The sequence below is a fragment of the Ruegeria sp. CDSB029 genome (genome assembly GCF_059611125.1).
Map to the genome: position 1 here is coordinate 227,634 of NZ_JBXWOX010000002.1, position 54,117 is coordinate 281,750.

A 54,117-nucleotide genomic window follows, 5' to 3' on the forward strand; every position below is an offset into this window, starting at 1 on the left:
AGTCGTCGAATCCAAAGACATCTCGCAGCATCGGTGCGGCGTCGAACATGTGCGGGGTTGCCCTGTTTTAAGGTTTATCTGCTCTTAAGACAGGACAATCACATACTAAGATTCGGTGAACAAGAGGGATCAGACTCAGCTCAGGGCCAGAAAGAGTTCCGGCAGGACGTAGCTTCGCAGTGAAATGATGATGATCAACACGACCAGTGGCGTCAGATCGATGCCGCCAAGATCGGGCAGCACTTTGCGAATAGGGCGATAAATCGGCTCCAGAATCCGATTCAACCCGTACCAAATCTGGGCAACGAATTGCTGGTGAAGGTTCAGAACCTGAAAGTTGATCAGCCAGCTCATTATGACCTGAATCAAGACGAACCAATAGGCGATGCTCAATACCAAGTCGATCGGGCCGAAAATTGCCATCATATTCGTATTCTCCAAGTCACGTTTCGCGAGAGGTAGTAGCTAGCGCGGCAAAGAGCAAGTGTGCGCTAACAGAACCCTTGCGAAATAGGCCAAAGACCCGTCTTATGAAAACAACGATAAACAGGGGCAGTCATGGCAGAAATTTCCAAGCGCAAGCGCATTTGGGGTTGGTGGTTTTTCGACTGGGCCAGTCAACCGTATCATACATTGCTGGTTACCTTTGTCTTTGGTCCCTACTTCGCCGGAGTTGCGGCAGAGTATTATCTGACGTCAGGTCTGGATGCTGATGCGGCCGATGCGCGGGCGCAGACGGTGTGGGCGAATTGCATGACCATCATTGGGTTGATCATCGCCTTTGGCGCACCGTTGATGGGGGCCATGGCGGATGTTTCGGGTCGCCGAATGCCATGGATTTTCGCGTTTTCGGTGATGTATGCGGTGGGGTCCGCCGCGCTTTGGTACACGATGCCCGACGGGTCGAATATGTGGCTGATGTTGTCGGCCTTTGGTCTGGGCTTTGTTGGCGCGGAATACGCTCTGATCTTCATCAATTCGCAGCTGCCCGATTTGGGGGACGAAAATGAGGTTGGTGAGATTTCGGGGTCAGGATTTGCCTTTGGCTATTTTGGTGGGCTGATCTCACTTGCGATCATGCTGGCGCTGTTCGTCGAGCAGGCCAACGGCAAGACCCTGATCGGGATGGATCCGCTGTTTGGGCTGGATGCCTCAATGCAGCAGGGCACACGTTTCGTGGGGCCATTCACGGCGGTTTGGTTCGTTCTGTTCATGATCCCCTACTTCTTTTGGGTCCGGGATGATGCGCCGACCGACAAAAAAGGCAATGTGGGCGACGCCCTGCGCCTGTTGGTCAAGTCGATTTCCAATCTGCGCCACCGGGTCAGCCTGGCCACCTACCTTGGATCATCTATGTTCTATCGTGACGCGTTGAACGGGCTTTACACCTTTGGCGGTGTTTATGCGCGACTGGTGCTGGAATGGGACCTGATCAAGATCGGAGTCTTTGGTATCGTCAGCGTTCTGGCTGCGGCTGCGTTTTCGTGGGTCGGCGGTAAACTGGACAAGAAATACGGCCCTAAGCCAGTGATTTTGGTGGCTATCTGGGTGCTGATCTTTGTTTGCATCACCATCGTGTCGATGGACCGCACACAGATCTTTGGCATGTCTTTACCCGAAGGGTCCGGCCTGCCTGATCTGGTGTTCTTTGGCTGCGGGGTTCTGATCGGCGGTATGGGCGGTATTCTTCAATCCGCCAGCCGTTCGATGATGGTGCGTCACACCGACCCCAAAGCCCCGGTCGAAAGCTTTGGGCTTTATGGATTGTCGGGGCGTGCCACAGCCTTTGCCGCCCCCCTGCTGATCGGAATAGCCACAACTGTAACCGGCAGTGCAAGACTGGGGGTGTCACCCATCGTTCTGTTGTTTATTCTGGGGCTAATACTGATGCGCTGGGTGAAACCGGAAGGGGATCAGAGCAGATGATTTTATTACGTTTTTTGACAATACTGGCCGCGATTGTTCTGACGAACACTGCTACGGCGCAGCCTCTGGCAAAGCAGTTGTTCGGGGCGCAGAAAGCAAGTTCGCAGCAAAAATCGGCAGCCTTCGGCAGTTATTCGCGTGGATGCGCTGCAGGGTCGGTGCAATTGCCCGAAACGGGACCGACATGGCAGGCGATGCGGCTGTCACGCAATCGCAATTGGGGACATCCTGAGGCGATTGATTATGTGCAGGACCTCAGCAAGTTCGCGGCAAAGCAGCCCGGGTGGAACGGGCTATATGTCGGCGATATCAGCCAGCCGCGCGGTGGGCCGATGACATCCGGGCACCGCAGCCATCAACTGGGTCTGGACATCGATATCTGGATGCTGCCCGGCGACAACATGCGCTTAAGCCGCAAGGCGCGTGAGAATATCTCGTCGATTTCATTGCGCCGATCGAATGGCGCGTTCGTCAACGGTAACTGGACAAAACAACACCATGCTGTGCTGCGTGCGGCGGCCAAGGACAAACGTGTTGCGCGAATTTTCGTCTTTCCCGGCGCCAAGGTTGAGATGTGTAAAAACGAGAAGGGCAATCGTGCCTATTTGCGCAAGATCAGGCCCTGGTGGGGACATCATTATCATTTCCATGTCCGTCTGAAATGCCCACGCGGCTCTAAAGGTTGCGTTAATCAGGATCCTCCGCCAAAAGGGGATGGCTGTGCCGAGGCGCAGCAATGGGTGAAAAACATTCTTAATCCACCCCCACCCGACCCAAATGCCCCAGCGCCCAAGAAACGGCGTGAATATCGATTGGCCGATCTTCCTCAGCAATGCACACAAGTTCTGCAATCCAACTGATCGCCGCGGTATTGCTGGCCGGGGCGGCTTGGGCAGTTGATCTCAAGACACCCAACCACCTTGGCAGTTTCACTTGGCGTCACACGGCCGAGTGGTTTGGTGGGTTTTCTGCCGTCCACCTCTCTGATGATGGCCGCCATTTGATTGGAATGACCGATCGTTCGACACTGATTACCGCACGGGTCGAGCGTAACGATGACGAAATTTCCGACATTCAGATCACTGAAAATTGGCCTCTTATTTCCAGCAGAGGGCGCCATCTGACAGGTCGGGCCGGGGATTCCGAAGGCATAGCCATTGCCCCCGATGGCGCTCTGTTCGTCTCGTTCGAAGGCATCCACCGCGTGGTATATTACCCCGCGCCAGGGACCAAAGCGCAGGTTCTGCCGCGACCCAAGGCGTTTGACGGCTTTGAGGTCAACGGCTCGCTTGAGGCGTTGGCCATTGATCAACGCGGTCACCTTTTCACAATGCCCGAGGAAAATCGAACAGCGACGGGTGATATCCCTGTCTATCGGTGGGACGGTCAGGCGTGGTCGACGCCTTTCGTTCTGCCGCAACGGGGGGACTTTCTGCCAGTTGCAGCAGATTTCGGACCGGATGGCAGACTTTACGTTTTGGAACGGGATGTCGGTTGGATCGGGTTCCGTTCGCGCCTGCGGCGATGGGAGTTGGACGGTGACACCCCAAGCGCCGAAGAGGTTCTGTTCCAAACTGGGACCGGTGCGCATGACAACCTCGAGGGTTTGTCTGTCTGGCGCGACGACGAGGGCCGCTTGCGGGCCACTATGGTGTCGGATGACAATTTTCTGGCGCTGCAGCGTACTGAACTGGTCGAGTATGCCCTGCCTGATTGACTCGCCCAAAGCAAAGGTCTAGAAGCGCGGCTTGCCTTGGGACGGTCCCTTGGCCAAGTCGCCGCTACCTTGTCAAAACGGGCATCTGAAAATGCAACGCGCTTATATTCCCGGCATCATTGCCATGGCTACCATTGTTGTGGCCTCGAACATTCTGGTCCAGTTTCTTCTGCTGGACGGCCTCCTGACCTGGGGTGCCTTTACCTTCCCCGTGGCCTTTCTGGTCACGGACATCATGAACCGTGTCTACGGCGTGCAGGCTGCCCGCAAGGTGGTATTCGCCGGTTTCGTCACCGGTATCATCTGCTCGCTGATCGGCACCCAGATCATTTTGCAGGGTGACGGGTTCACCTATGCCGCCGTACCGTTGCGGGTCGCGGTTGCGTCGGGCACCGGTTTCCTGATCGCTCAGCTGACCGATGTTGCGGTGTTCAACAGACTGCGCGGCGGTCGCTGGTGGCGTGCGCCGCTGGCCTCGACGCTGGTTGGGTCAGCGCTGGATACGGCGCTGTTCTTCACCATCGCCTTCTCGGCCTCTGTCACAATCTTTGGTGCCGACGCCGACGCGGCAATCAGCTGGGCATGGGAACCCGTTCCCTTCATGCTGACCGGCCCGATGGCACCCCTATGGGTATCGCTGGCCTTTGCGGATTGGCTGGTAAAACTGTTGCTGGCCCTGATCGCGCTGATCCCGTTCAAAGTGATTGTGGCGCGACTGACGGCCCAGCCCGCGTAAAAAAGTGCTTTGCGTTTCGCGCAACTCGTGGCACGATTCCGGGTAACGGAAACAGATTGAAAGGAGGTGATCCAATGTCGAGAAAGGGATTGGAGAGAGGTGTTGGAACAACCGGGGGGATCGCCTGTTAAGGCAGCCCTTGGCGGAGCGCTCGCTTCGGCTGGTCGATTGATCTAACCGACCCAACCTCCTGAGCTTTCGAAGGGCCGTCCCATGCGGGGCGGCCCTTTTTGTTTTTGGATCAGGCTTGTAAGGTCAGCCTCATGTTGCGCATCACCGACGATATCACCCTGCAAGACTGGGAAATGACCGAGAGCTTTGTTCGCTCATCCGGTCCCGGCGGGCAGAACGTGAACAAGGTGTCCACCGCCGTCGAATTGCGGTTCGAGGCGGCGCGCTCACCTTCTTTGCCTGATCCCGTCAAATCGCGGCTCAAGCGACTGGCGGGGCGACGCTGGACCAAAGAGGGCGCGATCATCATTCAATGCGACGAAACCCGCAGCCAGGCGCGCAACCGGGAAATCGCGCGCAACCGGCTGGCCGAGCTGATCACCCGCGCTATGGTTAAACCCAAGCGCCGTATCGCCACCAAACCCACCTACGGCTCGGTCAAGCGACGTCTGGCTTCCAAAAAGGCACGCTCAGACGTCAAAGCCCTGCGCGGTAAGATACCCGAAGATTGATCTGGTATCTTTGCGGCGCATCGCTACTCTGATTTTGCGCAGCTGCAAAAGGACAAGATCATGAGGTTAGAGGGAAAAACCGCAATCGTGACCGGTAGCGCATCAGGCTTTGGTGCCGGGATCGCGCGCAAGTTCCTGTCCGAAGGTGCCCGCGTCATGATCGCGGATATCAACGGTGATGCGGCCGAAGTTCAGGCCAATCAATTGGGCCCGAACGCCTTTGCACATCAGGTCGATCTGGCCAACGGCGCATCGGTTGAGGCGATGGCAGACGCAGCCTTTGATCGACTGGGGCATCTCGATATCTTAGTCAACAACGCCGGCGTCACCCACCTTCCCACCCCGCTGGAGGATGTGAGCGAAGAGGATTTCGACCGCGTTTTCAACGTGAACATGAAATCTGTCTATCTGACGGCCCGTGCATTGGTTCCACATATGAAATCGCGTGGTACCGGTGCAATCCTGAACGTGGCCTCGACGGCTGGCCTGTCGCCGCGTCCGAATCTCAACTGGTACAACGCCTCCAAGGGTTGGATGATCACCGCAACCAAGACCATGGCGATCGAACTGGCCCCATCGGGTGTCCGGGTAAACGCCATCTGCCCGGTTGCAGGGGAAACGCCCTTGCTCAAGTCTTTCATGGGCGAGGATACGCCCGAGGTTCGCGCCAAGTTCCTATCGACCATCCCATTGGGTCGTTTCTCGACACCCGAGGATATGGCCAACGCCGCCTGTTTCTTATGTTCCGACGAGGCCAGCATGATCACCGGCACAGCTTTGGAGGTCGACGGTGGCCGCTGCATCTGATCCGCTCTTCATCTGGCAAGAAATATCCCCGCCGGAGGCAGCGCGCCTGCGCGCTCTTCTGCTCCAGCATCTAAAAATGCAATGACCTCCGGACCCAGAAACCTGATCACTGATGTTCCCGGCCTTTTGGTTGGAAACGCTCAGGATGACGCGCTCAAATCCGGCGCAACCGTTCTGACGGCACCCAATCCCTTTACGGCCTCCGTTCACGTGATGGGCGGTGCGCCGGGCACGCGGGAAACCGACCTGCTTGCGCCTGACAAAACCGTGTCGCGCGTAGATGCCATCGTTCTGTCCGGTGGTTCGGCCTTTGGTCTGGACGCCTGTTCCGGGGTAGCTGACGCGCTAAGGGCGCAACACCGCGGGTTTGAGGTTGGCAATGTCGTGGTCCCTATCGTTCCGGGGGCGATCCTGTTTGACCTGCTTAACGGTGGCGACAAAGCCTGGGCCGAGAACCCCTATCGCGCGCTGGGGCGTCACGCATTCGAGAGAGCGTCCGATCAGTTCGATCTGGGTACTGCTGGCGCAGGGACTGGTGCCTTGGCTGCCATGCAAAAGGGTGGGCTCGGATCCGCCTCGTTTGTGATGGAAAACGGGGTCACGGTTGGCGCATTGGTTGCTGCCAATCCGCTCGGCAGTGTCACCACGCCGGGTGACCGTCATTTCTGGGCCGCTCCGTTTGAAATCGGCGACGAATTCGGAGAATTAGGGCCTGATTCCAACACGGGTCTTGGTCGTGTCTTGACCAGTCGCAAGGCCAAAGCAATGCGACCCGCCCAGCCGGACAAGGCCAACACCACCATCGCAATTGTTGCCACTGACGCGGCGCTGTCCAAGCCGCAATGCCATAGGTTGGCGGTGGCTGCCCATGACGGGATCGCGCGGGCGATTGTTCCCGCGCACACACCAGGCGATGGCGATCTGGTGTTCGGCGTCAGCACAGGCAGTCACGACCTTCCAGAGGCTGAACTGGGGCTTCTTGGTCATGTGGCTTCGATCTGTCTGTCGCGGGCCATCGCGCGGGCCGTATTTCTTGCCTCGCCAGCGGCGGGGGATCTTTTACCCTGTTGGTCTGGCTTACATGACTTAAGTTAAGGACGGCCTATATGCCGCAGTGGCACAGTGCCCTCGCGCGGCAATCTGCGCGTTGACTCTTTTTTGCGCCGACGGTCCATTCGGTGCAGCCAATTCGTATCGGAGCAAAAGCTATGAATCGCATTCTCGCGACCGCAATCGTCGGCCTTCTGGCCCTTCCCGCATATGCCGAAGGTGACGCCGAAGCCGGAAAGAAGACTTTTAACAAGTGCAAATCCTGTCACCAGATTGCCGATCCTGAGGGTGAAGTCATCGTAAAGGGAGGTAAAACCGGTCCGAACCTGTATGGGATTGCAGGCCGGACCGCAGGCACCGTTGAAGAGTTCAAATATGGTGACAGCATCGTTGCCGCTGGTGAAAACGGTTTGGTCTGGGACGAAACGACATTCGTTGAATACGCAAAGGACCCTAAGGCGTTTCTGAAAGACTATCTGGGTGAAACTTCGGCCAAATCCAAGATGACCTTCAAGCTGAAGAAGGGTGCCGAGGATGTTTACGCCTATATCGTAAGTGTTTCTGGCGAATAAAACCGCAGACCAAACACCGTTTGAGGTTACAAAAGGCCGCAGCCCCTGCGGCCTTTCGTGCGCTTGATAACTGCGTTGAACAGCGCCAATTTGAAAGCGCGCGGTATTTCATGCATTGCACGCATAAATTCGCAGAGCCAAGCCGACCCGGTGGCAGCCAATTTCGAATTTCCGGCCCTTCGGGTGGATCGGCAGCAGGAGACGACAGATGGGAATCATGATCCCGGCCTGGGTTGATGGCGAGTTGACCCCAGTGGACAAGCTTGAGGCGCATGAAAAAGGCCTGCGGCACAAGGCGGTGTCTGTCTTTGTCGTGCGTGGGACCGAAATTTTGATGCAGCGTCGGGCTTTGGGCAAATATCATACCCCTGGCCTTTGGGCGAATACCTGCTGCACCCACCCCGACTGGGGTGAGACACCGTCTGTCTGCGCGGTGCGCCGGCTGCGCGAGGAATTGGGAATTACCGGGCTTTACCCGGAATACCGTCACCGGCTGGAGTATCACGCTGATGTCGGCAACAACATGATCGAGCACGAAGTGGTCGACATCTTTCTGGCCCATGTGCGCGGCCCGCTGAAGATTGAGCCCAACCCGGAAGAGGTCATGGAAATTCGCTGGATCGATTACCACGATCTTCTGGCCGAAGTGCAGCGCTATCCCGAGCGATTTACACCGTGGCTCAAGATCTATTTGCACAATCACGCCGACACGATTTTCGGACCTGATCTGATTATCTCGGCCACCTCCTGACGGCTACGCCTTGCAAGGGCCGCCCAAGCCGCATAGATCAACGCGTCATGGCTAAGCAAAAGACAGACCCGAATTACAAAGTCATCGCCGAAAACCGGCGCGCACGCTTCGATTACGCAATCGAGGACGATCTTGAGTGCGGCATCATGCTGGAAGGGTCCGAGGTCAAATCCCTGCGTGTAGGTGGGACGAACATCGCCGAAAGCTATGCCTCAGTCGATGATGGCGAGCTGTGGCTGGTCAACAGCTATATCGCCCCTTACGAGCAGGCTAAATCGTTCAAGCACGAGGAACGCCGCCGGCGCAAACTGCTGGTGTCACGTAAGGAATTGTCGAACCTGTGGAACGCGACCCAGCGCAAAGGCATGACACTGGTACCGCTGGTTCTGTATTTTAACCACAAGGGCAAGGCCAAGATCAAAATCGGTATCGCCAAGGGTAAGAAAAACCACGACAAGCGCGAAACCCAGGCCAAGCGTGACTGGTCACGTCAAAAGCAACGGTTGATGAAGGATCACAGCTGATCCTTCATACCTCTCAGAACGCCATCGCAGCTGATACCGCACGTTTCCATCGGTCATAGGCGGCATCACGCTCTTTGGCGGAGAGTTCCGGTTCGAACCGGCGATCCAGCGCCCAGGTTTCCGCAAATCCCTGTTGATCCGGATAAACGCCTGCGCGCATACCGGCCAGCCAGGCCGCGCCCAATGCGGTGGTTTCCTGCATAACCGGTCTGTCGACTTCGGCGCCAAGGTAGTCCGACAATCCCTGCATCGCCCAGTTCGATGCACTGGCCCCACCGTCTACACGCAGGATGACGTCGGTATCTGCACCCCAGTCGCCCTGCATGGCGTGCCACAGATCGCGTGTCTGATATGCGATACTTTCCAGCGTGGCCTTGGCAAACTCGGCACGGCCTGAATTCCGGGTTAGACCGAACACAGCGCCACGGCAATCCGGTTTCCAGTAAGGCGCGCCGAGGCCGGTAAAGGCGGGCACCAGCACGACATGCTGGTTCGGGTCTGCCTTTTGGGCCAGCTCGCCACTTTCCGGGGCGGATTCGATGATCTGCAATGCATCGCGCAGCCATTGAACGGCAGCCCCGGCCACAAAGATTGACCCTTCCAGCGCATAGGTTCTTTTACCGTCCAATTGATAGGCGATGGTGGTCAACAGGCGGTTCTTTGACTCGACCGGCTTATCCCCTGTGTTCAGCAGAGCAAAACAACCGGTGCCATAGGTGGATTTCATCATGCCGGGTTGGAAGCAGGCCTGACCGATGGTGGCGGCCTGTTGGTCACCGGCAACACCAAGAATCGGGATATTTCCCCCAAACAGGGTCGTATTTCCAAAATCCGAGGCGCAATCATGCACCTCGGGCAGCATGTTCATCGGCACGTCCAGCAGATCACAGATTTCGGCGCTCCATTCGCCCGTGTGGATGTCGAACAGAAGCGTGCGCGCCGCGTTGGTGGCATCGGTGGCGTGGTTGCGCCCTTCTGTCAGGCGCCAGATCAAGAAACTGTCAATGGTGCCGAACATCAGCTCTCCGGCCTCGGCCCGGTCCCGCGCTCCCGGCACGGTGTCCAGCAACCATTTAACCTTGGTGCCCGAGAAATAGGGGTCCAGCAGCAGCCCGGTCTGGGCGGTCACGTCATCCTCGCACCCGGCTTGTTTGTAACGCGCGCATATCTCGGCAGTACGACGGTCCTGCCAGACGACCGCGTTGTGGATTGGTGCGCCAGTAGCGCGGTCCCAAACTACTGTTGTTTCGCGCTGGTTGGTGATGCCGATGCCCGCGATCTGATCAGAGGTTACCCCGACACTGTCCATAACTTCGCGGCAAACCCGCAGGACGCTGTCCCAGATTTCCTCTGCGTCGTGTTCGACCCAGCCTTCCTGCGGGAAGTGCTGGGTGAATTCGTGCTGCGCGGTGCCTGCGCGCTGCATTTCTGCGTCGAACAGAATTGCCCGCGATGATGTGGTGCCCTGATCAATGGCAAGAATGTAGGTCACGCCTCATGCCCCCTCTTTTGGTTTTGCGGGACTTTAGCGCAAACAATGACGAACGTGCCAGTACGTTCAGACAGGAATGTTGTCGATCAGTCTCACGCCATCTGCCCAGGCCGCAGCAAACAGGCGTGCAGGGCGGTTTGCGTGGGTGAGAGGTTCCAGCGTTTCGGCACATCGCAGTTGAATATATTCTACCTGCTTGAAGCCCGCGGCCAGTAGGTCGATCTCGGCCTGAGCAGCCAAAGGATCAAACGGCGCCCCGTCTTTCAGGGCGGCTGCCAATTCCCGCATGATCCGGTTTTTGTGGGCGGCAATATCCAGCCCCTCGGGCGTCAGTCGCAGATTGCGCGATGACATGGCCAGACCCGAGGGCTCGCGCACTGTGGGGCATCCGACAACTTCGGTCGGAATGTTCAGATCGCGCGCCATTCGGGTCACAATCATCAGCTGTTGATAATCTTTTTCTCCGAAATAGGCTCGATCTGCCTGCGTTTGCAGGAACAGTTTGGCCACAACTGTGGCAACCCCGTCGAAATGGCCGGGGCGGAACTCGCCCTCCATCACATCGGTCAGGCCCGCGACGGAAACGGTGGTGGCAAAGCCCTGCGGGTAAATCTCTTCGGGTTCCGGGACATAGATCGCATCAACGCCGTATGGGGCCAATTTCTGCGCATCCTCGTTCTCGGTGCGCGGGTATTTTGCCAGATCCTCGGGGTTGTTGAACTGTTTGGGATTCACAAAGATCGTGACGATCACGCGGTCGCAACCTGCCTTGGCGGCCTCAACCAGCGACAGATGCCCCTGATGCAGCGCGCCCATAGTCGGAACCACGCCGATCTCTTCACCCTTCCGCGTCCATTCCGAGGTCAAGGCACGCAGGTCGGCCAGACGGCGAAAGATTGGGGCGGTCATGTCTTGGGTCCTTTGGTCGGGGCCTGATCGGAAAAAACGTGTTCGTCCGCCGGGAATGTTCGGGCGCGCACCTCGGCTGCGTATTCGGCGATGGCGGCTTCGGCCAATGGGCCAAGCTCAGCATAGCGTTTGACGAATTTCGGTTTGAAGGCGGTGAAAAAGCCAACCATGTCGTCGACAACCAGAATCTGGCCGTCGCACCCGGCAGAGGCCCCGATGCCAATGGTCGGGATCGCGATTTCCGCTGTAATCTGATCGGCCAGCTTCTGCGGTACTTTTTCAAGAACGACCGAGAATGCGCCCGCCTCGGCCACAGCACGGGCGTCGGCAAGAACCGCCTCGGCCTGTTCGTCGCGACCTTGAACCTTGTATCCGCCAAGTGTGTTGATCGACTGCGGGGTCAGGCCAATATGCGCCATCACCGGAATCCCGCGCTTGACCAGAAAGCGGATGGTCTCGGCCATTTCGACGCCGCCTTCCAGCTTAACCGCGCCTGCGCTGGTTTCGGACATCAGCCGGGCGGCGTTCCGGAATGCCTCGGAAGGCGAATGCTCGTAACTGGCGAAGGGCATGTCGATGACCATCATCGCACTTTCCAGACCGCGCGACACGGCCTGACCATGCATCACCATCATCTCCATCGTCACGCCCAGCGTCGATTCCAGCCCGTGCAACACCATGCCGACGCTGTCGCCCACCAAAACGAAATCACAATGATCATCCATCAACCGCGCCATCGGCGTGGTGTAGGCTGTCAGACTGACCAGCGGCTCGCCGCCTTTGCGGGCGCGAATATCCTGCGCATTCGGGGCTTTTTTACGGGCGGTGGCGCTCATTGTCGCTCCTCCGGTTGTCATGTTGCAGCGCGGCATAACAGATGGGAGCGGGCTATAGAAACCCCGGTTGCGCGAACATTTCCTTGAATGACCTAAGGTTTAAAGGGAAGTTGGGTGCAGTACGGCCCAAAAAATCGCAGGTTTCCATTTTCAATGGGGAGTAATTTACATGACAAAGCAGACATTTCGGTCCTTTGCTTCGGTGCTGGCGGTTAGCGCCAGCCTGTTTGGTACACAGGTTTTCGCTAAATCCGACATTACCATAGCGTTGCAACTAGAGCCGCCGCATCTGGACCCGACCAGTGCCGCAGCACAGGCTATCGATTCGGTGGTTTACACCAATATCTTCGAAGGCCTGACCCGGTTTATGGGTGACGGATCGGTGGTTCCTGGTCTGGCTGAAAGTTGGGAAATCTCGGAAGATGCCAAGGTCTATACCTTCAAACTGCACGATGGGGTTACCTTCCACGACGGCACCACGATGGATGCCGAGGACGTCAAGTTCAGCCTGGACCGCGCCCGATCCGAGGATAGCGCAAATGCGCAAAAAGCCCTGTTTGCCGGCATCGAAAATATCGAGGTGATCGACCCGCTGACCGTCAAGGTGACCCTGTCTGAGCCGAACGGGAATTTCCTGTTCAACCTGGCCTGGGGTGATGCGGTTATTGTCGCGCCCGAAAGCATCGAGGGCATCAAGACCAACCCCGTCGGAACCGGCGCTTTTACCTTTGGTGAATGGGTGCAGGGCGACAGTATCACCCTGAATCGCAACCCAGACTATTGGGGCGATCAGCCTGCGTTAGAGACTGCTACGTTCAAGTTCATTTCGGACCCGACAGCGGCTTTTGCGGCCATGATGGCCGAGGATATCGACGTGTTCGACAATTTCCCTGCGCCAGAAAACCTGCCGCAATTTGAGGCTGATCCGCGCTTTCAGGTGCTTGTCGGTTCGACTGAAGGGGAAACCATCCTGTCCACCAATAACAAGATGCCACCCTTCGATGATATCCAAGTGCGTCAGGCATTGGCCCACGCGATTGACCGTCAGGCGATCATCGACGGAGCAATGTTTGGCTACGGTACGCCCATCGGCACCCATTTCGCGCCGCACAATCCGGCTTATGTCGATCTGACCGGGAACTCGGCCTACGACCCGAAGAAGGCCGCCAAGATGTTGGCCGATGCAGGGTATGCGGAAGGGTTTGAAACGACGCTGCACCTGCCGCCCCCATCCTATGCCCGACGCGGGGGCGAAATCGTCGCCGCTCAGTTGGCCGAGGTCGGGATCACCGCCAATATCGTCAACGTTGAATGGGCTCAGTGGTTGGAATCGGTGTTTAAAGGCAAGGACTTTGGTCTAACCATCGTCAGTCATACCGAGCCTATGGATATCGGGATCTATGCGCGTCCTGACTATTACTTCCAATATGACAGTACCGATTTCCAGGCACTGATGGACACGCTGAATTCGACGACAGACCCCGAAGAACGCACCCGTCTGCTGGGTGAGGCACAGCGCCTGATCGCAGACGACTACGTCAACGGGTACCTGTTTCAACTGGCCAAGCTGGGCGTGGCCAAAGCCGGAGTTCAGGGCCTGTGGGAAAACGCGCCCACGGCCGCAATTGATCTGACGCAGATCAGCTGGTCCGAGTGACTCAAGGCAGGGGCCGCTGGTTCACGGCCCTTGCATTTAATGTTGTCGAGTGAGCCAAGGATGATTTTGTTTCGTGTCCTGTTTCTGGTTTTTGTGACCGTTGCCCTGGCGGCAACGACTGTGGAACCGGTTGTGGCGCAGAACATTCTGGACAGTCGGTTGGATACACCTATCGGGACGCCAGAGAACCCGCTGGATGTTGGCATCGGTATTCGAATCGATCAGATCACCAGCGTTGACCAGAAGGCCGAAAACTACGGTGCCGTGGTTGTGCTGCGTGTTGAGTGGACCGACCCTGCGTTGGCTTTTGACCGGCAAGAGCTGGGGCGCGATTTCCGGGTTTTCAACCCCCCGGCGCTGGCCGATCATGCCGCTGAGATCGGGACGGTGGTACCAGCATTCGTCATTCACAACCAACAATCCAACAAGTGGATTCACGAAGCCGCCGCCTCTCTGCGATATGACGGGCGGGTGTTGTATGTCGAGAAATCCTCGCTGACATTACAGGCCCCACATTTCGATTTTCGGAAATACCCTTTCGACACACAGGAGTTTCATTTCGAGGTCGTTTCGATCTTTCCATCCCAATATGTGTCCTATCATCCGATGAACGAGTTCTCGGGCCTTGGTGACCTGCTGGGCGAAGAAGAGTGGATTCTGGACAATGCACGGCTTGAAACCTCTCAGGTCACGGGCCTTTCCGGTCAGGACAGCGATCAGGTTGCGCTGATCTTCGAAGGCCACCGGCATCTGACCTACTATGTCATTCGGGTGTTTCTGCCGATGCTGGTGCTGATCTCGGTTGGCTGGGCACTGTTCTTTCTTGATGAATACCGCAAAAGGATCGAAATTGCCGGAGGAAACTTGCTGGTATTCGTAGCTTTCAACTGGGCGATTTCTGCTGATTTGCCAAAGCTTGGATACCTGACATTTCTGGATTTCGTTCTGCAATGCATGTTCCTGATGACCGGGGCTTTGATTGTGTTCAATGTCGCCTTGCGCAGGCTCAAAGTCTCGGGTCGCGAATCCGGGGCGCGCAAGTTGGATAACTACGCCATCAAGTGGATTTACCCGCTGGGTTACGCCGCAATCGTTGGCTATGCAGTTTTTGCCTATCTTCTGGTTCCATAGGTGCTGGACCGGGAAGGCGCGCACCCCTAACGTGGCCTCGATGCTTCGCTATGCCCTCAAACGACTGATATCGCTGGTGATCAGCCTCGCCGTCGCCTCGGTGGTCATATTTGCCGTGATTGAGGTGGCGCCCGGCGATCCTGCGTCATTCATGCTGGGCGTCAATGCGCAAGAGGATACGCTTGCCGCTCTGCGGGCCGAATTGGGTTTGGACGTTTCCAAGCTGCAGCGGTATTTCAATTGGGTTGGCGGGATAATGGTGGGGGATTTCGGAACCTCTTACACCTATCGCACACCCGTTTCGCAGATGATCGCGGATCGGCTGTGGGTCTCGATGCCCTTGGCGCTGTATGCGCTAACTCTGTCCACCGCGATTGCGTTTCCGGTAGGCATCTATGCTGCCGCGCGCCGGGGAAGACCGGGCGATCTGACGGTAATGGGGGCAACACAGCTGGGCATTGCAGTGCCGAATTTCTGGTTCGCCATGATGCTGGTTCTGATATTCGCCATCAACCTGCGCTGGTTCAATGCCGGAGGGTTCGCAGGCTGGGATATGGGGTTCTGGACCGGAATGCATTCACTGACGCTGCCCGCAATCGCGCTGGCCCTGCCGCAGGCGGCCATTCTGGCGCGAGTCATGCGGTCGTCGTTGTTGGATATTCTGGGTGAGGACTTCTTGCGTACCGCGCGCGCCAAAGGGCTTTCGCGTCGTCAGGCGTTGTGGCGGCATGGGGTGCGCAATGCGCTGATCCCGGTTCTGACAATCATCGGGTTACAGTTTTCCTTCCTTCTGGCGGGTTCCATCATCATCGAACAGGTGTTCTACCTGCCGGGTCTTGGACGATTGGTGTTTCAGGCAATCTCGGCCCGCGATCTGATCGTTGTGGAATCCGTGGTGATGCTGCTGGTTTTTGCCGTCATCACCGTGAACTTTCTGGTCGATCTGGCCTATGCCGCCGTTGATCCAAGGTTAAGGAGCCGGACATGAGCCGGAGCCTGATCCTTGGGGCTTGTCTGTCCTCGCTGGTGCTGTTGGCGGCGGCGATTTCATTTGTCTGGACGCCCTATGACTACACTGCGCTGAACATCCCCGACAAACTGCAGCCTCCCAACGCGCAGCATTGGTTTGGCACGGATCATTTCGGACGTGACATGTTTTCGATGATCATGGTCGGTGCCCGTACCTCGATTGCCGTGGCTTTGGTGGCGGTGGGGATTGGCATGGCGCTGGGCGTGCCTTTGGGCCTGACAGCGGCTGCGCGCAAAGGGTCGTGGCTGGACGAGCTGATCATGCGCGGCAACGATCTGGTCTTTGCCTTCCCGTCTCTGGTCATCGCCATCCTGATCACTGCTGTGTTTGGTGCTGGCGCGATAAATGCGATCATCGCCATTGGCATTTTCAACATCCCGGTTTTTGCACGCATCACTCGCGGCGCGGCGCTTTCACTGTGGGAGAGGGAGTTCATCCTGGCCGCGCGCGTTTCGGGCAAAGGTGCGGCACGGATATCGGCCGAGCATATCCTGCCTAACGTCGCCAACCTTCTGATCGTTCAGGGCACCATCCAGTTTTCTCTGGGCATTCTGGCTGAGGCTGGCCTGTCCTATGTCGGTCTGGGCGCGCAACCGCCAACGCCAAGTTGGGGCCGGATGCTGGCTGATGCGCAGACAATGGTCAGTTTCGCCCCGCATTTGGCTCTGATTCCCGGTTTGGCGATCATTGTTACGGTGCTTGGGTTGAACCTATTGGGTGATGGGTTGCGCGATTGGCTGGACCCCCGGATCAGGGTGGCGCGCACATGAGTTTGCTTGAGATCGAAAACCTGTCGCTGTCCATTCACTGCACGGACATCCTGAAACAGGTCAATCTGTCCATTGCGCCCGGTCAGATCGTGGCCGTGACCGGGGAGAGCGGGTCGGGCAAATCGATGACCGCGCTCGCGGTGATGCAGCTTTTGCCGGACGGGGCCAAGACGACCGGGGTCATCCGGCTGAACGGCTCAGATCTGTTGGACTGCGACGAAAACGATATGTGTGCCCTGCGCGGTGCTGCGATCGGTATGGTGTTCCAAGAACCTATGACCGCACTGAACCCAGTCAAAACCATCGGCGATCAAGTGATGGAGACCATCCTGATCCACAAGGCCATGCCGCCCAGACAGGCGCGAGACCGGGCGGAGGAAGTTCTGACCCGTGTGGGCCTGCCGCCAAATCGTTTCCCATTGTCCCGCTTTCCGCACGAACTGTCCGGGGGCCAGCGTCAGCGCGTCGTGATTGCGATGGCGATTGCGCTGCGCCCTAAACTGTTGATCGCGGATGAACCGACTACAGCTTTGGACGTGACGACGCAGGCGCAAATCCTCGAGCTTCTGAAGGGATTGGTGACCGAATACGACATGGGGCTGTTGATGATCACTCATGACCTTGCCGTGGTGGCGGATATGGCCGATCAAATCGTCGTCATGCGCCATGGCGATGTGGTCGAATCCGGGGCCACTGACCACCTGCTACACCACATGCAGCACCCATATACCCGTATGCTGTTCGAGGCTTCGGGGCATCAAGTATCCCTGCCTGAGCCGGCACAATCCCGCCCTTTGCTTGAAGTGACAAACGTCATTCGCGACTATCGTCTGCCCCGCAAGGGGCTGTTTGATACACCGGGGCACCACAGGGCGGTGGACCATGTCAGCTTTACGCTCAATAGCGGGGAACGTCTGGGCCTGGTCGGCGAGTCTGGCTGTGGAAAATCGACCCTAACAAAGGCAATTCTTGGCCTAGAGGATGTTCAAGGTGGTGACATTCGTCTGGATGGCCAGCCTGTCTTTTCGGGTCACAAACCCAACCTCGCCGTGCGGCGCAAGATGCAGGTGGTCTTTCAGGACCCCTATGGTAGCTTCAATCCACGTCACCGCGTGGCCCGGCTGATCACTGAACCGTTCCATCTGCTCGATGCTCCTGTAATGGGGTCCGAGAGGCAGGACCGGATCGCTGAAATGTTGACAGCGGTGGGTCTCAGCCCGGATGACGCTGGTAAGTATATCCATGAATTCTCGGGCGGTCAGAGACAGCGCATCGCCATCGCCCGTGCCTTGATCATCCGGCCGGAACTGATCTTGTTTGACGAGGCTGTTTCGGCCCTTGATGTGTCGGTCCGGGCCCAGATCCTCGACCTGTTGGCCGAACTATGTGAGGCCTATGATCTGACTTATCTGTTCATCAGCCATGATCTGAGCGTCGTACGCACCATCACTGACCGCGTGATGGTGATGCAGGCTGGAAAGATCGTCGAAGAAGGCGATACCGAAAGTGTCTTCTCTGACCCACAACATCAATACACAAAAGACCTGATTAATGCCGCGCCAGTGTTGCCAGACATTGGTCGGGATGTGGCATAAAACCACATATTAGAGCCGAATATAGGAGTATCTCATGTCCAGCCCCCTTTGGTTTGATCCAAGCTTGTGTCTGATCGGCGGCAATTGGGTGCCGCCAACCTCCGAACAAACATTGCCTTTGATCAATCCTTCTGACGGCTCAGAGATCTGCCAGATCGCAAGGGGTGGCGCGCATGATGTTGATGCTGCGGTCAAGGCTGCTCAGACTGCGATTGACGGGGATTGGGGACGAAAGACCGCGCTGGAACGGGGCCGTATCCTTACGCGTATGGGAAGGATGGTTTTGGAGCGTGTTGAAGACCTGGCCACGCTAGAGGCCAAGGATGTCGGCAAGCCCCTGACGCAGGCACGGGCGGATGCGGTTGCGTTGGCACGGTATTGCGAATTCTATGGTGGGGCTGCGGACAAGGTCATGGGCGAGACCATCCCGTATCTGGATGGCTACACCGTCTATACTTTACGGGAACCGCACGGCGTGACGGGGCATATCGTGCCGTGGAACTATCCGATGCAGATCATCGGGCGGTCGGTTGGGGCTGCGCTGGCGATGGGCAATGCCTGCGTTCTGAAACCTGCGGAAGAAGCTTGCCTGACCGCGCTGGCCTTTGCGCATCTGGCGCAAGAGGCCGGTTTGCCCGCCGGTGCCCTGAACGTCGTACCCGGGTTGGGGGCCGAGGCGGGGGCGAGTTTGGCGGGCCATCCGGGCGTGCACCATGTCTCGTTCACTGGGTCAGTTGCCACTGGGGCGCTGGTGCAGCAGGCAGCGGGGCAAAACGTGGTTCCTGTGACGCTGGAGCTTGGGGGGAAATCACCTCAACTGGTGTTTGACGATGCTGACCTGGATGCTGCCCTGCCGTTTTTGGTCAATGCGGGGGTTCAGAATGCCGGACAAACCTGCTCTGCCTCGTCACGTATTTTGGTACAGCGCGGGGTTTATGATCAGGTCAAGCAACGCATGGCAGCGGCTTATGCATATTTGACCGTTGGTCCCGCGCAGGATGATCTGCGCGTTGGCCCGCTAATATCGGGCCGTCAAAAAGAGATCGTGTCGGGCTTTCTGGCCAGGGGCGCAGACCTGACTGTCGCAGGGCAAGGTCGGATTGTAGACGGTGCCCCGTCTGAGGGGGCCTATGTTGTGCCGACGCTGTTTGCGGACGTTCCGCCCGATCACGGTCTGGCCAAGGATGAGATTTTCGGCCCGGTTCAGGTGCTGATCCCATTCGACACTGAGGAAGACGCGGTAAAGATCGCCAACATCACCGAATACGGGTTGGTTGCGAGCATCTGGACCCGCGACGGGGCACGACAGATGCGGCTGGCAAAGCAACTTCGCTCCGGTCAGGTGTTCATCAACAACTACGGTGCGGGTGGTGGCGTAGAGCTGCCCTTTGGTGGTGTCGGAAAATCCGGACACGGCCGCGAGAAAGGGTTCGAGGCCCTTTATGGCTTTTCACAGTTGAAAACGGTCGCGGCGTGCCATGGTTAGAGCCTAAACGATCACCTCGATTGCCTCTTGCGCGCCTAAGCCGAACACTCGTTTGTAGCGTTCGATCTGATCCTTCGGTCCCATCGCCTTTTCCGGGTTGTCCGACAGTTTCACGGTCGGCTGGCTATTGGCGGACACAGCCTTGCAGACCAGTGAGAACGGCGCCAACGCGTCGTTTGGCACGAGTCCGCGGAAGTCGTTGGTCAGCAAAGTGCCCCACCCGAACGAGACTTTGGTTCTGTGGGCGAATTGAGTGTGCAGTTCCCGAATTTTGTCGACATCCAGACCATCCGAGAAAATCACACGCTTTTCCAGGGGGTCTTCTCCTCGAGACTGCCACCACTTGATAGCGGTTTCCGCGCCTGTTGCGGGATCACCGCTGTCGATGCGAATGCCGGTCCATCCGGCCAGCCAATCGGGCGCGCGATCCAGAAAGCCCTGCGTGCCATAGGTGTCCGGCAGAATGATGCGCAGATTGCCGTCATGTTCGTCGTGCCAGTCGCTCAGCACGTCATAAGGCGCTTGCGCCAGTTCGGCATCGTCTTTGGCAAGGGCACTGTAGACCATCGGCAGTTCGTGCGCGTTGGTGCCGATGGCCTCAACTTCGCGCCGCATCGCGATCAGACAGTTAGATGTACCAGTAAAGGACGGTCCCAGACCCTCGATCATGGCCTGCACGCACCAGTCCTGCCAAAGAAAGCTGTGTCGACGCCGGGTTCCGAAGTCAGCGATCCCAAGCCCGTCAATATCCCGCAGTTGTTCGATCTTCTTCCAAACGCGGGTCATGGCCTGGGCATATAGCACTTGCAGCTCAAACCGCCGCATGTTGTTCAGCACCGCGCGCGAGCGCAGTTCCATCAGAACCGCAAGCGCTGGGATTTCCCACAGCATGACCTCGTGCCATTTGCCCTCAAATGTCAGCTCGTACTGATCGCCCTTCCGTTCCAGGTGATAGGGCGGCAGGCGCATGTTTTCGAACCATTCCATGAAATCCGAACGGAACATCTGGCGTTTGCCATAGAATGTATTGCCCCGCAGCCACGTGCTTTCGCCCCGGCTGAGGCTAAGCGATCGAATATGATCCAATTGCTCGCGCAGTTCGCCTTCATCGATAAGTTTGGCCAATGGGATGTGATTCGACCGGTTGATCAGGGAAAAAGCCACATCCGTTTGGGGCTTATTTCGAAACACTGACTGGCACATCAGCAGTTTGTAGAAGTCCGTGTCGATCAAAGACCGTACAATCGGGTCAATCTTCCATTTATGATTGTACACGCGTGTTGCAATATCGACCATGGGGAACTCCTGCGATTTCCGTTGTTAGATCAATCAGTGCGTGGAATGGCAAGAGTCGCTGGAATGATGACAATGACAAGGTCAGGTCACATTGCGAGCATATTGTGTGTTCTTTTCACAGTTTAGTGAAAAGAAAGGGATGGTTGAACGAGGTTAATTTGGTGAATGGTTCTCGAGTACGATTTTGACATCGTTGTTAACGAACAAGCGGATGAGGAAACCGGTTCCGAGCAATTGGACCAGTGCGCCACACGCGCGCGATTCCGTCATGTGAAAACGGCTGACGCGCTCAGATCGGCGTCACCTAAGATTCGTTTGATTTTTCAGGAAGCCGGGTTCGATCTGGATTCGACTGACAGCGACATGATGCACGGGTATTACCCTCCACGGGATGTAGCCGAACGCGAGCGGATTTTGCGCGCGTTGTTCACGAATATTCGGGAACTTGGCATCAGTGGCGAATATTGCGGTGAGTTCGATTTTCATCGCTTTTTGGACAATGTCAAAACGGCCAAACCGCGCAACGATCAGCGCCCAAAAGTCGAGAATTGGACGCCGAACCCGCGCTACAAATCACCCGCAACGCCCGAGCGCCGCACATTGCCCGGACGAATTGGCGTTGCATTGGGACTGGCGGTGATCTTGTTCGCAGTGCTCAGGTATCTTGCCGAAAAAGGCGCTACGCCTTAGATCAGCGCAACACCGGCGTCACGCATCGCGGCCTTGGCGGCTGCCAATGATCCATCCATGTCGATCGCCCGACATGCGTCCATGCGCACGGTGACATCAAATCCCAAGCGGGCAGCGTCAACAGCTGAAAAATGAACACAGAAATCTGTGGCAAGCCCAACTAGGGTCAGTTTGGTGATCCCGCGTGATTTCAAGTAACCTTCTAAACCGGTCGGTGTCTTTTGGTCGTTCTCAAAAAATGCGGAATAGCTGTCGATACCGCGTCGAAAGCCCTTGCGAATGACAAGATCGGCATGGGTCTTCAGGTCCGGGTGGAATTCCGCACCTTCGGTGCCCTGCACACAGTGATCTGGCCACAAGACTTGAGGCCCGTAATGCATGTCGGTTGTTTCAAATGGGGACTTGCCGTCATGTCCGCTAGCAAAGGACGAATGCCCCTCAGGGTGCCAGTCCTGTGTCAGGATCACGGTGTCAAACTCAGCCATCATAGCGTTGATGTGGGCCACGATCTCGTCACCTCCAGGCACAGCCAGCGCACCACCGGGGCAAAAATCGTTCTGAACGTCAACTACAATCAGGGCATGGGTCATCAGGGTCTCCTCACATTGCCCTATCGGTAGGGGGCTGGGCGGGGGGCGTCAATCCGGTCCCTTGCGACTCTGGCCCAGCGGGTTTAGACCGCGCGCATGTATACGATCGCTGCTCTCTATCACTTCACCCGTTTTTCGGATCACGTGTCCCTGCGCGACCCTCTGCTGGACCTTTGTCGCGCGCAGTCAGTCAAGGGCACCTTGTTGCTGGCTGCCGAAGGGATCAACGGAACCATCGCAGGCCCGCGTGGCGGGATCGATGCGGTGCTGGCCCATATCAAGGCTTTGCCCGGTTGTGCGGATCTTGAGTGGAAAGAGGCCACATCCGATCACCCGCCCTTTGGCAAAATGAAGGTGCGTCTGAAAAAAGAGATCGTGACCATGGGCCAGCCGGACGTCGATCCGCGTGCCCGCGTCGGCAATTATGTCGAGCCTGAAGACTGGAATGATCTGATCCGCTCTGACGACGTGGTCGTGATCGACACTCGCAACGATTACGAAGTGGCGATTGGTACTTTTGAGGGCGCAATAGACCCTGAAACAGCCAGTTTTCGTGATTTCCCGGCCTGGTGGGAAGAAAACAAAGACCGCTTTCACAACAAGCGGGTTGCCATGTTCTGCACCGGCGGCATCCGTTGTGAGAAATCCACCAACTACCTGTTGGGGCAGGGGGTGGAGGATGTGTACCACCTGAAAGGCGGCATCCTGCGGTATCTCGAAGAGATGCCCGCCGAGGACAGCAGCTGGCAGGGTGAGTGCTTTGTTTTCGATAATCGCGTCTCGGTCGGACATGGGTTGGTCGAAGGACCACACAACCTGTGCCACGGCTGCCGCCGCCCGATTCTGCCAGAGGATATGAAGCGCGCGGAATACGAGCACGGCGTGTCCTGCCATCGGTGCATCAATGAGACTTCGGATGCGGACAAGACGCGTTTCAGGGAACGTCAGAAACAGATCCTGTTGTCGCGTCAGCGCGGGCAAGAGCATCTGGGCGCTGAATGACAGGCGAATGATTTGGGTTGCGGGTACAGGCCGGAACCCTGATGATCGCGGAAAAACCTAGGTCATCGGAGGTTTTATGCACCGCGAACCTACAACACTGGAAGAGTGGAAATCGACGCTTATCGCAGCGGTCGGACTGGTTATTGCCAGTTTTTTTGCGTGGTATGGTCTGTCGCGCCTGAGTGAGGCGGCCGCAGGCGAAACCATCGGTACTATTGTGTCGGTCTGCCTGGTGGTTTGGGTCGCATCGCAATCTTGGTACTACATGACACAGGTGAAACTGCCGCATCGACGCTTGTTTCTGATGGGTGTGTCCTTCATTCAGGTCGTGCCGTTCTTGTTCGCGGCGGCGTATGGCGCGTTCGGCTACGCCGACAATTGCGTGGTGGGTGCAGATGCTCCAGCTGATTTTCTGTATTTTTCATACGTCACCTTCACCACTGTGGGATATGGCGACATGATCCCAACAGGTTTATGTCGCGGGCTGGCCGTCGCTGAGGCTGTTACCGGCTACATCCTCTTGGGTATGTTTGTTGCTGCTACGGTTGCGCTCTATACCCGCCACCATAAACATTAGACGGCCATCATTTGTTCTGATCAATCCAGCGGGACATCATCTGTTTGTCGCGGAAACACTCGGACGGGATAGGCCTGTGCTTGCTACGGGAAATGCGTTCGGCAAAGGCAACCTGCTTACCGGTTGGATAGTCCGCAAAGGGCGATGGATCGGCTGGCTTGTGCGCCGAAATCCAGGCAAACATCGACTTGCGATCCCGTTGTGCCTCGACCGGGATTTCCAAGGCTGACTGCTGGGCAATTGCACGAGCGTATCGCATTTGCCGGTCTGTGACGGGCAACAGGTGATAGTCGTTCGATGGGCCATCCATGGCCGGGTTGCGGGCGTGGTAAGACATCGGATTGTTCCTCTGACTATGTAGAACATAAATGGAACATTAAGCTTTTTATTCAAGAGGGGGCCGATTCACATCAGCGGGAGTCCGCCGTGATTCACTTTTATTGACTGACCAATCAATAAAATATAGACGCGAAGGAAAGGACTTCTGAGAAGGAAATCGGCATGAAATTCCAGCCAAAGGCGAGCCATTTTATCAACGGCGCATATGTCGAAGATACCGGCGGAACCCCGATAGACGTGATCTACCCGGCCACCGGTGAAATCATCGCCCGGCTGCATTCTGCCACGTCGGATATTGTTGATCAGGCTCTAACAAGTGCTAAAAACGCTCAGGCAGAGTGGGCGGCAATGTCCGGGACCGAGCGTGGGCGCATCCTGAGACGGGCATCTGACATCATGCGTGACCGCAATCGCGCGCTTTCGATCCTCGAAACCCACGACACCGGTAAACCCTTGCAGGAAACCCTGGTGGCCGACGCCACATCAGGTGCGGACGCGCTGGAGTACTTTGGGGGGCTGGCTGCGTCACTGACGGGTGAGCATATCCCGCTGGGCGGCGGAGACTTTGTCTACACCATCCGCGAGGCGCTGGGCGTTTGCGTCGGTATCGGCGCATGGAACTACCCGACCCAGATCGCTTGCTGGAAAGGGGCCCCGGCACTGGCCTGTGGCAACACGATGGTCTTCAAACCGTCCGAGACCACGCCCCTGTCGGCGCTGCAGGTGGCCGAGATCTTGATCGAGGCGGGCGCGCCTAAGGGCGTCTATAACGTGGTTCAGGGCTATGGCGATGTTGGCGCATCGCTTGTGACGGATCCGCGCGTGGCCAAGGTTTCGCTAACCGGGTCCGTGCCGACCGGTCGCAAGGTCTATGCCGCGGCCGCCGACGGCATGAAGCATGTGACGATGGAGCTGGGTGGAAAGTCCCCGATGATTGTGTTCGATGACGCGGATATTGAAAACGCCGTGTCCGGTGCGATCCTGGGCAACTTCTATTCTTCGGGTCAGGTCTGTTCGAACGGCACCCGTGTCTTTGTGCAGAAAGGCGTCAAAGAGGCATTCCTCAAGCGACTCTCTGAACGTTTGGCGACTGCAAAAATCGGTGATCCGCTGGATGAGGACGTCAACTTTGGCCCGATGGTCAGTGAAAACCAGATGAACATCGCGCTGAGCTATGTTGAAAAGGGCAAAGCCGAAGGTGCACGTCTGGTATTTGGCGGTGAGCGGATGGACGGTGACGGCTTCTACATGCAGCCCACTGTGTTTGCGGATGTGACGGACGATATGGCCATCGCGCGCGAAGAAATCTTTGGCCCGGTGATGTCCGTGCTGGACTTTGACACCGAAGAAGAGGTCATTGCCCGCGCCAACGACACCGAGTTTGGATTGGCAGCCGGTGTCTTCACCAACGACCTGACCCGTGCGCATCGCATCGTCGCCGGGTTCGAGGCCGGCACCTGCTATATCAACACCTATAATCTGGCTCCGGTCGAGGCCCCATTTGGCGGATCTAAAATGTCAGGTGTCGGGCGCGAAAACTCGAAACTGGCGATCAATCACTTCAGTGAAATGAAGACAGTCTACGTTTCGATGAACGACGTCGAAGCGCCTTACTAATCAAAACCGGCCATTCAAGCTCTGTTCCCGACATTTCGCGTCGGGAACAGAGCATAAGCCACATAAGACATGTGGCTGACTTCCTCCAAAGGGTGCCGTTCTCGGTTCCGTCGGTGGGAGATCAAGTTCATGAAAACGCATGCACAGGCCGTAGTCATCGGCGGAGGATTGGCTGGCTGTTCAATCCTGTACCATTTGGCCAAACTGGGTTGGCGGGACGTTGTCCTGCTTGAACGGGATGAACTGACCAGCGGATCAACCTGGCACGCAGCGGCCAATATCCACGGGTTGCATGACAACAACAACATCACCCGCATCCAGCATTATACAATGAACCTGTATAAAGAGCTGGAGCAGGAAACGGGCCAGAGCTGCGGCGTTTTTCAGCCCGGTTCCCTGTATCTGGCTCAGACCGAAAACCGCGAACATCAGTTGCGCCTGCAAGAAGCAAAAGCCCGGTTCTATGGCCTGAATTTCTACGAAGTCAGCCGCGAACAAGCGATGGAGCTTCACCCGCTGGCGCGGTTCGACGATATCCGCTGCATTATGTTTGAACCCGATGGTGGCAACGTGGATCCATCCGGTGTGCCGCACGCATATGCCGCAGGCGCACGCGCCATGGGTGCAACGATTGAGCGGTTTTGCCCCGTGTTAGGCACTGATCAGCAGCCAGATGGGTCATGGATCGTGCGTACCGAAAAGGGCGATATCCATACGCAATGGGTTGTGAATGCCGCAGGTCTTTGGGGCCGCGAAGTAGCGGCATTGGCGGGTTTGAACCTGCCGCTGCAACCGACCGAACACCAATATTTCGTAACCGATTCCATTGATGAGGTTGCCAACCTGGGTCGCCGTTTACCGTCGATCGCCGATCGGGACGGTGAGTACTACTTCCGACAGGAAGGCAACGGGCTGCTGATCGGGGCCTATGAAAAGGATATGAAGTTCTGGGCCGAAGAGGGCACGCCGTTGGACTTCGCCCATGATCTGTTCCCCGACGACCTGGACCGGATTATGGAGAATGTGATCCGTGCAACCGAACGCGTGCCTGCGGCAGCGACGGCTGGCGTGAAACGGGTGATCAACGGCCCAATGATCTGGTCACCGGACAGTTCCGCCCTGTGGGGTCCGGTTCCCGAGTTGAAGAATTATTTCCTCTGCGGTGGTCTGATCCCGGGCTTTTCGCAGTCGGGTGGTTTGGGTTTGCTGGCGGCGCAATGGATGATCGAGGGTGAGCCTCAATACGACATGTTCGCCTGGGATCTCGCCCGGTTTGGCGACTGGGCGGACAAGAAATTCACCAAGGCGCGGGTTGAGGACCAGTATACTCACCGTTTCGCCATCCATTTCCCGAACGAGGAACGCAGCGCTGGCCGCCCGGCCCGCGTGCGCCCGGCGTATGAGATGCAAAAGGACATGGGCTGCGTCTTTGGTCTGAACTGCGGCTGGGAACACCCGCTCTGGTTCGCGGATCAGCCCAGCACCACCGAGACAAACGGGTTCACGCGCCAGAACTGGTGGGAATCGGTCGGGCGAGAGGTCAGAGTGCTGCGCGAGAATGTCGGTGTGATCGACATCTCGAACTTTGCCAACTACGTCATTAAGGGCTCGGGTGCCTATGAGTGGCTGGACCGTTTGGTCGCGAATAGGGTGCCGACCGAGATTGAGCGGTCGTGCCTGACACCGCTGATCTCAGTCCGGGGCGGCGTTGCCGGGGATTTCACCATCACCAAGGTGGCCGAGGACGAATACATGATGATCGGCTCGGGTATGGCCGAGCGCTATCATCAGCGGTTCTTCAACATGGTCGCCCTGCCCGACGGCACAACACTCGAAGTGGCAACAGATCGCATCGCGGGTTTCAATGTAGCGGGTCCCAAGTCGCGTGACCTGTTGCAACGACTGACAAATGCCGACCTGTCGAACGAAGCGTTCCGTTTTATGCGCTCACAAACGATCGAGGTGGCGGGCGTCACCTGCCTTGCCATCCGCGTCAGCTTTACCGGCGATCTGGGGTGGGAGTTGCACTGCGCGGAAGTAGATCAAATCAGGCTCTATTCCGCACTTCTTGAGGCTGCGAAGGAGTGCGACGGTGGTCCAGTGGGCGGCCGCGCGTTGGGGTCACTGCGGATCGAGAAGGGCTATGGCTCGTGGGGCCGCGAGTATTCTCAGGAATACTGGCCGCAGGAAGTCGGGCTGGCGGGTCTGATCAAGCTGGACAAGGACTTCCTGCACAAAGACGCCTATCTGCAGATCAAGGACAACGCCGCGCGCGAGGTTCTGTCGATTTTTGAGGTCGAGGCGACGGATGCCGACGCGTCCGGTGGCGAACCTATCTTTACACCAGATGGCGCACCGGTCGGACGTGTGACGTCAGGCGCCTATGGCTATTCAGTCGGCAAGTCCCTGGCCATCGGCTATGCGAATCCGGCGGTCGTACAGCCGGGGGAAATGGTGGAAATCTTCATCCTCGGCAAACCGCACAAAGCCATAGTTTTGGCCGAACCACCCTTTGATCCATCGGGTCTTCGGCTGCGCGATGTCCAACCCAAGGTGATGGAGGCAGCCAAATGACCGGCACGCTTGATCGGGTTACGGATTTTGCCCTGAACCTTTCAGCGCACGAGATGCCTGACAGCGCGAAAGAGGCCGCCGCCCTGATGATGCTGGACACAATGGGCATCCTGATCGCCTCCGGCCCGATGGAGGCCGGCGTGATCGCCCGCGATACTGCGGCGCTACTCTACGCAAGCACTGATGCGGCACTCAGCGTTCCGATGATGTTTGATGGTCGCCTCGTCAGCATGGCGGGCGCTGCCTACGCAGCAGCCACACAAACCGACAATTTGGACGGGCATGACGGCTACAACCCGACTAAGGGGCATATCGGTGTCGTCGTCCTGCCTGCGTTGGTTTCACTTGGTGCGCATTGCCCTGATTTGTCCGGCCCCGAAGCCCTGGCTGCTGTCGTCACAGGATATGAAATTGCGGGGCGTGCGGGGCTGTCGCTGCACGCATCGGTCAGCGATTATCACACGTCCGGCGCGTGGAACGCACTGGGTGTGGTGGCCATGGCCGCGCGCATGCGCGGGTACACGCCAGAGCAATTTCGACAAGCGTTGGGAATAGCAGAATACCACGGACCTCGAAGTCAGATGATGCGCGAGATTGCAAATCCGACGATGCTGCATGACGGATCGGGTTGGGGCGCGATGGTTGGCATATCATCTGCGATCCTGGCTGAACGTGGTTTCAAGGGCGCCCCGGCCATCACAATCGAAGATGCTGATGTTGCGTCGTTTTGGGATGATTTGGGTCAGTTCTGGCAGGTCGAACACCAATACGTAAAACCTTATCCGATTTGTCGCTGGGCTCATGCGGCAATTGATGGCGTTCGGGCTGTGATGATGGAGAATGACCTAGCCCACGACCAGATCCGATCCATCCATATCAACAGTTTTCAAGAAGCGGCCTGCCTGTATGGCGGGATGCCTGATACCACGTCTCAGGCCCAATATTCTCTGCCTTTTGCTGTGGCGGTTCAGGCGATCCATGGCCGGATAGGGGTCGAACATATCTCGGGTGCGGGTCTGTCTGATCCGGCGGTGGCAGAGTTGGTGTCGCGTATTCACGTTCTGGAAGATGCGCGCCACAGTGCACGCTTCCCGCAGGGGCGGTGGGCCGATGTCACCTTGAAATCGACCGATGGGCTTGTGTTCGAATCCGGCGACACTCACGCGCGCGGAGGGCCGGAGGCCCCGCTCAGCAGCGGAGATGTGATCGCCAAGTACACCGAGTTTGCCGCGCCAATTGTCGGTTCAGACCGCGCGGACGCGATCCGCGCGGCCATATTGGGTTGGGTCGAGCCTACATCCAGATTGTCGGACCTGATGCCGTTGGTCTTTGATCCGTAAAAGTGGCCGATGCGGGCTGCGGGGCGACGCTCAGCGGGCACCTATTGAAAGACAAACCGTGAATGCAGGTGGCGGCGACCTGATCCGCTATTGGTCCACCTTCGCAAGCAAATCCAGAATGTGCTGGCGTGTTTTTGCGCTGTCATCCAACAAGCCCTTCGCGTCAGCTAAAGGTTTATCCTGCATTCGTGTTGGCGGAACGGACAGGAGCTGCGTTGTTTGCTGAACTGCGAGGAACTTTGTGTCGCGTTCGGGCTCGACCGTTTCCGGATGATCGGCCAACCAAAAGAACCGATCGGCTTTTTCGTCTGCACCCACAGCCCGCAAAAGCTGACCAGCTGCCACGTAATCGTCCGTCATCTGCAATGCTTGCCCTCGCAAAAGCTGGGCCGCGTCTGATGGATCGTCGGCCAGCTCCAACATCGCTTGATGTGGTCGGCGTTGCAGTAAGGCAGCGCGCGCGCGTAACCGTGCCCTTTCTGCGCGTCGGACCTTGTCCTGTGGCCGGCTGGCCAACTCCAGCGCCGCGTCCGCAAAACCAAGGGTGACCAAACGCTCGGCCATCGCCACGCTTGTATCTGTGACTAGCGCCAGTTTCTGCTCGGGTGTCAGGGTAACGACCCGTCTAAGGAATGTCGCGTCGTCGGCGCGTTCGGTCAGGATTTGGGCGACGCGGTTCAACGTTTCGATGGCATTGGCCTGTGTATCTTGGGCGCTCAGCAGATCCATCGCCATGTCGAACTCATGGCTTAAGCTTAACGCAACGATCTGTGTTTGCAGCATGCGCGGCCCGATTTCAGACCGGCGAAACTCCACGACGTAAGAGGCCGCAAGATCAAGTTCTTGCGGAGATATTGCCCCACGTTCCGACCATCGCTTGTCGACCAGTCGCGTAAGCGCAATCGGTGCCTCCAACTCTGCACTCGACGCGGCGATGATCTCGTTCAACAGAGCTTCTGACTTCGGGCCGTCGCCTTCGGCAGCCGCGACCTTGGCCTTGGCTTGGGACGTATCGGCGCTGTCCTCAGTCGCAACGCGGTCGACCGCGCGCAACACGCGCCTTGCTGGTTCAAGTTTCCCAGCATGTGTCAGAATTTCCGCCAATGTCGGCCCAACATGACGGCGCAGATGGGCGGGCAAGCGCGCAAAAGACTGTTCGATCGATTGCAAATGGGCCTCTTCCTGCAGCACTCCTTCGATCAAAAGAGCCCAAAGCGCGGCGTCGCTTTCACACCGCTGAAGACTGGTAAACGGGTTCGGATGGGACGGCTGTGCGCCATCAAGGTACCGGGCTATGGCGGCAACCCGATCTGTGTCCGGCGCATGCCGCCCAAGCAATTCAAGCGTCCGAAGAGCCTCTGCGCCGAACCCGAAATTGGCGTATAGCTGCGCCAGCTTCAGCGTTTCATCTTCGTCGAGATGATCGAATTCTTTGAACAAGGCGGCGCGCAACGAAGCCACCTGTTCCGGAAAGGGAGTTGCCCCAGACCAACGGTCAAACCCAAGCTCAGCGCTTGAGATGCAGGGTGGGCGTTGTTCAAGCTGCGGCAGGGATGGCCCTAAAAGTTCATTCAAGCCGTCCAGAACGGATGTCACATGAATATTCGCATTAAGATCTGAGGGGCTAAAGGGATCGTTCTTGGGGACCGACAGCCTTGGTCCGACTGGAGCAAGCCTCAAATCAACGACTTCCCGGTCAGAACCGCGCAGTAGCAGGGTAGAGAGCTGTTCTTCAAATCGTTTTGCGTTCAGGCTTAGCAGTGGCAATTCGAGACTCTGCAGATTTTGCGCAACCAACGGGTCTTTCTCTTTGGACGCTTTGGGCAAAACAGGCGACGGTAAGTCAGTGCTGATTGTGGGTGGCGCCGAGCCTGGTGCAATATCCACCACGATCATCGTGCCCTTGAACAGAAAGGCATTGGCAACACAGTCGCAGCCAAATTGCATATCAAGTGCCGCGCCCGGTTCGAACTGAGAGATCGCGGCCAAGCGGTTTTGCGTCAAACGCTGGAAAACGGCTGCTGTGTCGAAGTTTACCTTTTCCAGTTGGACACTTAGACGCGCACCATTTTTCTTGTGCGACAGCATCCATTTAGTGCCCGGTGGAACCTGTGCGACCAGTCGCGTATACCCATCATGTTCGCCCGAGCGTACCTGCACATTTTGTGCTTGAACCTGCGCTGCCGCGGCGGTTAGCGCCAAAGCAAGAAAAACTGTCCGGATCATGCCGCTGCCTGTTTGAGTTCCTTCAACGCATCTTCCAGCTCAGAAAATCCGGGTCGGTTATGTGTCGGCGTGTTCTGGCGGCCAACTTCAATGCACATGGCTGCGTTATGGTTGTGCAGGTTGGCGACCAGAACCTCTTTGATCAGCTGATAAAAATGGTTGTCCTCTTCGACCACCGCTTTCAGCTTGCCCGCGAACGGGCCAACCAGCCCATAGGCCAGAAACACGCCCAGGAATGTCCCGACCAAAGCGCCACCGATCAGTTTACCCAGCACTTCGGGTGGTTGGTCAATGGACCCCATCGTCTTGATTACGCCCAAAACGGCGGCCACGATCCCAAGTGCGGGCAAACCATCGGCGACGGTTTGCAGCGCGTGGCTGGAATGCATGGCGTGGTGAAAATTGGTCTCCATCCGTTTTTCCAGCACTTCTTCAACTTGATGTGGATCGTCGTAATTCATCGACGCGGATCGCATGGTGTCGCAGATCAGATCGACAGCTTCCTTGTCCTTTTGAATCTTCGGATAGGCCGAGAACAGGGTTGAGTTCCCAGGGTCTTCGATGTGCTGTTCCACTTCGACCGGATTGGCCTTGGCGATGCGAATCAGAGAAAACAAAAGGCACAGCAGATCGCGGTAGTCTTCGGGTTTCCATTTCGGGCCTTTAAAAACTTTACCCATGTCCTTGATCGTATGTTTGACCGCGCTCAAGTCGTTGCTGATCATGAATGCGCCAACGGCCGCGCCGCCGATCATCATCATCTCGAAAGGGAGCGATTTCATAATGATCGTCATCTTGCCCCCGGCGGCAAGATATCCGCCAAACACCATGGCGAAAATGACGACGATTCCGATGATTCCGATCATGGGCGGTCTCCTGCAATGTCAGATGTGGGGGTAAAGTACATGTGCGCTACTCCTGCGGAGCCGCAGCATTGCGACCGGCGATGATCACACTGATCGTATAGGCGGCTTCGGGGCTGAGACCGGCCAGAACACCTGCTGCTGCGTCAGGCGGCATCCGCGACAGAAAGCCAGCCGCAAAGCCTGGGTCCATGGTTTCGAACAGGGCGGCTGCGTCCTTGGGCTTCATGCTCTGATACACATCCGTCAGGCGCGTCAGATCGGTCTCGGCGGCTTTTTCGGCGAAGGCCAGTGTCTGTCGCAGCGACTCTTCGGCCTCCTGCAAGGCAGCCAGGCGCGTTTCAATCGCCTGATCCGCGATATCGAGCGCCTTTTCCTTGTCTTCCAAAGCGGCCTCTCGTTTTTTGAGTGCGCCTTCGCGGCTTAGCAATTCAGTCAACAATTCTTGCGCACCGGGCTGTTCGGGTTGGCTGCCCCTCGCCAGCGATGGGGCGGGATCGGATCCTTTAGCCAGCGCGGGGCCGGCCTCGAATCCTATTCTGATCGCGGCGGAACCGATCATAAGCATCGCGATCACCGCAAGAACGCCGCCTTTGGGGCGATTTTCCGCCCGCTTCCGCCTCATGTCGCGGCCTCGCTGCGGCTGTGACGCAGGAACATCAACCCACCTGGACGTTTGACCTGAGTCTCGGCTGGCGCGTCTTCTTCAATAACGGGCACTGAGGTGGTTTGGGACTGTTCTTCTGAAACAACCGGCTCAGGTTCTGGTGTAGGGGACTCGGTCGCCTCTTCATCGTCCGGCACTACGTCATGCATCGAGGCCATCATCAGCTCAAGCCGCTGCGCCACTGTTTCGGCGCGCTCGGTTAAATCCTTCAGCGCGACGCCAGATTGATCCGAGGCGTCGCGCGCTGAATCCAGTGACCGTTTCAACTCTTCCGCTTGGGATGACAGCACGCTCACGGCACCACCGACGCCTCTTTCAAGGTCGGTAAAGCGTTTCAACCGTCTGGACAGGACGAAACAATAAAGACCCGCACCCAAGGCACCTGCCACCAGCAAAATATCTGCAATCAGCTCCAACTTCGCCTCCTAGTTCAGTACGAATTCCATGACGAGAACATCGCGCACACGGCCTTCACCGACGACGATTTCGACACGCCGTAACAGATGTCCTCGGATGCGCATAAGCGCGAGCGAATCCTCAAGATCCGTTACCTCAATCGCGCGCAGATATCCGTTCAGCACGTCCATGATTCGCGGTTTCATCTTTTCCACATCCGCCATGTACGGCGCGTTCACCTCGAGCTGGGCGTGAAACTTTAGATGTCGCGAATCGCTTGTGTTTACCGAAACGACGACTGGGGCAAGGTCAACGAAACCGACCTTTGGCAGAGCCTTGGCAGGCTTGCTTTTCTCTGTTTCCTCGGCGTTTTGTACAACGGGTCTTCCACCTATTGGCAACAGGCCGGTGGTGGTCAGGAAATACCCGCCCGCAGCACCGGCTATCGCCAGAATCGCGCCTATTATCATTCCCTTTTTCCCAGATTTTTCCGGGACTTCTGCCTGTTCTGCAGTCGCGTCGGTCATGACGTCCTCATTCCTACAATCTGCAATCGTCATAACCCGACAGGGACTAACCGATTGTTAAGGGCAATCGTCCAAACAAGGGATACGTCGCACAGAATGTCGGCGAGTCGGAGGTGATCGTGCAGCAGATCGGAACTGTCTGGGCAAGTTTGGACAGGCGTAAACAAATCATTGTCGCGGGTGCAGTCGTGCTGGTGTTTTTGGGGGTCCTTGCGATGTCGCGTCTGGTGACAACGCCGTCGATGACCCTGCTTTATGCCGGATTAGAAAGCGGCGCTGCGGGGGATATCGTCCGTTCATTGGATCAGCGCGGGGTGCAGTATGAGATTCGCGGTGGTTCAATCTATGTGCCGGGATCACAGCGGGATGAATTGCGCCTGACGCTGGCCAGCGAAGGCCTGCCTGCAACGGGAAACCGGGGCTACGAGCTGCTGGATTCGCTCAGCGGGTTTGGCACAACATCGCAGATGTTTGACGCCGCATATTGGCGCGCCAAGGAAGGTGAATTGGCCCGAACCATTGTCGGCAGCCCCCATATCAGCCAGGCACGTGTGCATATTGCCAACGGTTCAGCCAATCCGTTCCAGCGCAGTGTTGCACCAACCGCATCGATCTACCTAGTCGCGTCGGGCACGGACATCACGTCGGATCAGGCAAAGGCGATCCGGTTTCTTGTGTCGTCCGCAGTCAGCGGACTGGCGCCCGAGAACGTCACCGTCATCGATTCGAATGGCGCAGTGATCGGAGTACAGGACAACCCGGTGTCCGCAGATACCGCTGACGATAAATCGCGCCAGCTGCGCGAACGGGTTCTGCGTCTGATCGAAGCCCGGGTCGGAGCTGGAAATGCGGTGGTCGAGGTGAGTGTCGATACGGTTACCAAGACAGAATCAATCCGCGAACGGCGTTTCGACCCCAATGGCCGTGTGGCCATCAGCACCGATGTCGAAGAGCGTTCGGACAGCGCTCGCAACCAGTCCGGGGATGTGACGGTTGCATCGAACCTGCCGGACGGTGATGGCGCGGGCGGGGACGAATCCAATTCGAACGCAACCCAGACCCGAGAACGGGTCAACTACGAGGTTTCCGAAACCGAGCTAGAGGTTCACAACGGTCCAGGCGCGATCAAGCGACTGACGGTTGCTGTTCTCGTAAACGGAACGCGATCCGTGGACGCAAACGGCAGTGAAGCATTCACGCCGATGCCGCAGGCCGAGATGGATGCACTGCAGGAGCTTGTGGCCTCGGCAGTGGGTTACGATGCCGAGCGGGGCGACGTTATTACGCTGAAATCGCTGGATCTGCCGGCAGTCGAGCCGCAGGGCAGTCTGGCAACCGCCTCGCTGTGGCAGAAGGTGCATTTCGACGCGATGTCGCTGATTCAGTTGGCCGTATTGGCGCTGGTTTCCCTGGTACTTGGGGTGTTTGTCATCCGCCCCATACTGACCCAACCGGCGACTGCTCCGGCGCTGTTGCCCGCAGGTACAGCCCTGGAACCTGACGCATACCTGACCGGCGAAATTGCGACGGAAGAGGGCGGGCAATTCACCACCTTGCCGGGGCAGGCGCCCACTGGGAACGTCCCGGCGCTTGCGACCGATGCCAGGGCGGACCCGGTGGATCGGCTCAGGGCGATGATCGGCGACAAGCAGGAAGAAACGGTCGAAATCCTGCGCAGCTGGCTGGAAGAAGGTGAGGAGCGTGTCTGATGTCGATTGCCCATCTTCTTGAGGATTTCACTTTACAGGCCGGCGACGGACAGCTGCACGTACTGGATGAGGACGCGTTAGAGGAACAAAGGCTGGCCTCGTTCGAGCAAGGCTATAGCGCCGGCTGGGAAGACGCGGTCCAGGCGCAAGAGCAGAGCCGGGGGCAGGTTTCGGCCGAATTGGCCAAATCGCTCGAAGATATGTCTTTTACCTACCATGAAGCGGTTAACCGGATGGCCCTGTCGCTGGAACCGATGTTTCAGAGCCTGACACAGCTAGTTTTGCCTGAAATGCTGGACCAAGGGTTTGCCGTTCGGCTTGTCGAACAACTCACCGATATGGCGCGCGGGCAGATCGGACAGCCAATGCAAATCTTCGTACCTTCAGGTCGTGTGAACGAGGTGGAAGACCTGATCCCCGCCGAGCTGTCATCGCCTGTGCAGGTGATCGAAGACCCGTCGCTTGAAGCAGGGCAAGCGCGGCTCAAGGTCGGGATTTCCCAGCGCGAGGTGGATTGCAGCGGTTTGCTTGCTGCAATCGATAAAGCCTTTCAGGCGTATGTTTTTCAGGCAAAAGAGGCAGTGACCAATGAGTGATCCGCAAACCCCGAAATCCGAGAAGCCCAACCCGTTCGAGGCCGTTCCGATTGAAGTCACCGTATCGGTTGGCCGGGCGCGCCCTTTGATCCGTGATCTGCTGAACATGGGGGAAAACGCCGTGCTGATGCTGGACAAACGCATTGAGGATCCGGTTGACCTGTATGTCGGCGACCAGCTTGTCGCACGCGGTTTGCTAGAGGAGATGGAGGGCGAGCAGGCCGGTCAGTTGGCTGTGCGTCTGACCGAAATCGCGGACCTGCAAAACGGGATTGGCTGATGCGCCAAGTTCTAATTCTGGCGGTCGCGTTTGCGGTTCTGACCCCGTCTTTGGCCACGGCGCAGGAGTTGTCTGTTTCGCTGGGCGAGGGCGGTTCGATTTCTGCGCGCACGATTCAGTTGATCCTGTTGATCACCGTGCTCAGCCTGGCTCCGGGATTGGCGATCATGATCACCTGTTTTCCGTTTCTGATCACCGTTTTGGCGATCCTGCGCCAAGGTATCGGGTTGCAGCAATCTCCTCCCAATATGCTGATTGTCAGCCTGGCGTTGTTTCTGACTTATTTCATCATGGAGCCGGTCTTTTCCGAAGCCTGGACAACAGGAATTCGGCCGTTGGTCGATGAAACGATGGAGGTCGAGCCTGCATTGGAGCGTGCATTACAGCCGTTTCGCGGTTTCATGGCTGCGCGATTGGACCCCGATTCGTTTCACGCCATGGCCGCCCTGCGCCCCGGTGGTGATGCCACAACGCTGTCGCCCGACGCGCCGCTGTCCATCCTGATGCCATCCTTCATGCTGTCCGAAATTGCGCGCGCTTTTCAGATCGGGTTTCTGGTCTTTCTGCCATTTCTGATCATCGACCTTGTGGTTGCGGCGGTGCTGATGTCGATGGGGATGATGATGGTGCCGCCAGCCACAGTGTCCTTGCCGTTTAAACTGGCGTTTTTTGTCATCGCCGACGGGTGGTCCCTGATCGCCAGCGCGCTTGTGCGCAGCTATACCACCTAGTTTTTTACTGCCGGGCGATTTGCAGACAGGCGCGCAGGCCGCAGTCGCCGGCCTCAAAGCGCATTTCTCCGCCATGCTGTTCGGCCACGGTGGCGGCAATTGTCAGGCCCAAACCATAGCCGTCGGACGATCCGGTGTTGGACCCACGACGAAATGGAGCCATCAGGTTTTCGATGTCCTCCACCGACAGATCGGTGCCCTTATCTTCGACCGTGATCGTCGCGGTGGTCGCATCGGTCGCCAACTGCACTTCGGCGTGTCGACCATATTTCAACGCGTTGTCGATCAAATTGGTCAGCGCACGCCTAAGCGATATGGGTCGCGCCATGACCAGGACGCGGCGTGTTTCGGTCAGCTGCCCGTGTCCGCGCCGGGACATGAAAACCGATGTAACCCCATCGACCGCGACGGGGTCGATCTTTTTTAGTGTCACGGGTAGGTCCATATCCTGATAATCGGCGACCAGAGCCTCGACCAAAGAGGTCAGAGAAATCTGGCGCGGTTCCTCAACATCCAGTTCGGATCGCGTATAGGTCAGGACACTTTCGATCATGCCCGTCATCTGATCTACATCCGCCTCGAGCTTTTCGCGTAGCTCATCGTCGGGGATCAGGGCGGCACGCAATCGCACGCGGGTCGCAGGGGTGCCCAGATCGTGGCTGACACCGGACAAGACCGTCGCCCGCTTTTCAAGCTGCGCGCGCTCGGCCTCAAGATGGGCGTTCACCGCCGAGACGATATCGCGCAGTTCATTCGGGCCATCCGCCTCGTAGCTTTCCGGCCCACCAAGGCGCTGCCGTTCGCGCAACGCGCGGGCAAACCGGGTGAAGGTATCTGAGACGTTACTGACTGCGGACAAGATGACCGCCATTGCGACGATCCCCATAAGAATTGCGGGCAGACGCAAATCCATTGGGGCCGCCTGACAGCCCCAGATCTGGGTCCCGTCGACCTGATGCCAGGCCTCGCGTCCAAATTTCGCAATCAGGATCGGTTCACTGCAATATGTCGCCAGCAACCGGGTCAAGTTTCCCATCTTTTCAGGCCCGGTTTGATCACTGCCTGACACAATGTCCGACACCGGATAAACCAACCGGTCGGACAGAATCGCCACGGTTAACTCACGTCCGCTCAGCGGTGAGGAACTGTCGGTTAGGATCGAAAGATTGGTGACGAAGCGGCGGTTTGAAAATCCGGGCAACCGCTGAAACTCGCCATTTTCGGCAAGGGTCGTATCTTGGGGCGGCAAGGGCGTTATCGACAACCCCTCGGAGGGGGCCATGCCTGTTCGCAACTCTTCGTAGACGGTGAACCCTGCTACAAAGGATTGCAGCAGGTAGTCGTTCCAAGCGCGCGCCGAAGCGAACCATAACCCTGCCGACAGCAAACCGGCAGCAAAGGCCGAAAGGGTCCAAAGCCACCCCAGATTGCGCAGGCGCAGCGTCATTCTTCGACCGAAATGTCGGCGGCAAAAATATACCCGACCCCGCGTTCCGTGCGCAGCATTTGTGGATCTTTCGGATTGGTCTCGATCTTGGACCGCAGGCGACCGACCAGCATGTCGATGGCGCGGCCCTGCGCTTCGGATTTGTCACTGTCCCCTGTTACATCCAGCGCCGCGACGATTTCATCGCGGGTCAGAGGTATGTGCGGATTGGCCAAAAGCACCTTGAGCAGGGCGGTTTCCCTTTGTGACAACGCGACCAAATAGCCTTCGGGCGAATGTAAATCATCACGCTTGCCATCATAGACCCATCCGTCAAATCGGAAAGTGCGCGTTCGGCGTCGATAGGCCAGCGAAGACGAGCGCCGAGCGCGTTGCATCACTGCCCGGACGCGGGCAAGCATCAGTTGCGGGTTGAACGGCTTGGCAATGTAGTCGTCTGCGCCAACTTCGTATCCGGCCATACGCTGATGGTCGGCAGACAAGGCAGAGACCAGAATGATTGGCACATCCTGTTCGCGCCGCAGCCGCGCACAGATGTCGATGCCGTTTTCGTCGCCCAGCATGACATCCAGCAGGATCAGGTCTATCCGCCCGTTGGACAGGTGCGCGCGAATTTCCTGTTCAGAACTGGCGGGCAGCGCGATGAAGCCGTTTCGCTGCAGTAACTGCGTCATCATCGACCGCATCTCAGGGTCGTCATCCACCACCAGAAGCCGCGGAATGCTCACTCTGTCTTTCCTCCCGATCTTTTCCCTCTGTCGTTGTCCATTGTAACGAATGGAAACAGATTCAATGCCAACGTAACACGCTGTAACAGAAGTGGTGAAAATTTGGGCCGTTTCCGTGCTTTACTATGAATTCCGCTTTGCCAGACGGCGATCAGACCACAGTAATAGCGCCATCGCTGCTTTGGCAGTCACTGAGTTCTCAGGGAGGAGACAAAAAATGAAGCGTTTTGCATTTGCCACCGTTTCGACTTTGGCCGTTGTGGCCGGATCGTCCGTTGTGGCCGAGCCGCAGGCGGAAGTACTGCACTGGTGGACCTCGGGTGGTGAGGCCAAGTCGGTTGCCGTTCTGCAGGAAGAATTCGCCTCGAACGGCGGTACCTGGACCGACATGCCCGTTGCGGGTGGCGGTGGTGATGCGGCAATGACCGCGCTGCGCGCCCGCGTTCTGTCCGGTAACGCGCCGACCGCAGTCCAGCTGAAAGGCCCTGCCATTCAGGAATGGTACGAAGAAGGCGTTCTGGCCGACATTTCGAACGTGGCCGAGGCAGAAGGCTGGGCGGATGTCCTGCCTGCGTCGATCGCGGGCCATATGATGTGCGAAGGCACTTGGTGCGCTGCACCCGTGAACGTGCACCGCATCGACTGGATCTGGGCGAATGCTGATGTTCTGGCAGCAAACGGAATCGAAATGCCCACCACATGGGATGAGTTCAACGCAGCGGCCGAAAAACTGCAGGCAGCTGGTGTGATCCCGCTGGCCCACGGTGGTCAGGCCTGGCAGGACGCGACCGTGTTTGAGGCGGTCGTCATGGGTATTGGTGGACCAGAATTCTACCAGAAAGCCCTGGTCGATCTCGACCCCGAAGCATTGACGTCGGACACAATGGTACAGGTCTTTGACCAGATGCGTACCATGCGTGGATATGTTGACGAAAACTTCTCGGGTCGCGACTGGAACCTGGCCACCGCCATGGTGATGAATGGCGAGGCCGCTTTCCAGATCATGGGTGACTGGGCCAAAGGTGAATTCCTGGCCGCTGGTAAGAAGCCCGGCGAAGATTTCCTGTGTGCCTCGACCCCCGGTGACGGATATCTGTACAACGTCGACAGCTTTGCCATGTTCGAAGTTGAAGGTGACGACAACCGCGCCGGCCAGGAACTGCTGGCCAAACTGATCGTCGCACCGAACTTCCAGGAAGTGTTCAACCTGAACAAGGGTTCGATCCCTGCACGGACTGACGTAGCGCTGGATGCCTTTGATATCTGCGCGAAAATCTCGGCAGAAGACATGGGTACGACCTCGGCAGGTGGTTCGCTGCTGCCGTCTTACGCCCATGGCATGGCGCTGCGCGGGTCGCAGTCTGGTGCGATCACGGATGTTGTGACCGCGCATTTCAACTCGGATATGTCCTCGGCTGACGCGGTTCAGCAACTGGCGGACGCAGTGGCCAACAGCTACTGATCCAAAACGCTCTGCCCCCTATACTGAGGGGCAGAGCACTTTTCCCCGGAGGAAAAAATGTCCGAATGGCTGGAAAACCACCTGCCCAAGGTGGTGCTGGCACCGTCGTTCATCGCCGTATTGATTTTTGTCTACGGATTTATCGGATGGACCGCATGGGTGTCGCTGACCCGATCGAAACTACTGCCGAAATACGAGATCCATGGCTTCATTCAGTATGAACGCCTGTTCGATTCCCCTCGCTGGGATACGGCAATCAACAACCTGTATATCTTTGGCGCGCTGTTCATCGTGATCGCGATGGTGCTGGGCCTGCTACTGGCCATCCTGTTGGATCAGAAGATCCGCGTCGAAGGGGTCATTCGCACCATCTACCTGTACCCGATGGCACTGTCGATGATCGTGACCGGCACCGCATGGAAGTGGATCCTGAACCCAGGTCTGGGCATTGAATCCATGGTGCAGGGCTGGGGCTTTCCGAATTTCGAATTCGATTGGCTGGTGAACCCCGATTACGCTATCTACACGATCGTGATTGCCGCGATCTGGCAGAGCTCGGGCTTTGTTATGGCGCTGTTTCTGGCCGGGCTTCGTTCGGTGGATGGTGAAATCATCAAAGCCGCCCAAGTCGACGGTATCCCCACATGGCGCATCTATACGGCGATCATCATACCGTCGATGGCACCGATCTTCCTGTCTGCCTTCATCGTGCTGGCCCACCTTGCGATCAAGAGCTTTGACCTTGTCATCGCGCTGACAGGTGGTGGTCCGGGATACGCGACTGATCTGCCAGCCACATATATGTATGCCATGGCGTTTTCGCGCGGTGATATTGGTCAGGCGGCATCTTCCGCAATGATCATGATGCTGGTCGTCTTTGCCATCGTGGTTCCATATCTTTATTCAGAGCTGAGGGCGAAAAATGACTGATCTGTCGATGCCCCAAACCCAAACCCGCTCGCAGAGCGCCACCGGCAAGGTTGCCCTTCGTTGGCTGCTTTACGTCCTGCTGGGCCTGTTCGCGCTGTACTACCTGATGCCGCTGTTCGTGATGTTGACGACATCGCTGAAAAGCCTTGAGGAAATCCGCACCGGGTCCCTGATCTCTCTGCCGCGCGAAGTCAGCTTCGACGCCTGGAAAACCGCATGGTCCGGCGCTTGTACCGGTATCCAATGTGAAGGTCTGCGGCCTTACTTCTGGAACTCGGTCCTGATCGCGGTGCCTGCAGTGTTTTTGTCCACCCTGATAGGTGCGCTGAACGGTTATGTCGTGGCGCAGTGGCGGTTCAAAGGCGCTAACATCATCTTCTCTCTGATGCTGTTCGGTTGCTTTATCCCGTTCCAGGTTGTCCTGCTGCCAATGGCGCGTCTGCTGGGCATGATGGGGATCGCCGGAACCATTCCGGGCCTGATCTTTGTCCACGTGATCTATGGCCTTGGCTTCACTACGCTGTTCTTCCGCAACTACTATGTCACCATTCCGGCCGAGCTGACCAAAGCCGCCCGGGTCGATGGGGCAGGCTTTCTGCGGATTTTCTGGTCGATCTTCCTGCCGCTGTCGCTGCCCATCATCGTGGTGACAGTGATCTGGCAGTTCACGCAGATCTGGAATGACTTCCTGTTCGGCGTGTCGTTCAGCCAGGCGGGCACGCAGCCCGTGACTGTGGCGCTCAACAACATCGTAAACTCCACCACCGGCGTCAAAGAGTACAACGTCGACATGGCCGCCGCGATCATCGCGGGGCTGCCGACGCTGCTCGTCTATGTCGTTGCCGGTAAGTATTTCATCCGCGGCCTGACCGCTGGCTCTGTGAAGGGATAACCCATGGCTCCCATCCTTGATATCAACAAACTCTACAAGAATTACGGCGCAACCGAAATTCTGAAGGACATCAACATCTCGATCGAACCGGGTGATTTCCTGGTGCTGGTCGGCCCCTCGGGCTGCGGTAAATCCACCTTGCTGAACTGCATTGCGGGGTTGGAGGAAATCACCGACGGGACACTGGCGATTGGCGGCAAAGACATGACCCATGTCAGCCCCAAGGACCGCGACATCGCGATGGTGTTCCAATCCTACGCTCTGTATCCGACTATGAGCGTCGCCAAGAACATCACCTTCGGCATGAAGGTGCGCGGGGTCGATCAGGCAACGCAGGAGGCCAAGCTGAACGATGTGGCCTCACTGTTGCAAATCGAGCCGCTGCTGAACCGTCGTCCCAGCCAGCTATCCGGTGGTCAGCGTCAGCGTGTGGCGATGGGCCGGGCGCTGGTGCGTGACCCCAAGCTGTTCCTGTTTGATGAGCCGCTGTCGAACCTCGATGCCAAGCTTCGGGTTGAGATGCGGACCGAGATCAAGAAGCTGCACCAAACCTTGGACGCTTCTATCGTCTACGTGACCCACGATCAGATTGAGGCGATGACGCTGGCCACCAAAATCGTGGTCCTGAAGGGCGGTATCGTGCAGCAGATCGGCAGCCCGGCCGAGATCTACAACAATCCGGCCAATCTGTTTGTCGCCGATTTCATGGGCTCGCCGGCAATGAATCTGATCCCTGCGCAGGTCACAAAAAACGGATCGGGTACACAAATCGTCATCTCGCGCGATGCCGGGGAAACTCTGGTTCTGAACGATGCGCGCGATCTGGCGTTGCCCGAGGATGTGATCCTGGGTTTGCGCCCCGAGGATATTGCCGAGGCCGGTTTCCGTGCCGGTGATGGCGTGCAGGAAGCGGCGTGCATGGTCGATATGGTCGAACCCGCAGGGGCCGATACCTATGTTGTCTCAGAACTGGGCGGCAAGCAGGTGACCGCAAGGCTGCACGCGGAAACCAGTGCTCAGGCGGGCAAGATGCTGAACCTGGCCTTCGATATGAGCAAAGTATCTTACTTCGCCAAGGAAACCGGCGAGCGCCTGAATTGAACTAAGAAACGCCGCGCGAACCCTATCGCGCGGCGTTTTTCTTATACTTAACCGGGTTGGCTGACCTTGGTTTAGCCCATGTCCTTGATCAAACGGTTCAGGTCGCCGCCACGGGCGTCCAGCATAGCGCCAACCTCGGTACGTTCGGTCAGCAGCATATTCACCCCTTCGATGAACATGTTGAAGAACTTGTCGCGGCCTGATTTGTCCGAAACCAGGAATGTCACCTCGAACGGGGACGAGCCCTGCAGCTTAACCGAGGTGCGTACCTCGTAACCGGCCTTGATTTTCCGGGCTTTCCGGACGGTGACTTGCCCACCAATGAATTCGCGGAAACGTCGGCCATACTTGTTCGAGATATAGCCCTGAAACGCTTTGGTGAACTGCTTCAACTGCGACGGGCTGGCCGAACGGGCGTCCGCCCCCAGCACATAACGTGCCATGATCGGCACATCGGCATATTGCACAAAGACCTTTTCGAAATCGCGGATCATCGCCTTTTCGGATTTGCCCGAGGCGATAATGCGGTTGATGTCATCCACGACACTGACGACCAGAGCCTTGGCGCTGGCTTCAGTCTGGGCAAAGGCGGAAAAAGGCAGGGCGGTCAGTGCCAGACCGGCAAGGCCAGTGGCGACAAAACCGCGTCGGTTCATATGGTTACTCGGCATAGGGGTCCTCATAGGGGTCCTCGTATGGGTCTAGGTAGGGATCTCTGACAGGGTCGGTCCCATTGTCTGCATAAGGGTCGTCGTAAAGACCCAGATAGGTTTCTTCGTCGTCTCTCGCCAGTTCGAAGCGGCGATTTTGTAGGTAAATGGTCCGCGCTTGTGCATAACTGTCGGCGCTTTCATATAGGATCGAATCGACCGTGTCTGAAAAACGCCCCCGATCACCCATCCGGCGCACGACCTCGGCATAGACACCGATATTGTCGACCGGACGGACCGGAGAGAAGTTGATCGGGTTCGAGAACAGGTTGACGATAACGCCAATCGAGTCCCGCTGCGTTGACGGGCCATAGAGCGGCAGCTCGACATAGGCGCCCTCGCCAAAACCCCAGACGTGCAGCGTTTCACCGAAATCGGTATCCACAGGCGGAAGGTTCAGCTCGTCGGCGGGGGCTGACAACCCCAGACCACCAACGGTCGTGTTGATCACAAACTGCAGCAATGCGTTGCCCGACTGCTTGAGGTTGCCTTGCAGCAGGTAGTCCACGGCTTGGCCCGGCATCGTCAGGTTTTCGGCAAAATGGTTGAAACTGGTCACCATCGGGTCGGGCACGATCTTTACGTACCCTTTCGAGGCGGGACGAAACAGAAACCGGTCGACGCCAAGGTTGAACTTGTGGATGCCCCGGTTGTTGCGTTCATACGGATCAAATGCTTCACCCTGCTGAACACCCTCCGGAGGGCGTGTGGTGCAGGCGCTGAGAACTGCCAATACGGACACAACGATTAGGGGTTTTAGGCTGATTCTGCTCAACACGATCTTTGCCACTCCAAAACGTTCGGACAGTCCGTGCCCGAACACTTAATCAATACTCTTTTTGGCCGTTGTGCCCGGCCTACCCAAAGTCACATAGGCGTTTCGCCACCAATATGAAACAGATAGCGTTTAACCTGCCGAATAGGTCAACGTAAAGTGACACAGGTTCAACAGTTCAGAATAAGAAAAGTTACGCCCACAACCGGTGCAGGTCACATCGCCGTTTTCGCACTTTTCGATCCTTGCCTTCCCGGTTAGCTTCGCCCCGACTCAAATTTGGGAGGAGACCTCATGAGCATCGCGGCGAAACTGGAAAGCTTGGGTGTCAACCTACCGGACGCTCCTGCGCCGGCGGCCAACTACGTGCCCTTCGTGCGCGTGGGCAATATCGTCTATGTCTCGGGGCAGATCTCGAAGGCGGATGATCTGATCACTGGCAAGCTGGGCGACAACATGGAAGTCGAAGCAGGCGCTGCTGCGGCCAAGGTATGTGCGATCAACCTTCTGGCCCAGGTCAAAGCGGCCTGCGGTGGCGATATCGAAAAGTTGGTGCGCGTCATCAAGCTGACCGGGTTTGTGAACTCGACGGCAGATTTTACCGCGCAGCCGCAAGTCATCAACGGTGCGTCAGACTTTCTGGTCGAAGCGCTGGGTGATGCAGGTCGCCATTCGCGTTCGGCCGTCAGTGCGGCGGCACTGCCCTTGGGCGTCGCGGTTGAGATCGAAGGTATCTTCGAAGTTCAATGACGCCCGCGCTGCCTGACGTATTCCTTCAAGTCCCGTTGGCGCATCGTGCGCTGCACGACAAACAGGACAACCGCCCGGAAAACAGCCGGGCGGCCATCCGGGCTGCGGTCGACGCCGGTTATGGGATCGAGATTGATCTGCAACGGACCTCGGACAACCGCGCCATGGTGTTTCATGACTATGACATGACCCGCCTGACCGGACAGCCCGGCCCGATCCAACTGATCACGTCGGTTCAGGCATCAGGCACCACGCTGTTGCACGCGGACGATGGTATCCCGACGCTGGATGAGGTGCTGCAAATCGTGTCAGGCAAAGTACCGCTGCTGATCGAATTCAAGGATCAGGACGGCGCGATGGGTACATCCGTGGGCCCGTTGGAACAAGACGCGGTGCGTGCATTGTCAGGTTACGATGGGCCGGTGGCGTTGATGTCGTTCAACCCCAACTCGGTCGCTGAACTGGCGCGGCTGGCACCGCATCTGCCGCGTGGCATCGTGACGGGATCGTACCAGCCCAAGGTCGAACTTTTACCTCAGAGCGTTTGTGACCACCTGCGCGACATTCCGGATTTCGACCGTGTCGAGGCCAGTTTCATCAGCCATGAGGTCGAAGACCTTGACCGCCCCCGCGTGGCTGAACTGAAGGCACGCGGTGTACCGGTCCTGTGCTGGACGGTGCGGTCGCCTGAACAAGAGGCAGAGGCCCGCGAAGTTGCGGACAATGTGACCTTCGAAGGGTATCTGGCTGTACAACCGGGTTGAACCAGCCCTGCGACGTCACAGATAAAGATCAGAGGCGGAGGGCAAATGGATCAGGCACAGATCGAGGTTCGGGTGCTGGGCTCACTGTCGCAGATATCTGCGGCGGAATGGGATAGCTGTGCCTGTCCCGAGGTTGCCGATGGCGGCCGTCCGCTTGATCCGTTCACTACCCACCGGTTTCTGCTGGCACTTGAACACAGCGGCTCGGTTGGGCGCGGAACGGGCTGGCAACCGCAATATCTGACGGCCTATCTGGATGGGATGCTGATCGCGGCGGCCCCGATGTATGCCAAATCCCACAGTCAGGGCGAATACATCTTCGACCACAACTGGGCTCATGCCTATGAAGGTGCCGGGGGTCGTTATTATCCCAAGCTGCAGATCGCCGTGCCGTTCACACCCGCAACAGGTCGGCGTTTTCTGGTGCGCCCCGGCTATGAATCGGTTGGCATGTCTGCGCTGGTGCAGGGGTCGGTGCAATTGGCTGCGGACAATCAGGTGTCTTCAGTCCACGCGACGTTCTGCACCGATGCCGAGGCGCTGGCTGGCGAACAGATGGGGCTTATGCTGCGTCAGTCGCAGCAGTTTCACTGGCTGAATGACGAATACCAAGATTTCGACGGATTTCTTGCGGCATTATCGTCGCGCAAGCGCAAGAACATTCGCAAAGAACGCGCGCAGGCCATCGATTTTGGCGGCGAAATCCGCACTCTGACAGGGGATGACCTGCGCCCCGAACACTGGGATGCCTTCTGGCAGTTTTATCAGGACACCGGGTCCCGTAAATGGGGCGTGCCTTATCTGACTCGCCAATTCTTTGATATTGCACATGAAACTATGGCGGGCGACATGGCCTTGGTGCTGGCTGAACGGGACGGATACCCTATCGCCGGGGCTTTGAATTTCATCGGCCGCGAAACGCTTTTTGGGCGGTATTGGGGCTGCACTGAACATCACGCCTGCCTGCATTTCGAACTGTGCTATTATAGGGCGATCGACTTTGCCATTGCGGAAGGTCTGGCGCGGGTCGAAGCAGGCGCGCAGGGTGAACATAAGCTGGCGCGCGGTTACTTGCCCACGCGCACGCATAGCTTGCATTGGGTCAACGACCCGGGCTTTGCCGATGCGATCAAGAAATATCTGGACGCCGAGGCCCACGCAGTGGGAGAAGAGATCGAGATTCTGACGGATTATGGTCCGTTCAGAAAATCGAATCCGGAGGAACAGCAATGACGGAACTATTGTCGACCGAAACTCGCGGCCCTCTTCTTGATCCGCTGTTCGACAACGGCTGGACCATGGTCACCGACCGGGATGCTATCACCAAGACCTTCATTTTCGAGGATTTTGTCCACGCCTTTGGCTGGATGACCCAAGTGGCGATCTTTGCCGAGAAGTGGAACCACCACCCTGAATGGTCAAACGTGTACCGCACGGTCGAGGTAGTCCTGTCCACACATGATGTCGGCGGGTTGTCTTCGCTGGACGCCAAATTGGCGCGAAAAATGGACAGCCTCGTTTAACGGTCTCCTCTGGAGCCCATACCACCGGCCAGAGAGGCGATTTCACCCAGACGACGGAATTCGGCGGGTGTGACCGTGCCGTTGCTGACGTCGATGTCTCGTGGAATACCGGCTGTCCGATTCCCAACCGAACGAACGCTGCGCGCGGCCGGGTTAATGTCCAAACAACGCGTATCATAGCACGTCAGGCCCGAAGTACTGATCTGGATCTGGGGCTGTCCGTTCGGTCCGGTCACCACGGGGGCCTGCGGCGTATCACAGGCTGCAAGAAACCCCAAAATGCCGAAGGCCATCCACTTTTTCATACCACACTCCTATCAATCAGCCCGGTCGTGCGATCAATCCAACTGGCCGTTTCCGTCCTGATCGGCGGCCAGGAAATCATCGCCCATCTGCTGGTCATACTCTGATCGTGAGATAAAGCTGTCGTTGTTGCGGTCAACGTTTTGAAACTGCTTTATGTCCAGAAACGGCTTGGCCTCTTCCAGACCCAGCGTTCCGTTCTTGTCTTCGTCCATGGCCTGAAAGGCATAATCCGAAAAGGCGTTGAACTCGTCCTTGGACAGGAAGCCATCGTTGTTGGAGTCAATGGCGTTCAGTTCCTTTTCGTGCAGTCCAGCCACTGTTTCCGCCAAGGTTGCACCGGCCAACAGAATGCCCGCTGTCGTCAAAATAGCTGTTTTTATCATCATTCTCTCCTCAGCACGCGTAACGCTGGCCCGAGACACCGCCCGTGACGGCCCCTGCTGCGGTCAGGATGTCCTTGCCGGTGCCACCACCGAATTGATTGCCAATCGCCCCGCCGATCAGTGCGCCGCCTAGTGTGCCGCCGAGGCAGGCGATCTCATGCTGTCGTGCTTGCTGCTGTTGAGGTGTCGGGGCCGGGCCACACGCTGCCAGCGAGCCTGCAGCACCCAGAATGACCGTGATGACTTTGAGCTTCATCAAAAAAACTCCCTGAATGAATGGGGCAAGTATCGACCCATCAGGAAGTTGCATCAAGTGAAATAGGGTTAACGTGGCCCCGGCTGTACCGGGGCCCGAGTGACCTAGATGGCCTCAAGCAGACCTTCGCCCGCGGAAATCTCGCAGGCACCTGGGTTTTCTTCAAGATTCAATGCAACGACTTTGCCATCTTCGACCAACATCGCATAGCGCTTTGAGCGCGCAAGCAGGCCGACGGGCGGGGCGTCGAAATCCATGCCAATGGCCTTGGTGAATTCGGATGCGGCGTCGGCCAGCATGGTCAGGCCTGCACCTGTCGCGCCAGTGGCTTCGCCCCATGCGCTCATTACAAAGGGGTCGTTGACCGAGACGCAGATGATTTCGTCCACGCCCTTGGCGTCGAACTGTTCCTTGGTGCGCATAAAGCTGGGCACATGGGCCGAGTGGCAGGTCGGCGTGAATGCGCCGGGCACAGCAAAGATCACAACTTTGCGGCCTTTGGTCTTGTCTGAAATCCGAACCTCTTCGGGCCCTTCTGCCCCCATTTGAGTCAACGTTGCGTCGGGAAGCGTATCACCGGTTGAAATCATCTTGTTCCTCCTGTCGATTGGATTTGCAGAGTCGGCCTCAGCCGCAATATAGGTGAGCCAGAGAATGAAACCACGGGAATTTGACAGGGCAGGACGAAGATGAGCCATATTGTTGTGATCGGAGCCGGGCAGGCGGGATCATCTCTTGTTGCAAGACTGCGCAAGGACGGGTTTGAAGGCGATATCACGCTGATCGGTGCCGAGCAGCATCTGCCCTATCAGCGCCCCCCACTGTCCAAAGCTTATCTGCTGGGTGAGATGGAGCTTGAACGCCTGTTCCTACGCCCTGAAAGTTTCTACGCCGAAAACAACATCACCCTGCGTCTGGGTAAACGCGTGACCGCGATCGACCCCAAGGCCAAGACCGTGACCCTGGGCGATGAGGTGATTTCTTATGACGAACTGGCCCTGACCACTGGTTCCGACCCGCGTTACCTGCCTGCTGCCATTGGCGGTGATCTCGAAGGCGTCCATGTCGTGCGCGACCTGACCCATATCGACGAGATGGAGCCCCGCGTGAAAGAGGGCGCCCGCGCCCTGATCGTTGGTGGTGGCTATATCGGGCTTGAAGCGGCCGCCGTCTGCGCCAAGCGTGGAGTCAAGGTTACTCTGGTTGAGATGGCAGAACGGATTTTGCAACGTGTCGCGGCACCGGAAACCAGCGACTACTTCCGTGCTCTGCATTCCGAATACGGTGCCGACATTCGTGAAGGCGTCGGGCTGGATCGTCTGGTCGGCGAAGACGGCAAGGTCACCGGGGCCATTCTGACTGATGGCACCAAGCTTGAGGTTGATTTCGTCGTGGTTGGCGTGGGCATCGCACCCTCGACCCAATTGGCCGAGATGGCCGGGTTGGAATTGGACAACGGCATCAAAACGGATACCCATGGCCGCACCTCTGATCCGGCTATCTGGGCGGCGGGCGATTGCGCGTCGTTCCCACATGATGGTGGCCGAATCCGGCTGGAAAGTGTACCGAATGCCATCGATCAGGCCGAGATCGTTGCTCAGAACATGCTGGGTGCCGCGAAGGATTATGTGGCGACGCCGTGGTTCTGGTCGGACCAGTATGACGTCAAACTACAGATCGCAGGTCTGAACACCGGCTATGACCGCGTGGTGACCCGCAAGGGCGACGGGCAGACGGTGTCCTTCTGGTATTACAAAGGCGACCAGCTGATCGCGGTCGACGCCATGAACGACCCGCGCGCTTACATGGTCGGCAAACGCCTGATAGACGCGGGCAAAACGGCCGACCCGGCCGTCGTGGCCGACCCAGACGCGGATCTGAAACCGCTGCTCAAAGCGTGAGGATCATCGCCGGAGAGTTCCGGGGCCGCGCCTTGGCCTCGGTTGGCAAAGGAGATGCCGGGGCGCATCTGCGTCCCACCACTGACCGTGTGCGTGAAAGCCTGTTCAATGTGCTGAGCCATCAGATCGACTTTGATGGGCTGCGTGTTCTGGACCTTTTCGCCGGCACCGGAGCACTGGGGCTTGAGGCGCTGTCGCGCGGCGCGGCGCATGTGACTTTCGTGGATGACGGGCGCGTCGCGCAGGGGCTGATCCGTAAGAACGTTGATCTGACCCACAGCAAGGACCGTACTGATCTGATCCGTCGCGACGCGACGCGATTGGGCGACAATCCGGGCGCGCCTTGTGATCTTATTTTTCTTGACCCGCCTTACGGCAAAAGCCTTGGGCAAAAGGCGCTTGCGACGGCCACTCAAGGGGGGTGGCTGGCAAAGGACGCCTTGATCGTCTGGGAAGAAAACGCCCCCATGGCCGCGCCCGAAGGGTTTGACCTGCACAATGCGCGTAAATATGGCGACACGCATATCTCACTGATGTGGCGGACAGCGGCCTGACATGCACGATCTGGTCATCTTCGATTGCGATGGTGTGTTGGTCGACAGTGAGCCCCTGTCCAATCAGGTGATGGTTGCGAACTTTACCCGACATGGACTGTCCTTGACGGCGGAGGAGTGCCACAGGATTTTCACCGGCAGGACCATGCCGGAAGTGCAGGATATCGCGCGCGATTTGGGGGCTGACCTGCCCGAGAACTGGATTATGGAATTCGATGCCGAAACCGACGCCCGACTGCGTCAGGGTGTTCCTTTGGTTCCGGGTGTAGTGGAATTGCTGACGCTCTTGGATGCGCGCGGAATTCCTTTCTGCGTAGCGTCCAATGGCGGGCCTGACAAAATGCGAGTCTCGCTGGGGCAGAATGGCCTTTGGGATCGCTTCAAGGATGTGATGTTTTCAGCCTACACTTTGGGCGTCGGTAAACCTGACCCCACCATGTTCCTTACAGCAGCTCGTCAATTTGAGGCCACCGCGCCAGTTGTAATTGAAGACAGTGCCAGCGGCGTCACCGCAGCAATCCGTGCCAATATGCGCTGCCTGGGCTATGTGCCTGACGGAAAAGGTGCATTTCTGGCGGACCTCGGAGCAGAGGTTTTCACCGACATGGCCGAGGTTCCGACCCTTTTGGGAATCTGATCTGACCATGGTAAGCTCGGCCCATGGACCGCGCTTTGACCTCACCTCTCTGGACACCTTCGAAGGACGCCGAAGCCCGCACCGGCCCCGAGCCTAAGCCAATGCGCGCGCCTGTGTTCATCCACGACGCGATTACGCCGTGGGGCAAGGAAACATTGCTGCTGAAACTCCTGCGCGAACAGGCGTCAGATCAGAACGAATAGGTCGGGTGGAACTTGTCGCCCGGTGACAGGGTAAAGATATCGACACCATCAGCCGTCACACCCACCGAGTGTTCGAACTGCGCTGACAGTGACTTGTCGCGGGTCACAGCGGTCCAGTCGTCGGCCAGTGTTTTCGTCTCAGGACGGCCAAGGTTCACCATCGGTTCGATGGTGAAGAACATACCCTCTTCCAGAACCGCGCCAGTGCCCGGACGGCCATAGTGTAGAACGTTTGGCGGCGCGTGGAACACCCGGCCCAGACCGTGGCCACAGAAATCGCGCACGACGCTCATCCGATGCGCCTCGACATATGCCTGAATCGCGTGGCCGATATCGCCGAACGTATTGCCCGGCTTGACCGCTTCGATGCCCTTGAACAGCGCATCATGTGTGACTTGGATCAGACGTTCAGCCTTGCGGGGTAGTTTCCCCGCGACATACATGCGCGAAGTATCGCCGAACCAGCCGTCCACAATGACCGTGACGTCGATGTTCAGAATGTCGCCATCCTTCAGCTTCTTGTCACCGGGAATGCCGTGGCAAACCACGTGATTCACGCTGATACAGCTGGCATGCTGATAGCCCTTGTAGCCAATTGTCGCCGATGTCGCGCCCGCATCCTCGACCATCTGCGTGATGAGCCCGTCAATCACACCAGTTGTCTGGCCTGGAAACACATGTTCTGCAATATCGTCGAGTATCCGCGCGGCCAAAGCCCCTGCCGCATGCATGCCGGCAAAGTCGCCCTGTTCATAAATGCGGATGCCGTCCTTGGTCAGACGGCCACGATGTTCTTTCATCGACGCTAAGCTCCAAATGTTGCGCGCAGCCTGCCTTTTACGCTGCTTGTGCAGAAAGTTCCAGAGGGTGTGCGTTTGCGGGTGCTAGATGGCGCGGAAAGCCCCCGGATCAAGGCTGCAAAGTCTATCAAATTCGCTCAAAATCATAATTTCAGATAGAATGTTGTTTTATCCCAGTGAGATCGTTTTGGAGGATCGAAATGTCCAGCAATTCTGCCAGTTTTATCGGTGAAATTCCACACCATTACGATCAGGGTCTGGGACCGAACATTTTTGTAGACTATGCCGACAGGTTAACCGGGC

At 57.5% G+C, this 54,117-nt stretch carries 61 protein-coding genes (2 of these 61 running past the window's edge); 39 read left to right on the forward strand and 22 right to left on the reverse strand.

All coding sequences use genetic code 11. The features are described from left to right. Both recQ and AC2FI8_RS03690 read right to left on the reverse strand, forming a co-directional pair. Positions 1 to 49 carry the start of a DNA helicase RecQ gene (gene recQ / locus AC2FI8_RS03685; RefSeq protein WP_496765649.1) on the reverse strand. 1,991 nt of this gene lie to the left of the window's left edge, so only the first 49 of its 2,040 coding nucleotides appear in the window; it begins with the start codon at positions 47 to 49; its stop codon lies beyond the left edge, outside the window. Positions 50 to 135: 86 nt separating this feature from the next. Continuing rightward, positions 136 to 426, reverse strand: a complete 291-nt coding sequence (locus AC2FI8_RS03690; protein WP_108860000.1) for a YggT family protein — start codon at positions 424 to 426, stop codon at positions 136 to 138. 132 nt (positions 427 to 558) lie between these two features. On the opposite strand from AC2FI8_RS03690, the gene AC2FI8_RS03695 reads away from it, so the two are divergent. From AC2FI8_RS03695 to smpB, 10 genes are all read left to right on the forward strand, one after another. Next, positions 559 to 1,926, forward strand: a complete 1,368-nt coding sequence (locus AC2FI8_RS03695) for an MFS transporter (RefSeq protein WP_496765647.1) — start codon at positions 559 to 561, stop codon at positions 1,924 to 1,926. Next, positions 1,923 to 2,786: a penicillin-insensitive murein endopeptidase gene (gene mepA, locus AC2FI8_RS03700; protein WP_496765645.1), complete on the forward strand. Its 864-nt coding sequence runs from the start codon at positions 1,923 to 1,925 to the stop codon at positions 2,784 to 2,786. Before AC2FI8_RS03695 ends, mepA begins: the two co-directional genes overlap by 4 nt. Further along, positions 2,759 to 3,643: an esterase-like activity of phytase family protein gene (locus AC2FI8_RS03705; protein ID WP_496765643.1), complete on the forward strand. Its 885-nt coding sequence runs from the start codon at positions 2,759 to 2,761 to the stop codon at positions 3,641 to 3,643. The genes mepA and AC2FI8_RS03705 overlap by 28 nt, the downstream gene beginning before the upstream one ends. 91 nt (positions 3,644 to 3,734) lie before the next feature. Beyond that, positions 3,735 to 4,379 (forward strand): queuosine precursor transporter, encoded by a 645-nt coding sequence (locus AC2FI8_RS03710; RefSeq protein ID WP_496777211.1) that lies wholly within the window; start codon positions 3,735 to 3,737, stop codon positions 4,377 to 4,379. Between the two features lie 263 nt (positions 4,380 to 4,642). After that, entirely contained in the window at positions 4,643 to 5,062 is a 420-nt protein-coding gene (gene arfB / locus AC2FI8_RS03715) for an alternative ribosome rescue aminoacyl-tRNA hydrolase ArfB (RefSeq protein WP_058272882.1), read from the forward strand. 60 nt (positions 5,063 to 5,122) lie between these two features. Next, positions 5,123 to 5,869 (forward strand): SDR family oxidoreductase, encoded by a 747-nt coding sequence (locus AC2FI8_RS03720; protein WP_496777213.1) that lies wholly within the window; start codon positions 5,123 to 5,125, stop codon positions 5,867 to 5,869. Between the two features lie 81 nt (positions 5,870 to 5,950). Beyond that, positions 5,951 to 6,964, forward strand: a complete 1,014-nt coding sequence (locus AC2FI8_RS03725) for a P1 family peptidase (protein WP_496777215.1) — start codon at positions 5,951 to 5,953, stop codon at positions 6,962 to 6,964. Positions 6,965 to 7,077: 113 nt separating this feature from the next. Next, positions 7,078 to 7,491: a c-type cytochrome gene (locus tag AC2FI8_RS03730; RefSeq protein WP_058272885.1), complete on the forward strand. Its 414-nt coding sequence runs from the start codon at positions 7,078 to 7,080 to the stop codon at positions 7,489 to 7,491. Positions 7,492 to 7,699: 208 nt separating this feature from the next. Further along, the gene (gene idi / locus AC2FI8_RS03735; RefSeq protein WP_496739495.1) at positions 7,700 to 8,242 is read left to right on the forward strand and encodes an isopentenyl-diphosphate delta-isomerase; all 543 of its coding nucleotides are present in this window, start codon (positions 7,700 to 7,702) and stop codon (positions 8,240 to 8,242) included. Positions 8,243 to 8,289: 47 nt separating this feature from the next. Next, positions 8,290 to 8,766, forward strand: a complete 477-nt coding sequence (gene smpB, locus AC2FI8_RS03740; protein WP_058272887.1) for an SsrA-binding protein SmpB — start codon at positions 8,290 to 8,292, stop codon at positions 8,764 to 8,766. Positions 8,767 to 8,779: 13 nt separating this feature from the next. Here smpB and glpK read toward each other — a convergent pair whose 3' ends face one another. The 3 genes from glpK to panB all read right to left on the reverse strand — a co-directional run bounded on the left by glpK (position 8,780) and on the right by panB (position 12,003). Next, positions 8,780 to 10,258, reverse strand: coding sequence for a glycerol kinase GlpK (glpK, locus tag AC2FI8_RS03745; protein ID WP_496777217.1), 1,479 nt, complete (start codon positions 10,256 to 10,258; stop codon positions 8,780 to 8,782). A gap of 66 nt (positions 10,259 to 10,324) precedes the next feature. Beyond that, entirely contained in the window at positions 10,325 to 11,167 is an 843-nt protein-coding gene (gene panC / locus AC2FI8_RS03750; RefSeq protein ID WP_496765636.1) for a pantoate--beta-alanine ligase, read from the reverse strand. After that, the gene (gene panB / locus AC2FI8_RS03755) at positions 11,164 to 12,003 is read right to left on the reverse strand and encodes a 3-methyl-2-oxobutanoate hydroxymethyltransferase (RefSeq protein WP_496765633.1); all 840 of its coding nucleotides are present in this window, start codon (positions 12,001 to 12,003) and stop codon (positions 11,164 to 11,166) included. Before panB ends, panC begins: the two co-directional genes overlap by 4 nt. Positions 12,004 to 12,172: 169 nt before the next feature. On the opposite strand from panB, the gene AC2FI8_RS03760 reads away from it, so the two are divergent. From AC2FI8_RS03760 to AC2FI8_RS03785, 6 genes are read left to right on the forward strand one after another with little or no spacing between them, the layout of a single operon-like run. Beyond that, positions 12,173 to 13,660, forward strand: coding sequence for an ABC transporter substrate-binding protein (locus tag AC2FI8_RS03760; protein WP_496777219.1), 1,488 nt, complete (start codon positions 12,173 to 12,175; stop codon positions 13,658 to 13,660). Positions 13,661 to 13,720: 60 nt separating this feature from the next. Further along, positions 13,721 to 14,791, forward strand: coding sequence for a ligand-gated ion channel (locus AC2FI8_RS03765; RefSeq protein WP_496735071.1), 1,071 nt, complete (start codon positions 13,721 to 13,723; stop codon positions 14,789 to 14,791). A 40-nt stretch (positions 14,792 to 14,831) separates the two neighbouring features. Next, positions 14,832 to 15,779: an ABC transporter permease gene (locus AC2FI8_RS03770; protein ID WP_496777221.1), complete on the forward strand. Its 948-nt coding sequence runs from the start codon at positions 14,832 to 14,834 to the stop codon at positions 15,777 to 15,779. Beyond that, positions 15,776 to 16,591: an ABC transporter permease gene (locus tag AC2FI8_RS03775; protein WP_496777223.1), complete on the forward strand. Its 816-nt coding sequence runs from the start codon at positions 15,776 to 15,778 to the stop codon at positions 16,589 to 16,591. Before AC2FI8_RS03770 ends, AC2FI8_RS03775 begins: the two co-directional genes overlap by 4 nt. Continuing rightward, the gene (locus AC2FI8_RS03780) at positions 16,588 to 18,186 is read left to right on the forward strand and encodes an ABC transporter ATP-binding protein (protein ID WP_496777225.1); all 1,599 of its coding nucleotides are present in this window, start codon (positions 16,588 to 16,590) and stop codon (positions 18,184 to 18,186) included. Before AC2FI8_RS03775 ends, AC2FI8_RS03780 begins: the two co-directional genes overlap by 4 nt. A 34-nt stretch (positions 18,187 to 18,220) precedes the next feature. Next, entirely contained in the window at positions 18,221 to 19,672 is a 1,452-nt protein-coding gene (locus tag AC2FI8_RS03785) for an aldehyde dehydrogenase family protein (RefSeq protein WP_496777227.1), read from the forward strand. Between the two features lie 3 nt (positions 19,673 to 19,675). Here AC2FI8_RS03785 and pncB read toward each other — a convergent pair whose 3' ends face one another. Further along, positions 19,676 to 20,968, reverse strand: coding sequence for a nicotinate phosphoribosyltransferase (gene pncB, locus AC2FI8_RS03790; RefSeq protein ID WP_496777229.1), 1,293 nt, complete (start codon positions 20,966 to 20,968; stop codon positions 19,676 to 19,678). A 165-nt stretch (positions 20,969 to 21,133) separates the two neighbouring features. Here pncB and AC2FI8_RS03795 point away from each other — a divergent pair, with 165 nt between their 5' ends. After that, entirely contained in the window at positions 21,134 to 21,658 is a 525-nt protein-coding gene (locus AC2FI8_RS03795; RefSeq protein ID WP_496777230.1) for a hypothetical protein, read from the forward strand. Here the strand turns inward: AC2FI8_RS03795 and pncA are convergent. Continuing rightward, positions 21,655 to 22,248 carry a bifunctional nicotinamidase/pyrazinamidase gene (gene pncA / locus AC2FI8_RS03800; RefSeq protein WP_496726424.1) on the reverse strand — a complete coding sequence of 198 codons (594 nt, stop codon included), beginning with the start codon at positions 22,246 to 22,248 and terminating at the stop codon, positions 21,655 to 21,657. The two genes, AC2FI8_RS03795 and pncA, sit on opposite strands and share 4 nt — an antisense overlap. Before the next feature lie 96 nt (positions 22,249 to 22,344). Here pncA and trhO point away from each other — a divergent pair, with 96 nt between their 5' ends. After that, complete coding sequence (gene trhO / locus AC2FI8_RS03805) at positions 22,345 to 23,250, forward strand: oxygen-dependent tRNA uridine(34) hydroxylase TrhO (protein ID WP_496726423.1); 906 nt, start codon at positions 22,345 to 22,347, stop codon at positions 23,248 to 23,250. 76 nt (positions 23,251 to 23,326) lie between these two features. After that, the gene (locus AC2FI8_RS03810; RefSeq protein ID WP_058275022.1) at positions 23,327 to 23,827 is read left to right on the forward strand and encodes a potassium channel family protein; all 501 of its coding nucleotides are present in this window, start codon (positions 23,327 to 23,329) and stop codon (positions 23,825 to 23,827) included. 7 nt (positions 23,828 to 23,834) lie between these two features. Here the strand turns inward: AC2FI8_RS03810 and AC2FI8_RS03815 are convergent, their stop codons facing one another. Continuing rightward, on the reverse strand, positions 23,835 to 24,164 hold the full coding sequence (locus AC2FI8_RS03815) for a hypothetical protein (RefSeq protein ID WP_496777231.1): 330 nt from the start codon (positions 24,162 to 24,164) through the stop codon (positions 23,835 to 23,837). A gap of 164 nt (positions 24,165 to 24,328) precedes the next feature. On the opposite strand from AC2FI8_RS03815, the gene betB reads away from it, so the two are divergent. From betB to AC2FI8_RS03830, 3 genes are all read left to right on the forward strand, one after another. Beyond that, positions 24,329 to 25,783 (forward strand): betaine-aldehyde dehydrogenase, encoded by a 1,455-nt coding sequence (betB, locus tag AC2FI8_RS03820; protein ID WP_496777233.1) that lies wholly within the window; start codon positions 24,329 to 24,331, stop codon positions 25,781 to 25,783. Positions 25,784 to 25,912: 129 nt separating this feature from the next. Beyond that, entirely contained in the window at positions 25,913 to 28,357 is a 2,445-nt protein-coding gene (locus AC2FI8_RS03825) for a GcvT family protein (RefSeq protein ID WP_496777234.1), read from the forward strand. Next, positions 28,354 to 29,697 carry an MmgE/PrpD family protein gene (locus AC2FI8_RS03830; RefSeq protein ID WP_496777236.1) on the forward strand — a complete coding sequence of 448 codons (1,344 nt, stop codon included), beginning with the start codon at positions 28,354 to 28,356 and terminating at the stop codon, positions 29,695 to 29,697. The genes AC2FI8_RS03825 and AC2FI8_RS03830 overlap by 4 nt, the downstream gene beginning before the upstream one ends. A gap of 87 nt (positions 29,698 to 29,784) precedes the next feature. Here the strand turns inward: AC2FI8_RS03830 and AC2FI8_RS03835 are convergent, their stop codons facing one another. The 5 genes from AC2FI8_RS03835 to AC2FI8_RS03855 are packed head-to-tail and all read right to left on the reverse strand — an operon-like array spanning position 29,785 to position 34,376. Further along, positions 29,785 to 31,923 (reverse strand): hypothetical protein, encoded by a 2,139-nt coding sequence (locus AC2FI8_RS03835; RefSeq protein WP_496777239.1) that lies wholly within the window; start codon positions 31,921 to 31,923, stop codon positions 29,785 to 29,787. Next, entirely contained in the window at positions 31,920 to 32,789 is an 870-nt protein-coding gene (gene motA / locus AC2FI8_RS03840) for a flagellar motor stator protein MotA (RefSeq protein WP_496777241.1), read from the reverse strand. Before motA ends, AC2FI8_RS03835 begins: the two co-directional genes overlap by 4 nt. Before the next feature lie 46 nt (positions 32,790 to 32,835). Further along, positions 32,836 to 33,411, reverse strand: coding sequence for a MotE family protein (locus AC2FI8_RS03845; RefSeq protein WP_496777243.1), 576 nt, complete (start codon positions 33,409 to 33,411; stop codon positions 32,836 to 32,838). Continuing rightward, the gene (locus tag AC2FI8_RS03850; RefSeq protein WP_496777244.1) at positions 33,408 to 33,869 is read right to left on the reverse strand and encodes a hypothetical protein; all 462 of its coding nucleotides are present in this window, start codon (positions 33,867 to 33,869) and stop codon (positions 33,408 to 33,410) included. The genes AC2FI8_RS03845 and AC2FI8_RS03850 overlap by 4 nt, the downstream gene beginning before the upstream one ends. A gap of 9 nt (positions 33,870 to 33,878) precedes the next feature. Beyond that, the gene (locus AC2FI8_RS03855) at positions 33,879 to 34,376 is read right to left on the reverse strand and encodes a flagellar basal body-associated FliL family protein (RefSeq protein ID WP_496777246.1); all 498 of its coding nucleotides are present in this window, start codon (positions 34,374 to 34,376) and stop codon (positions 33,879 to 33,881) included. Positions 34,377 to 34,495: 119 nt separating this feature from the next. Between AC2FI8_RS03855 and fliF the strand changes: the two genes are divergently transcribed. Genes fliF through fliP form a run of 4 tightly spaced genes read left to right on the forward strand, consistent with a single transcriptional unit; the run spans position 34,496 to position 37,692 of the window. Beyond that, complete coding sequence (gene fliF, locus AC2FI8_RS03860) at positions 34,496 to 36,085, forward strand: flagellar basal-body MS-ring/collar protein FliF (RefSeq protein WP_496777248.1); 1,590 nt, start codon at positions 34,496 to 34,498, stop codon at positions 36,083 to 36,085. Continuing rightward, the gene (locus AC2FI8_RS03865; protein WP_496777250.1) at positions 36,085 to 36,681 is read left to right on the forward strand and encodes a FliH/SctL family protein; all 597 of its coding nucleotides are present in this window, start codon (positions 36,085 to 36,087) and stop codon (positions 36,679 to 36,681) included. The genes fliF and AC2FI8_RS03865 overlap by 1 nt, the downstream gene beginning before the upstream one ends. Next, positions 36,674 to 36,961: a FliM/FliN family flagellar motor switch protein gene (locus AC2FI8_RS03870; RefSeq protein ID WP_282119613.1), complete on the forward strand. Its 288-nt coding sequence runs from the start codon at positions 36,674 to 36,676 to the stop codon at positions 36,959 to 36,961. The genes AC2FI8_RS03865 and AC2FI8_RS03870 overlap by 8 nt, the downstream gene beginning before the upstream one ends. Beyond that, positions 36,961 to 37,692, forward strand: coding sequence for a flagellar type III secretion system pore protein FliP (fliP, locus tag AC2FI8_RS03875; protein ID WP_496777251.1), 732 nt, complete (start codon positions 36,961 to 36,963; stop codon positions 37,690 to 37,692). Before AC2FI8_RS03870 ends, fliP begins: the two co-directional genes overlap by 1 nt. A 4-nt stretch (positions 37,693 to 37,696) precedes the next feature. Here the strand turns inward: fliP and AC2FI8_RS03880 are convergent, their stop codons facing one another. Further along, positions 37,697 to 39,139 (reverse strand): sensor histidine kinase, encoded by a 1,443-nt coding sequence (locus AC2FI8_RS03880; RefSeq protein ID WP_496777253.1) that lies wholly within the window; start codon positions 39,137 to 39,139, stop codon positions 37,697 to 37,699. Next, on the reverse strand, positions 39,136 to 39,867 hold the full coding sequence (locus AC2FI8_RS03885; RefSeq protein ID WP_496777255.1) for a response regulator transcription factor: 732 nt from the start codon (positions 39,865 to 39,867) through the stop codon (positions 39,136 to 39,138). The genes AC2FI8_RS03880 and AC2FI8_RS03885 overlap by 4 nt, the downstream gene beginning before the upstream one ends. Positions 39,868 to 40,084: 217 nt before the next feature. On the opposite strand from AC2FI8_RS03885, the gene AC2FI8_RS03890 reads away from it, so the two are divergent. From AC2FI8_RS03890 to AC2FI8_RS03905, 4 genes are read left to right on the forward strand one after another with little or no spacing between them, the layout of a single operon-like run. Beyond that, positions 40,085 to 41,329 (forward strand): ABC transporter substrate-binding protein, encoded by a 1,245-nt coding sequence (locus AC2FI8_RS03890; protein WP_496777257.1) that lies wholly within the window; start codon positions 40,085 to 40,087, stop codon positions 41,327 to 41,329. A 57-nt stretch (positions 41,330 to 41,386) separates the two neighbouring features. Then, positions 41,387 to 42,259 carry a carbohydrate ABC transporter permease gene (locus AC2FI8_RS03895; RefSeq protein WP_058275014.1) on the forward strand — a complete coding sequence of 291 codons (873 nt, stop codon included), beginning with the start codon at positions 41,387 to 41,389 and terminating at the stop codon, positions 42,257 to 42,259. Next, positions 42,252 to 43,151 (forward strand): carbohydrate ABC transporter permease, encoded by a 900-nt coding sequence (locus AC2FI8_RS03900; RefSeq protein ID WP_496726406.1) that lies wholly within the window; start codon positions 42,252 to 42,254, stop codon positions 43,149 to 43,151. Before AC2FI8_RS03895 ends, AC2FI8_RS03900 begins: the two co-directional genes overlap by 8 nt. A 3-nt stretch (positions 43,152 to 43,154) precedes the next feature. Then, complete coding sequence (locus AC2FI8_RS03905; protein WP_058275012.1) at positions 43,155 to 44,252, forward strand: ABC transporter ATP-binding protein; 1,098 nt, start codon at positions 43,155 to 43,157, stop codon at positions 44,250 to 44,252. 71 nt (positions 44,253 to 44,323) lie between these two features. On the opposite strand, the gene AC2FI8_RS03910 is transcribed toward AC2FI8_RS03905, so the two are convergent. Both AC2FI8_RS03910 and AC2FI8_RS03915 read right to left on the reverse strand, forming a co-directional pair. Then, positions 44,324 to 44,923 (reverse strand): MlaC/ttg2D family ABC transporter substrate-binding protein, encoded by a 600-nt coding sequence (locus AC2FI8_RS03910; RefSeq protein ID WP_496726405.1) that lies wholly within the window; start codon positions 44,921 to 44,923, stop codon positions 44,324 to 44,326. Further along, the gene (locus AC2FI8_RS03915; RefSeq protein WP_082649379.1) at positions 44,913 to 45,740 is read right to left on the reverse strand and encodes an MlaA family lipoprotein; all 828 of its coding nucleotides are present in this window, start codon (positions 45,738 to 45,740) and stop codon (positions 44,913 to 44,915) included. Before AC2FI8_RS03915 ends, AC2FI8_RS03910 begins: the two co-directional genes overlap by 11 nt. A 291-nt stretch (positions 45,741 to 46,031) precedes the next feature. On the opposite strand from AC2FI8_RS03915, the gene AC2FI8_RS03920 reads away from it, so the two are divergent. The 4 genes from AC2FI8_RS03920 to AC2FI8_RS03935 are packed head-to-tail and all read left to right on the forward strand — an operon-like array spanning position 46,032 to position 48,774. Beyond that, complete coding sequence (locus AC2FI8_RS03920; RefSeq protein WP_058275010.1) at positions 46,032 to 46,487, forward strand: RidA family protein; 456 nt, start codon at positions 46,032 to 46,034, stop codon at positions 46,485 to 46,487. After that, entirely contained in the window at positions 46,484 to 47,251 is a 768-nt protein-coding gene (locus AC2FI8_RS03925) for a glycerophosphodiester phosphodiesterase family protein (protein ID WP_496735031.1), read from the forward strand. Before AC2FI8_RS03920 ends, AC2FI8_RS03925 begins: the two co-directional genes overlap by 4 nt. Positions 47,252 to 47,296: 45 nt before the next feature. Next, positions 47,297 to 48,484, forward strand: coding sequence for a GNAT family N-acetyltransferase (locus AC2FI8_RS03930; protein WP_496765560.1), 1,188 nt, complete (start codon positions 47,297 to 47,299; stop codon positions 48,482 to 48,484). Beyond that, on the forward strand, positions 48,481 to 48,774 hold the full coding sequence (locus AC2FI8_RS03935) for a 4a-hydroxytetrahydrobiopterin dehydratase (RefSeq protein ID WP_170411625.1): 294 nt from the start codon (positions 48,481 to 48,483) through the stop codon (positions 48,772 to 48,774). Before AC2FI8_RS03930 ends, AC2FI8_RS03935 begins: the two co-directional genes overlap by 4 nt. Here the strand turns inward: AC2FI8_RS03935 and AC2FI8_RS03940 are convergent. The 4 genes from AC2FI8_RS03940 to AC2FI8_RS03955 form a co-directional block, all read right to left on the reverse strand. Further along, complete coding sequence (locus tag AC2FI8_RS03940; RefSeq protein WP_113790945.1) at positions 48,771 to 49,079, reverse strand: hypothetical protein; 309 nt, start codon at positions 49,077 to 49,079, stop codon at positions 48,771 to 48,773. The genes AC2FI8_RS03935 and AC2FI8_RS03940 overlap by 4 nt on opposite strands. 33 nt (positions 49,080 to 49,112) lie before the next feature. After that, positions 49,113 to 49,463 carry an EF-hand domain-containing protein gene (locus AC2FI8_RS03945; protein ID WP_496777260.1) on the reverse strand — a complete coding sequence of 117 codons (351 nt, stop codon included), beginning with the start codon at positions 49,461 to 49,463 and terminating at the stop codon, positions 49,113 to 49,115. 10 nt (positions 49,464 to 49,473) lie between these two features. Further along, positions 49,474 to 49,719 (reverse strand): hypothetical protein, encoded by a 246-nt coding sequence (locus AC2FI8_RS03950; protein ID WP_282152276.1) that lies wholly within the window; start codon positions 49,717 to 49,719, stop codon positions 49,474 to 49,476. A gap of 104 nt (positions 49,720 to 49,823) precedes the next feature. Then, complete coding sequence (locus AC2FI8_RS03955; protein ID WP_058279067.1) at positions 49,824 to 50,309, reverse strand: peroxiredoxin; 486 nt, start codon at positions 50,307 to 50,309, stop codon at positions 49,824 to 49,826. Between the two features lie 99 nt (positions 50,310 to 50,408). On the opposite strand from AC2FI8_RS03955, the gene AC2FI8_RS03960 reads away from it, so the two are divergent. Genes AC2FI8_RS03960 through AC2FI8_RS03975 form a run of 4 tightly spaced genes read left to right on the forward strand, consistent with a single transcriptional unit; the run spans position 50,409 to position 53,014 of the window. After that, positions 50,409 to 51,620, forward strand: a complete 1,212-nt coding sequence (locus AC2FI8_RS03960; protein ID WP_496777262.1) for an NAD(P)/FAD-dependent oxidoreductase — start codon at positions 50,409 to 50,411, stop codon at positions 51,618 to 51,620. Further along, entirely contained in the window at positions 51,617 to 52,174 is a 558-nt protein-coding gene (gene rsmD, locus AC2FI8_RS03965; protein WP_496777264.1) for a 16S rRNA (guanine(966)-N(2))-methyltransferase RsmD, read from the forward strand. The genes AC2FI8_RS03960 and rsmD overlap by 4 nt, the downstream gene beginning before the upstream one ends. 1 nt (position 52,175) lies before the next feature. Continuing rightward, positions 52,176 to 52,811, forward strand: a complete 636-nt coding sequence (locus AC2FI8_RS03970) for an HAD family hydrolase (RefSeq protein ID WP_496777266.1) — start codon at positions 52,176 to 52,178, stop codon at positions 52,809 to 52,811. A gap of 35 nt (positions 52,812 to 52,846) precedes the next feature. Further along, entirely contained in the window at positions 52,847 to 53,014 is a 168-nt protein-coding gene (locus AC2FI8_RS03975) for a hypothetical protein (RefSeq protein WP_496777268.1), read from the forward strand. Here the strand turns inward: AC2FI8_RS03975 and map are convergent. Then, entirely contained in the window at positions 53,002 to 53,814 is an 813-nt protein-coding gene (gene map, locus AC2FI8_RS03980) for a type I methionyl aminopeptidase (RefSeq protein WP_496726394.1), read from the reverse strand. The two genes, AC2FI8_RS03975 and map, sit on opposite strands and share 13 nt — an antisense overlap. A gap of 200 nt (positions 53,815 to 54,014) precedes the next feature. Between map and AC2FI8_RS03985 the strand changes: the two genes are divergently transcribed. After that, positions 54,015 to 54,117, forward strand: partial view of a class I SAM-dependent methyltransferase gene (locus tag AC2FI8_RS03985; protein WP_496777269.1) — the 5' portion only. The gene runs 713 nt beyond the window's last position; only the first 103 of its 816 coding nucleotides appear in the window; the start codon lies at positions 54,015 to 54,017; its stop codon lies off the right edge, out of view.

What these genes read in the sequence shown, in the direction of transcription:
- AC2FI8_RS03690 (WP_108860000.1), bottom strand. Translation starts at nt 426, where the DNA reads ATGATGGCAATTTTCGGCCCGATCGACTTGGTATTGAGCATCGCCTAT.
- AC2FI8_RS03695 (WP_496765647.1), top strand. Translation starts at nt 559, where the DNA reads ATGGCAGAAATTTCCAAGCGCAAGCGCATTTGGGGTTGGTGGTTTTTC.
- mepA (WP_496765645.1), top strand. Translation starts at nt 1,923, where the DNA reads ATGATTTTATTACGTTTTTTGACAATACTGGCCGCGATTGTTCTGACG.
- AC2FI8_RS03705 (WP_496765643.1), top strand. Translation starts at nt 2,759, where the DNA reads ATGCACACAAGTTCTGCAATCCAACTGATCGCCGCGGTATTGCTGGCC.
- AC2FI8_RS03710 (WP_496777211.1), top strand. Translation starts at nt 3,735, where the DNA reads ATGCAACGCGCTTATATTCCCGGCATCATTGCCATGGCTACCATTGTT.
- arfB (WP_058272882.1), top strand. Translation starts at nt 4,643, where the DNA reads ATGTTGCGCATCACCGACGATATCACCCTGCAAGACTGGGAAATGACC.
- AC2FI8_RS03720 (WP_496777213.1), top strand. Translation starts at nt 5,123, where the DNA reads ATGAGGTTAGAGGGAAAAACCGCAATCGTGACCGGTAGCGCATCAGGC.
- AC2FI8_RS03725 (WP_496777215.1), top strand. Translation starts at nt 5,951, where the DNA reads ATGACCTCCGGACCCAGAAACCTGATCACTGATGTTCCCGGCCTTTTG.
- AC2FI8_RS03730 (WP_058272885.1), top strand. Translation starts at nt 7,078, where the DNA reads ATGAATCGCATTCTCGCGACCGCAATCGTCGGCCTTCTGGCCCTTCCC.
- idi (WP_496739495.1), top strand. Translation starts at nt 7,700, where the DNA reads ATGGGAATCATGATCCCGGCCTGGGTTGATGGCGAGTTGACCCCAGTG.
- smpB (WP_058272887.1), top strand. Translation starts at nt 8,290, where the DNA reads ATGGCTAAGCAAAAGACAGACCCGAATTACAAAGTCATCGCCGAAAAC.
- panC (WP_496765636.1), bottom strand. Translation starts at nt 11,167, where the DNA reads ATGACCGCCCCAATCTTTCGCCGTCTGGCCGACCTGCGTGCCTTGACC.
- panB (WP_496765633.1), bottom strand. Translation starts at nt 12,003, where the DNA reads ATGAGCGCCACCGCCCGTAAAAAAGCCCCGAATGCGCAGGATATTCGC.
- AC2FI8_RS03760 (WP_496777219.1), top strand. Translation starts at nt 12,173, where the DNA reads ATGACAAAGCAGACATTTCGGTCCTTTGCTTCGGTGCTGGCGGTTAGC.
- AC2FI8_RS03765 (WP_496735071.1), top strand. Translation starts at nt 13,721, where the DNA reads ATGATTTTGTTTCGTGTCCTGTTTCTGGTTTTTGTGACCGTTGCCCTG.
- AC2FI8_RS03770 (WP_496777221.1), top strand. Translation starts at nt 14,832, where the DNA reads ATGCTTCGCTATGCCCTCAAACGACTGATATCGCTGGTGATCAGCCTC.
- AC2FI8_RS03775 (WP_496777223.1), top strand. Translation starts at nt 15,776, where the DNA reads ATGAGCCGGAGCCTGATCCTTGGGGCTTGTCTGTCCTCGCTGGTGCTG.
- AC2FI8_RS03780 (WP_496777225.1), top strand. Translation starts at nt 16,588, where the DNA reads ATGAGTTTGCTTGAGATCGAAAACCTGTCGCTGTCCATTCACTGCACG.
- AC2FI8_RS03785 (WP_496777227.1), top strand. Translation starts at nt 18,221, where the DNA reads ATGTCCAGCCCCCTTTGGTTTGATCCAAGCTTGTGTCTGATCGGCGGC.
- pncB (WP_496777229.1), bottom strand. Translation starts at nt 20,968, where the DNA reads ATGGTCGATATTGCAACACGCGTGTACAATCATAAATGGAAGATTGAC.
- AC2FI8_RS03795 (WP_496777230.1), top strand. Translation starts at nt 21,134, where the DNA reads ATGGTTCTCGAGTACGATTTTGACATCGTTGTTAACGAACAAGCGGAT.
- pncA (WP_496726424.1), bottom strand. Translation starts at nt 22,248, where the DNA reads ATGACCCATGCCCTGATTGTAGTTGACGTTCAGAACGATTTTTGCCCC.
- trhO (WP_496726423.1), top strand. Translation starts at nt 22,345, where the DNA reads ATGTATACGATCGCTGCTCTCTATCACTTCACCCGTTTTTCGGATCAC.
- AC2FI8_RS03810 (WP_058275022.1), top strand. Translation starts at nt 23,327, where the DNA reads ATGCACCGCGAACCTACAACACTGGAAGAGTGGAAATCGACGCTTATC.
- AC2FI8_RS03815 (WP_496777231.1), bottom strand. Translation starts at nt 24,164, where the DNA reads ATGTCTTACCACGCCCGCAACCCGGCCATGGATGGCCCATCGAACGAC.
- betB (WP_496777233.1), top strand. Translation starts at nt 24,329, where the DNA reads ATGAAATTCCAGCCAAAGGCGAGCCATTTTATCAACGGCGCATATGTC.
- AC2FI8_RS03825 (WP_496777234.1), top strand. Translation starts at nt 25,913, where the DNA reads ATGAAAACGCATGCACAGGCCGTAGTCATCGGCGGAGGATTGGCTGGC.
- AC2FI8_RS03830 (WP_496777236.1), top strand. Translation starts at nt 28,354, where the DNA reads ATGACCGGCACGCTTGATCGGGTTACGGATTTTGCCCTGAACCTTTCA.
- AC2FI8_RS03835 (WP_496777239.1), bottom strand. Translation starts at nt 31,923, where the DNA reads ATGATCCGGACAGTTTTTCTTGCTTTGGCGCTAACCGCCGCGGCAGCG.
- motA (WP_496777241.1), bottom strand. Translation starts at nt 32,789, where the DNA reads ATGATCGGAATCATCGGAATCGTCGTCATTTTCGCCATGGTGTTTGGC.
- AC2FI8_RS03845 (WP_496777243.1), bottom strand. Translation starts at nt 33,411, where the DNA reads ATGAGGCGGAAGCGGGCGGAAAATCGCCCCAAAGGCGGCGTTCTTGCG.
- AC2FI8_RS03855 (WP_496777246.1), bottom strand. Translation starts at nt 34,376, where the DNA reads ATGACCGACGCGACTGCAGAACAGGCAGAAGTCCCGGAAAAATCTGGG.
- AC2FI8_RS03865 (WP_496777250.1), top strand. Translation starts at nt 36,085, where the DNA reads ATGTCGATTGCCCATCTTCTTGAGGATTTCACTTTACAGGCCGGCGAC.
- AC2FI8_RS03870 (WP_282119613.1), top strand. Translation starts at nt 36,674, where the DNA reads ATGAGTGATCCGCAAACCCCGAAATCCGAGAAGCCCAACCCGTTCGAG.
- fliP (WP_496777251.1), top strand. Translation starts at nt 36,961, where the DNA reads ATGCGCCAAGTTCTAATTCTGGCGGTCGCGTTTGCGGTTCTGACCCCG.
- AC2FI8_RS03880 (WP_496777253.1), bottom strand. Translation starts at nt 39,139, where the DNA reads ATGACGCTGCGCCTGCGCAATCTGGGGTGGCTTTGGACCCTTTCGGCC.
- AC2FI8_RS03890 (WP_496777257.1), top strand. Translation starts at nt 40,085, where the DNA reads ATGAAGCGTTTTGCATTTGCCACCGTTTCGACTTTGGCCGTTGTGGCC.
- AC2FI8_RS03895 (WP_058275014.1), top strand. Translation starts at nt 41,387, where the DNA reads ATGTCCGAATGGCTGGAAAACCACCTGCCCAAGGTGGTGCTGGCACCG.
- AC2FI8_RS03900 (WP_496726406.1), top strand. Translation starts at nt 42,252, where the DNA reads ATGACTGATCTGTCGATGCCCCAAACCCAAACCCGCTCGCAGAGCGCC.
- AC2FI8_RS03905 (WP_058275012.1), top strand. Translation starts at nt 43,155, where the DNA reads ATGGCTCCCATCCTTGATATCAACAAACTCTACAAGAATTACGGCGCA.
- AC2FI8_RS03910 (WP_496726405.1), bottom strand. Translation starts at nt 44,923, where the DNA reads ATGCCGAGTAACCATATGAACCGACGCGGTTTTGTCGCCACTGGCCTT.
- AC2FI8_RS03920 (WP_058275010.1), top strand. Translation starts at nt 46,032, where the DNA reads ATGAGCATCGCGGCGAAACTGGAAAGCTTGGGTGTCAACCTACCGGAC.
- AC2FI8_RS03925 (WP_496735031.1), top strand. Translation starts at nt 46,484, where the DNA reads ATGACGCCCGCGCTGCCTGACGTATTCCTTCAAGTCCCGTTGGCGCAT.
- AC2FI8_RS03930 (WP_496765560.1), top strand. Translation starts at nt 47,297, where the DNA reads ATGGATCAGGCACAGATCGAGGTTCGGGTGCTGGGCTCACTGTCGCAG.
- AC2FI8_RS03935 (WP_170411625.1), top strand. Translation starts at nt 48,481, where the DNA reads ATGACGGAACTATTGTCGACCGAAACTCGCGGCCCTCTTCTTGATCCG.
- AC2FI8_RS03940 (WP_113790945.1), bottom strand. Translation starts at nt 49,079, where the DNA reads ATGAAAAAGTGGATGGCCTTCGGCATTTTGGGGTTTCTTGCAGCCTGT.
- AC2FI8_RS03945 (WP_496777260.1), bottom strand. Translation starts at nt 49,463, where the DNA reads ATGATAAAAACAGCTATTTTGACGACAGCGGGCATTCTGTTGGCCGGT.
- AC2FI8_RS03950 (WP_282152276.1), bottom strand. Translation starts at nt 49,719, where the DNA reads ATGAAGCTCAAAGTCATCACGGTCATTCTGGGTGCTGCAGGCTCGCTG.
- AC2FI8_RS03955 (WP_058279067.1), bottom strand. Translation starts at nt 50,309, where the DNA reads ATGATTTCAACCGGTGATACGCTTCCCGACGCAACGTTGACTCAAATG.
- AC2FI8_RS03960 (WP_496777262.1), top strand. Translation starts at nt 50,409, where the DNA reads ATGAGCCATATTGTTGTGATCGGAGCCGGGCAGGCGGGATCATCTCTT.
- AC2FI8_RS03970 (WP_496777266.1), top strand. Translation starts at nt 52,176, where the DNA reads ATGCACGATCTGGTCATCTTCGATTGCGATGGTGTGTTGGTCGACAGT.
- map (WP_496726394.1), bottom strand. Translation starts at nt 53,814, where the DNA reads ATGAAAGAACATCGTGGCCGTCTGACCAAGGACGGCATCCGCATTTAT.